At 43.8% G+C, this 57,671-nt stretch carries 43 protein-coding genes and 1 pseudogene (2 of these 44 running past the window's edge); 19 read left to right on the top strand and 25 right to left on the bottom strand.

Annotated elements, in window-relative coordinates:
- The 4 genes from OCV56_RS16870 to OCV56_RS16855 all read left to right on the top strand — a co-directional run.
- Positions 1-1,120: the 3' portion of an ATP-binding protein gene (locus OCV56_RS16870; protein WP_086713876.1), read on the top strand. Its footprint begins 290 nt before the window's first position; the window shows 1,120 of its 1,410 coding nt (coding positions 291-1,410); its start codon lies beyond the left edge, outside the window; its stop codon occupies positions 1,118-1,120.
- A complete protein-coding gene (locus OCV56_RS16865) occupies positions 1,098-1,748 on the top strand; it encodes a response regulator transcription factor (RefSeq protein ID WP_086713875.1) in 651 nt (216 codons plus the stop codon). The genes OCV56_RS16870 and OCV56_RS16865 overlap by 23 nt, the downstream gene beginning before the upstream one ends.
- Entirely contained in the window at positions 1,745-2,557 is an 813-nt protein-coding gene (locus tag OCV56_RS16860; protein WP_086713874.1) for a DUF2861 family protein, read from the top strand. The genes OCV56_RS16865 and OCV56_RS16860 overlap by 4 nt, the downstream gene beginning before the upstream one ends.
- A gap of 120 nt (positions 2,558-2,677) precedes the next feature.
- A complete protein-coding gene (locus OCV56_RS16855) occupies positions 2,678-4,981 on the top strand; it encodes a glycoside hydrolase (protein WP_086713873.1) in 2,304 nt (767 codons plus the stop codon).
- 115 nt (positions 4,982-5,096) lie between these two features.
- Here the strand turns inward: OCV56_RS16855 and OCV56_RS16850 are convergent, their stop codons facing one another.
- A complete protein-coding gene (locus OCV56_RS16850) occupies positions 5,097-5,999 on the bottom strand; it encodes a LysR family transcriptional regulator (protein ID WP_086713872.1) in 903 nt (300 codons plus the stop codon).
- A 128-nt stretch (positions 6,000-6,127) separates the two neighbouring features.
- On the opposite strand from OCV56_RS16850, the gene OCV56_RS16845 reads away from it, so the two are divergent.
- The 4 genes from OCV56_RS16845 to OCV56_RS16830 all read left to right on the top strand — a co-directional run bounded on the left by OCV56_RS16845 (position 6,128) and on the right by OCV56_RS16830 (position 10,918).
- Positions 6,128-7,192 carry an HlyD family secretion protein gene (locus tag OCV56_RS16845; RefSeq protein WP_086713871.1) on the top strand — a complete coding sequence of 355 codons (1,065 nt, stop codon included), beginning with the start codon at positions 6,128-6,130 and terminating at the stop codon, positions 7,190-7,192.
- 3 nt (positions 7,193-7,195) lie between these two features.
- Positions 7,196-8,746, top strand: a complete 1,551-nt coding sequence (locus OCV56_RS16840; RefSeq protein ID WP_086713870.1) for a DHA2 family efflux MFS transporter permease subunit — start codon at positions 7,196-7,198, stop codon at positions 8,744-8,746.
- A 253-nt stretch (positions 8,747-8,999) separates the two neighbouring features.
- Positions 9,000-10,589, top strand: a complete 1,590-nt coding sequence (locus OCV56_RS16835; RefSeq protein ID WP_086713869.1) for a response regulator — start codon at positions 9,000-9,002, stop codon at positions 10,587-10,589.
- Entirely contained in the window at positions 10,583-10,918 is a 336-nt protein-coding gene (locus tag OCV56_RS16830) for an Hpt domain-containing protein (RefSeq protein ID WP_086713868.1), read from the top strand. Before OCV56_RS16835 ends, OCV56_RS16830 begins: the two co-directional genes overlap by 7 nt.
- 115 nt (positions 10,919-11,033) lie before the next feature.
- Here the strand turns inward: OCV56_RS16830 and OCV56_RS16825 are convergent, their stop codons facing one another.
- From OCV56_RS16825 to OCV56_RS16775, 11 genes are all read right to left on the bottom strand, one after another.
- A complete protein-coding gene (locus tag OCV56_RS16825; RefSeq protein WP_086713867.1) occupies positions 11,034-12,323 on the bottom strand; it encodes a glycosyltransferase family protein in 1,290 nt (429 codons plus the stop codon).
- A 76-nt stretch (positions 12,324-12,399) separates the two neighbouring features.
- A complete protein-coding gene (locus tag OCV56_RS16820) occupies positions 12,400-12,996 on the bottom strand; it encodes a family 16 glycosylhydrolase (protein WP_228761182.1) in 597 nt (198 codons plus the stop codon).
- A 265-nt stretch (positions 12,997-13,261) separates the two neighbouring features.
- A complete protein-coding gene (locus OCV56_RS16815) occupies positions 13,262-14,434 on the bottom strand; it encodes a hypothetical protein (protein ID WP_086713865.1) in 1,173 nt (390 codons plus the stop codon).
- Positions 14,431-15,813 (bottom strand): DUF3131 domain-containing protein, encoded by a 1,383-nt coding sequence (locus tag OCV56_RS16810; protein WP_086713864.1) that lies wholly within the window; start codon positions 15,811-15,813, stop codon positions 14,431-14,433. The genes OCV56_RS16815 and OCV56_RS16810 overlap by 4 nt, the downstream gene beginning before the upstream one ends.
- A 9-nt stretch (positions 15,814-15,822) precedes the next feature.
- Positions 15,823-17,223: a DUF3131 domain-containing protein gene (locus OCV56_RS16805; RefSeq protein WP_086713863.1), complete on the bottom strand. Its 1,401-nt coding sequence runs from the start codon at positions 17,221-17,223 to the stop codon at positions 15,823-15,825.
- Positions 17,224-17,238: 15 nt separating this feature from the next.
- Entirely contained in the window at positions 17,239-18,561 is a 1,323-nt protein-coding gene (locus tag OCV56_RS16800; RefSeq protein WP_086713862.1) for a DUF3131 domain-containing protein, read from the bottom strand.
- Entirely contained in the window at positions 18,551-20,407 is a 1,857-nt protein-coding gene (locus OCV56_RS16795; protein ID WP_086713861.1) for a glycosyltransferase family 2 protein, read from the bottom strand. Before OCV56_RS16795 ends, OCV56_RS16800 begins: the two co-directional genes overlap by 11 nt.
- Positions 20,408-20,461: 54 nt before the next feature.
- The gene (locus OCV56_RS16790; protein ID WP_086713860.1) at positions 20,462-20,944 is read right to left on the bottom strand and encodes an ATP-binding protein; all 483 of its coding nucleotides are present in this window, start codon (positions 20,942-20,944) and stop codon (positions 20,462-20,464) included.
- A gap of 15 nt (positions 20,945-20,959) precedes the next feature.
- Positions 20,960-22,084 carry a sugar phosphate nucleotidyltransferase gene (locus OCV56_RS16785; protein WP_086713859.1) on the bottom strand — a complete coding sequence of 375 codons (1,125 nt, stop codon included), beginning with the start codon at positions 22,082-22,084 and terminating at the stop codon, positions 20,960-20,962.
- A gap of 9 nt (positions 22,085-22,093) precedes the next feature.
- The gene (locus OCV56_RS16780) at positions 22,094-22,426 is read right to left on the bottom strand and encodes an STAS domain-containing protein (protein ID WP_086713858.1); all 333 of its coding nucleotides are present in this window, start codon (positions 22,424-22,426) and stop codon (positions 22,094-22,096) included.
- Positions 22,378-23,631 carry a PP2C family protein-serine/threonine phosphatase gene (locus OCV56_RS16775; protein WP_086713978.1) on the bottom strand — a complete coding sequence of 418 codons (1,254 nt, stop codon included), beginning with the start codon at positions 23,629-23,631 and terminating at the stop codon, positions 22,378-22,380. Before OCV56_RS16775 ends, OCV56_RS16780 begins: the two co-directional genes overlap by 49 nt.
- Positions 23,632-23,822: 191 nt before the next feature.
- Between OCV56_RS16775 and OCV56_RS16770 the strand changes: the two genes are divergently transcribed.
- The gene (locus tag OCV56_RS16770) at positions 23,823-24,821 is read left to right on the top strand and encodes a hypothetical protein (RefSeq protein ID WP_150330732.1); all 999 of its coding nucleotides are present in this window, start codon (positions 23,823-23,825) and stop codon (positions 24,819-24,821) included.
- 161 nt (positions 24,822-24,982) lie between these two features.
- Complete coding sequence (locus OCV56_RS16765; protein WP_086713856.1) at positions 24,983-29,737, top strand: calcium-binding protein; 4,755 nt, start codon at positions 24,983-24,985, stop codon at positions 29,735-29,737.
- 330 nt (positions 29,738-30,067) lie between these two features.
- Here OCV56_RS16765 and OCV56_RS16760 read toward each other — a convergent pair whose 3' ends face one another.
- The 5 genes from OCV56_RS16760 to OCV56_RS16740 form a co-directional block, all read right to left on the bottom strand.
- On the bottom strand, positions 30,068-30,802 hold the full coding sequence (locus OCV56_RS16760) for a hypothetical protein (protein WP_086713855.1): 735 nt from the start codon (positions 30,800-30,802) through the stop codon (positions 30,068-30,070).
- Positions 30,803-30,812: 10 nt separating this feature from the next.
- A complete protein-coding gene (locus OCV56_RS16755) occupies positions 30,813-31,067 on the bottom strand; it encodes a hypothetical protein (protein ID WP_086713854.1) in 255 nt (84 codons plus the stop codon).
- Positions 31,067-32,380 carry an HlyD family type I secretion periplasmic adaptor subunit gene (locus OCV56_RS16750; protein WP_086713853.1) on the bottom strand — a complete coding sequence of 438 codons (1,314 nt, stop codon included), beginning with the start codon at positions 32,378-32,380 and terminating at the stop codon, positions 31,067-31,069. Before OCV56_RS16750 ends, OCV56_RS16755 begins: the two co-directional genes overlap by 1 nt.
- A 9-nt stretch (positions 32,381-32,389) precedes the next feature.
- The gene (locus tag OCV56_RS16745; protein ID WP_228761177.1) at positions 32,390-34,078 is read right to left on the bottom strand and encodes a type I secretion system permease/ATPase; all 1,689 of its coding nucleotides are present in this window, start codon (positions 34,076-34,078) and stop codon (positions 32,390-32,392) included.
- A gap of 241 nt (positions 34,079-34,319) precedes the next feature.
- Positions 34,320-34,955: a hypothetical protein gene (locus OCV56_RS16740; protein ID WP_086713852.1), complete on the bottom strand. Its 636-nt coding sequence runs from the start codon at positions 34,953-34,955 to the stop codon at positions 34,320-34,322.
- 208 nt (positions 34,956-35,163) lie between these two features.
- Here OCV56_RS16740 and OCV56_RS16735 point away from each other — a divergent pair, with 208 nt between their 5' ends.
- The 4 genes from OCV56_RS16735 (at position 35,164) to OCV56_RS16720 (ending at position 41,492) form a co-directional block, all read left to right on the top strand.
- Positions 35,164-36,591, top strand: a complete 1,428-nt coding sequence (locus OCV56_RS16735) for a DUF3131 domain-containing protein (RefSeq protein WP_228761178.1) — start codon at positions 35,164-35,166, stop codon at positions 36,589-36,591.
- A gap of 121 nt (positions 36,592-36,712) precedes the next feature.
- Positions 36,713-39,928 carry a response regulator gene (locus tag OCV56_RS16730; protein WP_086713851.1) on the top strand — a complete coding sequence of 1,072 codons (3,216 nt, stop codon included), beginning with the start codon at positions 36,713-36,715 and terminating at the stop codon, positions 39,926-39,928.
- A 9-nt stretch (positions 39,929-39,937) separates the two neighbouring features.
- Entirely contained in the window at positions 39,938-40,414 is a 477-nt protein-coding gene (locus tag OCV56_RS16725) for a hypothetical protein (protein WP_086713850.1), read from the top strand.
- 1 nt (position 40,415) lies between these two features.
- Positions 40,416-41,492: a sulfate ABC transporter permease gene (locus OCV56_RS16720; protein WP_086713849.1), complete on the top strand. Its 1,077-nt coding sequence runs from the start codon at positions 40,416-40,418 to the stop codon at positions 41,490-41,492.
- Positions 41,493-41,581: 89 nt separating this feature from the next.
- Here the strand turns inward: OCV56_RS16720 and OCV56_RS16715 are convergent, their stop codons facing one another.
- The 3 genes from OCV56_RS16715 to OCV56_RS16705 form a co-directional block, all read right to left on the bottom strand.
- Entirely contained in the window at positions 41,582-41,992 is a 411-nt protein-coding gene (locus OCV56_RS16715) for a phosphate ABC transporter substrate-binding protein (RefSeq protein WP_086713848.1), read from the bottom strand.
- Positions 41,993-42,001: 9 nt separating this feature from the next.
- On the bottom strand, positions 42,002-43,144 hold the full coding sequence (locus tag OCV56_RS16710) for a hypothetical protein (protein WP_086713847.1): 1,143 nt from the start codon (positions 43,142-43,144) through the stop codon (positions 42,002-42,004).
- A gap of 118 nt (positions 43,145-43,262) precedes the next feature.
- Positions 43,263-44,729 carry a methyl-accepting chemotaxis protein gene (locus OCV56_RS16705; RefSeq protein WP_086713975.1) on the bottom strand — a complete coding sequence of 489 codons (1,467 nt, stop codon included), beginning with the start codon at positions 44,727-44,729 and terminating at the stop codon, positions 43,263-43,265.
- 621 nt (positions 44,730-45,350) lie between these two features.
- Between OCV56_RS16705 and ggt the strand changes: the two genes are divergently transcribed.
- Entirely contained in the window at positions 45,351-47,081 is a 1,731-nt protein-coding gene (ggt, locus tag OCV56_RS16700) for a gamma-glutamyltransferase (RefSeq protein WP_086713846.1), read from the top strand.
- A gap of 161 nt (positions 47,082-47,242) precedes the next feature.
- On the opposite strand, the gene OCV56_RS16695 is transcribed toward ggt, so the two are convergent.
- Both OCV56_RS16695 and OCV56_RS16690 read right to left on the bottom strand, forming a co-directional pair.
- Entirely contained in the window at positions 47,243-48,301 is a 1,059-nt protein-coding gene (locus tag OCV56_RS16695; protein WP_086713845.1) for a HEAT repeat domain-containing protein, read from the bottom strand.
- Between the two features lie 81 nt (positions 48,302-48,382).
- A complete protein-coding gene (locus tag OCV56_RS16690) occupies positions 48,383-49,714 on the bottom strand; it encodes an anaerobic sulfatase maturase (RefSeq protein ID WP_086713844.1) in 1,332 nt (443 codons plus the stop codon).
- A gap of 137 nt (positions 49,715-49,851) precedes the next feature.
- Between OCV56_RS16690 and OCV56_RS16685 the strand changes: the two genes are divergently transcribed.
- Positions 49,852-50,640, top strand: a complete 789-nt coding sequence (locus OCV56_RS16685) for a formylglycine-generating enzyme family protein (RefSeq protein WP_086713843.1) — start codon at positions 49,852-49,854, stop codon at positions 50,638-50,640.
- A 129-nt stretch (positions 50,641-50,769) separates the two neighbouring features.
- Positions 50,770-52,452 (top strand): alkaline phosphatase family protein, encoded by a 1,683-nt coding sequence (locus tag OCV56_RS16680; protein WP_086713842.1) that lies wholly within the window; start codon positions 50,770-50,772, stop codon positions 52,450-52,452.
- Positions 52,453-52,591: 139 nt separating this feature from the next.
- On the opposite strand, the gene OCV56_RS16675 is transcribed toward OCV56_RS16680, so the two are convergent.
- Positions 52,592-53,686, bottom strand: a complete 1,095-nt coding sequence (locus OCV56_RS16675; RefSeq protein ID WP_086713841.1) for a substrate-binding domain-containing protein — start codon at positions 53,684-53,686, stop codon at positions 52,592-52,594.
- Between the two features lie 81 nt (positions 53,687-53,767).
- Here OCV56_RS16675 and OCV56_RS16670 point away from each other — a divergent pair, with 81 nt between their 5' ends.
- Both OCV56_RS16670 and OCV56_RS16665 read left to right on the top strand, forming a co-directional pair.
- On the top strand, positions 53,768-54,886 hold the full coding sequence (locus tag OCV56_RS16670) for a substrate-binding domain-containing protein (protein WP_086713840.1): 1,119 nt from the start codon (positions 53,768-53,770) through the stop codon (positions 54,884-54,886).
- Positions 54,883-57,357, top strand: a complete 2,475-nt coding sequence (locus OCV56_RS16665) for a putative bifunctional diguanylate cyclase/phosphodiesterase (protein ID WP_086713839.1) — start codon at positions 54,883-54,885, stop codon at positions 57,355-57,357. The genes OCV56_RS16670 and OCV56_RS16665 overlap by 4 nt, the downstream gene beginning before the upstream one ends.
- Positions 57,358-57,456: 99 nt before the next feature.
- Here the strand turns inward: OCV56_RS16665 and OCV56_RS16660 are convergent.
- Both OCV56_RS16660 and OCV56_RS16655 read right to left on the bottom strand, forming a co-directional pair.
- A pseudogene (locus tag OCV56_RS16660) lies at positions 57,457-57,610 on the bottom strand (lipid kinase YegS); the annotation flags it as partial.
- A 14-nt stretch (positions 57,611-57,624) separates the two neighbouring features.
- Positions 57,625-57,671: the final stretch of a LysR family transcriptional regulator gene (locus tag OCV56_RS16655; RefSeq protein WP_086713838.1), read on the bottom strand. The gene runs 859 nt beyond the window's last position; the window shows 47 of its 906 coding nt (coding positions 860-906); its start codon lies off the right edge, out of view; the stop codon is at positions 57,625-57,627.

The raw sequence follows: 57,671 nt of genomic DNA, 5'->3' as shown, positions 1-57,671 counted from the left end.
ATTCGAACTGGCTTTGTGTCAACAACAACAGCTAGATTCAATCTGGTTTGCGGCACACTCAAAACGACACCCTGCTGGTGGCAGTTTTGCTGACCGTTATTTAGCCCATTACCCAGAGAACAGTGAGCAAATTCATCCATTTTTGAGTATCAGCAACCCTCTGCATCCGTTATTTCCTAAGCTAAAAACTTTAACGACAGAAGGAAAAGAGGCGCTACTTAATGGATATCGCGCTTGGCAACAAGGTGATGTGCTTTGGTTAAGTGGCGAACAAGGTTGGAAAGCGATTCCATCGGAAGTGTGGCAACCTATCGCCGAGCAGCAAGAAGTCACCTTGTCGGGCGAAAGCTGTTCTTTTCGTTACAGTAACCTGTGCCTGAGCGAGTCGAGCAACGATAGGCTTGTCATGAAGCTTGTGACTCTCTCATTACTTTTCACGCTACTTTGCGTGTTAACTAGAGCCATATATCTACGTAGGAAAGAACGCAGAGAGAAGCAGTTTGTGTTACAACTCCTTACTCATGAACTCCGCACACCAATCACTAGCCTTGGCTTAACCGTCGAAATGTTCAGAAACCGCTACGATGATTTTCCCGATGACACCCAAGGCGCAGTTTGGCGCTTAATATCCGACTATCAAAGGCTTTCCCAACTTACTCAAAACAGTAAAGTGTACTTGAGTGCAGATCAGTCAGAGCCCTTGTTGAAGCAAAACGCATCATTAGAAGAGTGGCTCGACCATGTCTGCGAAAAGCACAATATTGAATATCAATGTGAAGCAAGCGAAGTCGAGCTTAATCTTCCGTATTATTGGTTAACCATCTGCCTTGATAACTTGATCAAAAATGCCAAGCAACACGGACAAGGTAAGGTTTTAGTTAAGGTCACCCTTGCCGATAAGCTGACCATAGAAGTGCAAGATGAAGGCCAGTTCCCTTCTTTGATACAACGACTATTATCCCGAGTAACGCCAAGCGATGCACACAAACAAGATAACATGGGCATTGGCCTGACGATCGTCGAACACTTGATGAAACAAGCCAATGGCCGTCTCATTATTCTCCGTAACCCAACACGATGCATTTTGGAAATCGCTTATGAACACCCTATTGCTGATTGAAGACGACCAACTGCTAGGGCAAGGCCTTGTCAGCTTCTTTGAGTCCAATGGTTACCGCTGCCTTTGGGTACAAGATGCAAAGAGTGCTAGTAAGCTATGGTTACGTGCCGACCTTGTGGTACTTGATCGACAACTTGACGACGGCGACAGTTTACAGCACCTTCCAAATTGGTTACTGCTCAAAGCTCTGCCTGTGATTGTGTTAACCGCCAAAGTGGAAGTTCAGCAACGTGTTGAAGGCTTGATGGCTGGCGCCAAAGATTACGTGACTAAACCATTTTCAAATGAAGAGTTGCTTGCTCGGGTGATCACTCAGCTTCGCCCATTAGGTGTTAGCCACTTAAATTACGCCAACATCCAAATCAACTTGTCGGAACGCATTGCTTATCTGGATGACAGGCCTATCGCACTCAAACCTAAAGAGTTTCAGTTATTGGTTTTGTTTGTTCAGAACCAAGGGCGTGTGTTCCACCGAGATGAGTTACTCAATAAAATTTGGGGTTATCAAGCCTTCCCAAGTACCAGAACCGTGGACAACCACATACTGCGTTTGCGTCAGAAGCTGCCAACACTCCACCTAGAGACACACCGTGGAGTTGGTTATCGTTTAGCTGGGAAATCACAATGAAAGTAAGCTATCTAACAGCACTATTCTGTACATTGCCCTTTGCGTGTCACGCAGCTTGGTTTGCTAATACGCCATTGCAACACACCTATCAATCGCTGCTTGATGGCCAACCACAAGTCGCTTGGCAAGAACTACAAATCGCGCTTAATCAGGAGACACTTGATAGCCAGCTTTGGTTGCCTGTTAAACAAGAAATACTGAGTCAAACTCAATGTGGAGCCACTCTTGAACAAAGTGTTAGACCCAACAACCGCATCCAAGTTAGCTTTATCAAACGCCAAGGTCTTTCGTCACAAGGCTATCAGATTAAAGTGTCTGCGGAGCAAATCGGTGAAGAGTCAGAAGCACAGCGCATCTCTTTGGTAACACCTTCAGGGAAAGTGGTTATCGATGGGCAACTCAATTTTGATGTCGAATATCAAGAGATTGAAACCAGCGAAATGTTCATCAAACCCGAGTCCGGTGTTTATCAGTTAACCATAGGATCGAACAACTACCCTATTGTTGTGGCTTTAAATGACAGAAATCAATGGCTAACGCTCGAAAGTAAACTCAGCGAACCACATATCGTGCTCTCGCCTCCAAAGGTGATCGACAACTGCCCTGACGCTAATGTGAGTTGGCAATGGTTTGATGAGAACTACGATATGTTAGGTTTCAAGGTTCCAATCAAGTCACATGAAGCACCAGTTCCGACAGAAAGCCGTTCGGGCGCTAAAGCCAAACACCTGAGTGCTTCGGTGGAAATGTTTGAATACCAAGGCGCGATTGCAATCCAATATGTACAACGTGTCGCGGTGCCTTTCTAAAGTTATGCACGCTGTAAAAAGGTATTAAACCCTTAAGAGAGATAATAGAGACATATAGGCGACAAAACACCATCACGACTTGGGTTTAATAGCCGTACTTACTCTTTACGGAACCTAGATATGCTCAGTGTACAGCACCATTTTAACTTTACGTCTTTTGCCATTTTGGCTCTATTTAGCACTTGTGCGTTCTCAGCAAACGCACAAGACAGCCAGATAACACTAACGAGTATTAACAACAGCGACACAGTCTCAATTTCAACAAAAACACTAGAGATTGATTGGAATGGCTTAAGCGTGAATAGCGCAGCGCTAACGGTTGATCATCAACCTCAGAAAGCCACACAGCTTGTCGCTCACTCACAAACCAAGGCTTCTTGGACACTGATACCAAGCGGAATCCATGCTGAAGCCGAATTGAAGCAAGATGATCTTCTTGTCCAATTCACCGTTCCCTCAGATATTGATATAAAACAAAACCAACCCATTGTTCTCACTTGGTTTGACCTTGCAGAGCAACAAACTCAAACCCTATTCCTACCCTTTAACGAAGGTATGCGCGTGCCTACCAACAATAAGCAATGGGCAAACTATCTAGTCGACAATCATTCTGGAAGTAACACCACACAAGACTTAAAAATGCCGTTTTGGAGCACGCAACAGAAGGATCAATTCATTAGTTATCAGTTGACCAACCCAACAAACAATCAGCTGTTTTTTTCTAATTCGTCCTCTAAGACAAGCACCAACATTGATATGAATGCATCACATCAATTTACCATGCTGAACAAGTCTCAGCCTTTTACGGTTCGGATAACACTTGGAGATTCTTGGTTGGATGGTGCGAAACAATACCGTGATTGGCGTACTAAGAATGATCGCTCTGAATCGCTTGTCGAAAAGCAAAAGCGTAATCCTGACGTGAGTAAGCTAATTGGCGCGAGCCACGTTTATCTGTTTGGTAAAGACCCGTTAAGCATCCAAGATGTAAACAACTGGTGGGGATTAAACGCTTGGTATCTAGAGAGATCCAAACTGATTATTCCAAGTGAAGCCAAGCGAGAACTGTCTTCTCTATCTAAAGGCAAAGATTGGTTTAGCCAGTATCACAAACAGCTGTTGTTGGACTCTATAAGCCAGTCACTACAAGGATTGTACCCTGTTGCCACGCCAACACTCACTGACAACACTATTCAAGCTCAACATACCGACGCACAAGACAAAAAAAACTGGTTGATTAACAACGCGTCTTCTTATCTCAATACACCTGAAACGTGGGGACAAGCCTTGTCGTCAGATATGGTCAACAACCTAAATAAAGCGGGCTTGAATCAGCTTTGGCTAGGTTTTGATAATTGGATGCCAGCTTTCTATCAACCGAATGCAGTAGAACTGGCTAAACAGTCTGGTTATTTAGTTGGCACCTATGATTCCTACAACACAGCTATACCCGCCAAGTTAAACGACAATTGGTTAACGGCTCAACTGCCAACGCCTATTCGCGACACTTGTGCGATTGAAATGGCTGATGGCCGCTTGAAAAAAGGATTCCGAGGAAACGGTTTTTACTTAAATCCGAATTGCCATTTGGACTACGTAAAGCAGCGTGCTCTCGACATCATGCGCCTTGGGCACTTTAATAGTCTGTTCTTAGATGTGGATGCGACAGCAATGGCTCGTGAAGATTACCGTGACAATACCAGTGAGTCGCATATGCTTTCTGCCTTCAATAACCGAATGCAGTGGTTAAGCGAACAACCAGATTTAGTGCTTGGTTCTGAAGATGGCAATAGCCTGACGACAAAAGGCATCGCGTTTGCACACGGCTTAGAAACGGTTGGCTTTGGTTGGACAGATCAAGACATGAAAGAAAACCGCCAATCACCTTATTACTTGGGCCGTTGGTACCCAGACCACAAACCGGACTTCTTCTTTAAGCCTGCCGAAGTTAAAGACCCCTACAAGTCGCTACTGTTTTCGCCTCAATACCGAATTCCGCTTTACCAAACCGTATTCCATGATGAAGTGATTAACACACACCACTGGCATTCAGACAGTCTCAAGTTCACCAATGTGAAAGCTAACCGCGATTTAACTGCCATGCTGTACAACACACCTGCGATGGTTCACTTAACAAGAGATGAAGCTTTATCGAGCTCAAGCCCAAGACTTAAGGCATTGAAGCACTATCAGGATGGATTTGAGCCAATACATAAGCAACTATGGGACAAGGCGCTCGTTGATTTCGCGTGGTTAGATAACAGCGGTACAGTTCAACAAACCGTGTTCGATGATGGCAGCAAGATCATCGCGAATTTCTCTGATCAAGCGTTTAACCAAAAGGGGGTCAGTGTTGCGGCAACGTCTATCAAAGCCGTATTAAGTAATGGACAAGTCGTTGAGTGGAAGCCAGAGCTCAATTGATCGCACTCTTACTCTTTCATTAGTGAGTTCGTTAGCTTTTCAGTTCTTTAGTATTCTATTTCGATACTAAAGAACTGAGTATTTGTGTCGCGACTTAAGAGTGATTAGACAAAAGCTATTCATGGTTGCGGCTTTGAAATGCCGTTAGCAGATAGTCGATAAAGACCTTTTTACGTTTAGGCATGAGCTGCCTGTCGGCGTACACCAAACTCACCGAGACTTGTGGCATGTCGTATTCTGGCAGCAAGTGCACCAATCGACCAGTTTTAAAATGGTCTCTACAGATGAACTCAGGCAAAACAGCAAGCCCTAACCCGTCAACACAAGCGGTAAGACATGCCGTAATGGTATTTACCTTGAGCTGGCTTGGAAGCTCTATCAGCTCGGATTCACCATCATCAAGTTGTAACTTCCATTTAGGCAAACGCGCCGCTTTATTCGAGACCTCGATCATTCGAAATGGTGATTTGAGGTCCTTCGGTGTTTTAATTTCACCGAACTGCTCTAAATAGTCAGGGCTTGCCACCAAAGCTCGCTTCGAGTTGGTTAAGTAACGAGAGACCAAGTTTGAATCAACCAACTCACCTATTTGCGCGTATAGATCGACCCCTTCGCCAATGATGTCAACTTCTCGGTTGGTTAATTCTAAATTCATCGTCACATTCGGATGCTCTTGAAGAAAGCTATGAATGTAAGTGGCCAACACTTGATGCCCCAATTCAACAGGCAAAACCACATTTAGCGGCCCTCGAATCAAATCCTGATTGGCAGAAACCTCTAGCTCTGCTTGGTTCATGATCTCTTGCATCTGCATGCTCGATTGATAGAAGCGCTCACCTTCAGGTGTTAACACCAAGCTTCTCGTAGAACGAGTGATCAATCTCACACCTAAATGCTGCTCCAACTCTGCAAGCTTACGGCTAACGGTTGATTTCGTCATATTGAGCGCTTCAGCGGCGTGGGTAAAACTCCCACAATCAACGACTTGCGTGAAAACAGTCACAGCATTTAAGTCCATCGTACTTCTCCAAAGGCTCTATTGGTTAGATTTTTGCAACAGTGTTTCCCTTTTTTCCTATCTTATCAATCAATCGAATTCATTTACAATTCGTTACATCTAAATAAAAGCAAAATGAGAAATAGAAAATGACAGAGAACGACAACGCTTCGCAAACAGTAAGCACAAAAAAACGTAAAAAAGCTCCGCTTATTGCTACTGCGATCATGCTGTCATTGGGTTTAGCTGGCGCCGGGTATTGGTACGGCTATGGCCAGTACTTTGAATCTACCGACAATGCTTATCTACAAGGCGACATCACTAATATTAGCCCTAAGGTATCTGGCTATATTGTTAAGTCTTACGTGAGTGATAACCAATCGGTCAAAGAAGGTGATTTATTGGTTCAAATCGATGACCGTGATTACCAGTCAGCACTCGCTCAAGCAAACGCCCATTTAAGCGTCGTGCAATCAGACGTAAAGAACCTCATCGCCCAACAAACATTACAACGTAGCAAAATAAGCCAAGCAGAAAGTGGCGTTGACTCAGCAAAAGCAGAATACGAACGTGCTATTCAACAAGTGCAGCGCTCTCGTAGCCTGTTAAAACGTAACTACGCGTCTCAAGATGAAGTCGACAGCATGGTTGCACAACAAAAAGTAACTCAAGCTGACTTAGAAGAAGCAAAAGCAAACCTCGTTGCAAGCAACGATCAATTAACAGTTATCGCGAGTGAAATCGAGCAAGCAAACGCATCAGTGACAGAAGCTCAAGCCCAAAGAGATCAAGCACAACTTAACCTTGATTACACCAAGGTTTACGCGCCAGCAGACGGCGTGATCGGTAAGCGCAGTGTACGTGAAGGTTTATTGATTCAAGCCGGTGCTCCGCTTATGAGTTTAGTGCCGAATAACCAAGTGTGGATCGAAGCAAACTTCAAAGAGACACAGCTAAGTGGCATTCACAAAGGCCAAACTGTTGAAGTTGAGTTAGACGCTTTTCCGGGTCAGCCACTTGAAGGCATTGTCGACAGCTTCTCCCCTGCTACTGGTGCAAAATTCGCCCTACTGCCACCGGAAAATGCGACAGGTAACTTCACGAAAATCGTTCAACGTGTACCGGTGAAAATTACCATTCCAGATCAGCAAGAGTTGAAAGGTAGACTGCTTCCTGGTTTGTCTGTGGTTGCGACTATCGATAAACGAGGCTAAGCCATGAGCAGCGCTGGTGTTGTCACCCAAACTCATGATGAGGACAAAGTATCAACTCGCCATTGGATTGCCCTATTCGGCGGTTTGATTGGTGCGTTTATGGCGATCTTGGATATCCAAATCACCAACTCGTCTCTTAAAGATATTCAAGGTGCGCTTTCTGCAACCTTAGATGAAAGTTCGTGGATCTCTACTTCATATTTAGTCGCAGAGATGATCGCTATCCCACTCAGTGGTTGGCTATCAAAAGCGCTTGGTAAACGCCGTTACCTAACGTGGACCACAACCATATTTACCATTTCATCTTTGCTGTGTTCGTTCTCATGGAACATGACCTCAATGATCGTGTTCCGTGCGATGCAAGGCTTTAGTGGTGGTGCTTTAATCCCACTAGCCTTCTCACTGGTGATTCAGTTACTGCCTATAAACAAACGTGCTGTGGGTATGGCGCTGTTTGGTGTCACCGCGACCTTTGCTCCATCGATCGGCCCTACATTTGGTGGCTGGCTGACTGAGAACTTCTCGTGGCATTATATTTTCTACATCAACATCCCACCAGCCTTGCTCGTGATCACCATGATCCGATATGGTTTGGACGATGAAAAACTCGACCTTGGCATCCTAAAAAAAGCAGATTGGTTCGGTATTGCCACCATGGCTCTAGGATTAGGCTGTCTAGAAGTGGTATTAGAGGAAGGTAACCGTGAAGAGTGGTTCAGTTCGAGTTTTATCATCGGCTTAAGTATTGTATCTGCCGTGAGCTTGGTTTACTTCGTGATAAACGAGCTCCAACACAAGAAGCCACTGGTTAACCTGCGGCTACTTCGAGATGGGCAGTTTGCGATGTCTTGTATCGCCTATCTGATTTTAGGGATGGCGTTGCTTGGTTCTATCTACGTATTACCAATGTACCTAACACAGATTCAACAATATAACGCGATGGAGATTGGCGAAGTCCTGATGTGGATGGGGTTCCCACAACTTCTGATATTTCCAATCGTCCCTAAGCTGACGCAAGTCATTAAGCCGAAATACTTAGTGACCTTTGGATTCGCAATGTTTGGTTTTAGTTGTTATGTGAACACCCACATGACCATAGACTTTGGCGGTCAACAGTTGATTTTATCGATGGTGCTACGTGCTATTGGTAGCCCATTCATAATGGTTCCTCTGTCTTTAGTTGCCATGAAGAACATCAGCAAAATGGACACGCCTGACGCTTCGACGTTAACCAACGTAATGCGTAACCTAGGCGGTGCTTTCAGTATTGCGATTATAGCAACCCTGTTGGATAACAAGACCCGCGAACATCTTGCACATATCAAAGAATCGTTACCTTCCGTGAGTCAACTTGGTTGGCAAACGCTTCAGCAACAACAAGCGTTCTTCATCCAATCAGGTAGTGATGCTGCAACAGCGATGCAACAAGCGCAAGCAAGCTTACTTGGCACAATGCAACGCGACGCCGCAATCATGGCTTACAATGATGTGTTCTTGATGATGACAGCATTCTTAGCTCTAGCTGCCGTGTTGATTCTTAACATGCGGGATTAACCGCTCTATCTGAAACATCAAAGCAAGATAATTAGTCACTCAAATACAAAAGGCAAACCTATTGGTTTGCTTTTTCTCGTCTATAGAAGCAATACATAATCTAGTTACCAAACAGTTCCTTGAGCTACCTTTCTCAAAGATATTGAATATTCTTTATTACCAATAGCTTATTGAGTATTCAGCTTTAAACACAGGAGCTTGACAATGTGCAACTTGACACCTAAATTAAAGTTAATATTTGGTATTGAGGAAAATGGATTTGACCTTACCACCAGACCTACGGGTTTTGATTGTCGATGACTCAAAGAGTGCAACAATCCTTATAAAGCAGCAACTCTCAAGCTTAGGCGTTGCTCACGAAAATATTTTTATTGCCACCAACTATCGACAAGCAATTAAAGCGGTCGAGACGCACTCTTTCCATTTGCTCCTTATTGATTACCATTTGGAACAATCCTTTACTGGCTTCGAACTGTTGGGGATCCTCTACCGAAACCGACTCATCGATCATACCGTTGCAACAATCTTAATATCTGGGGATATGCGCCAAGAAACAGTATTAACGGCCCTTTCAGGTGAAGCTCACCATTTTATTTCAAAACCAATTCATACTCAGTCATTAGGAAAAAAAATCCAAAGTGCGGTGTCTGTATCAAGACAACTCAGTCAGCTTAACCATTTATATCCAATCAATAATCACACGGTTTTGACACAAGCTTTAGCCATCTCTCAAAACGGTAATAATGTCCAATTTGAATCGACACTAATTGAACACCTGATAGCCGGTAAAAAGTGGGATTTACTGACCAGTGTCATTAAGAGCTCAAAAACCAATATGCATCCAACGAAGCTCGTCGCTGAGGCGTTAATTCTTGATAGTTTAGGTAAGCCTAATTTAGCAATAGAGAAGCTTCACAACTACTTGATCATTCAACCTTTATCATTAACTGTTATTGATTGCTTAAGCTGTATTTATGAGAAGCATAAAATGCTTTTACCCGCTCTCAAACTTGCCATTCGCGCATTTGAGATGACACCGAGCATCAGCCACCGTGCAATCAGAGCAATAGATTTGGCAGAAAACTCCGACAACACACATATGTTGATTAAGCTTGGGGAGATGTATGCAACCCATATCTCCTCAGCGGATATTGATGTTATTCATTCCATTTGGTCTCACTTTAGTTCACTCAAGGCGACTTATCAGCGTGAAACCCAAGTAAAGAACAAACGTATTCTGCTAGAACACGCGAATCAATTTACGGAACTCGTAAACCTAAAGCTCCCAGAAAAACAGCAGCAACAAGTTTTGGCGAGCCTTGCGCTATTTCAAAGCAATATATTACTTATTGAAAACACCCCTCAAGTAGCCCATAAAAAAGTAATACGAGCCTCAGCACTACTGGCAAATAACTTTTATAGCCAACCAACATCTTTACTGGTTGAACTGGTTCCATTGTTGATACACTTTGGCGAGTACTCCCTTTATCACCTAGTGGCTGAATGCTTAAAATCTCGTGGCGAACCAATGAACCAACAACTTGGTTCAACAAAAGCAGATCCTTCAACTTGTATTAATATTGAAAACTCCAGTTCAATACATGAGTTAAAAGATTACATTGCCAATTACCCCTACTCTGTTGCTGCAAAACTTGACTATTTATATGCTGTCAAAAAGGCTCATATAGATGAGCATCTTAGCAACGAATATATAGAAGAACTTACACAGTTAGAACTTCCGCCAAAATGGAACCAATGGATTAGTGATTCATTAAAGTATGGTTTTTCCACTAAGCCACCTAGCCCATTCTCAACATGCAGCCGACAGGAGTCCATATGCTAGATTTTGATGCCTTAAACGCTTACTTAGATAACGACAGAGATGTAATATTTGCTGTGTTGTCGACCTACCAAGAAGACCATGCGAATGCACTAGAAGAGATTCAAGAGCTCGTAAGTCAACAAGACTGGGGAAAGCTCCACTTTATCGTACACACACTGAAAGGAATCTTAGTTAGTTTTGGGGAAGATACGGCAACGGTCGCGTTAGAAAATGTCGAGCAAAACACCTTAAAAAACCTTGCACCTCAAGATGATGACCTATCCATAATTTATAAAGAAGTAGAGATCATCAACAAACAGATCGAAGACGCATTAGTTCAATATTGCTAATACACTCTGTTCATATGTAAGTATCTAAGATACAAAGAATTCCTTGAACGCAAAAAGAGCTAAGTATTACTTAGCTCTTTTTATTTTAATCCATTAGCTAGTCACCATTTTGGCACTACGCATGTAAACCAGGTTGGGCACTCAAGGATTTTGCACTCGTGATCCAATGACGAACAGATTGGGGAGACATCACTCGCGGGTTGCCTAGATCACTATCACCTGCTGCTGCCAATTCTGGGGGCAATACATTTATGATTAACTCCAAGTCTTCATGGGAATTAATTTCTCGCGTAAAGACATCAGCCATTTCCTCACTATAATCTCCGCCACGCGCCCTAGCTGCTTTAACAAGTCCATCAAGTAATACATACCATGTCGTCATTGGTCCCTGAACTACTGACGCAGACTCAGCCGCAGAATCGATAAATGCAAAAGGCACGGTCACAATCGGTTGATTGAATTCCATTGCTGCAAAAATCCAATCCGTATCAAATGAGAAATCAAAGACTGTTGGGTTTTCTAATATTTTTTCTAATATATCCCGGCCATATAGCTTAAACGCCGCTTGAGTATCTTTAATGCCACTATCAAAAATTTGCGCACCGATCATTCGTTGCATGTGACGCAGCGTCTTAATTCCTACTCCCCAGCGCTCTTCTTGTTTCACTAATATCGAATCAACATGCTTTCTATTACCTAATACTACTTGCTTACCCTCACGATTATAGGGTGCTAGCGCAAGGCCAATCTGCCCAAGGTGCACAGAGTTATCAGCATCTGTATATAAAACAGCGTCGACCCCATCTTTTAAAGATTGATCACAACCTAAAATAATGGCGCCACCTTTGCGAGAGTCATCTGCACACGCTAGGTTTCTTAAAGCCCCATGATCTACAGGTAACGCATCCGCTAAGCGTAATACCTGAATTTTTGCACTCGTTGCGGCGTCGTAGCCGGCTTTGATGTTCTCAGCAATAGAAGCACTCCCATGCGGGCAACCATCGTCAACAGCATATAGCTTCCAATTAACATGAGTACCTTGTGTCACCCATTGTAACTGCTCAACTTTAGTACGCAGAGAGTCCTCTCCATGCGGATTATCAGAACTCTTCGGCTGCAGACGATTTTGCTCACCCCACATCGCAAATACCACTCCAACCTCTACAGGCTTACATATCGCTTGAGTTTCTTTGCGAGATTGAACGAGCTTAACAGCAAGTTTAAATTCTAGTGGGGCACTGAATTGAAGAGATAGGTCATTCAAGTTTTGTATGGTGAGGTTATCTATTGCCAGTAGTCTGTCAGCAAGCCTAAGCAAGCTTCTTTGGTGTTGCGGTTCTGTAAGATCGAAATGTTCATTAGAAGTGTTCAAAAGTTCAAGAGCGGTAGACAATGAAGTATCCATACATATTCCCTAGCGTGATGTTGTTATAATCACCTTTAGAATAGTATGCAAACTAGCTCATATCAAACTTGTGTCGTTAATTTTTTGAACAGGGTTTTCCTTGCTTAAAACTAAAGTTTCTATATTTGGCTCGGTACGTTTTTTTCCTATCTTCTCGGAACTTACCGGCCCAGTTACTAATTTCAGGGGCTGTCGCCCATATATTGGCCATAATACGCAGATACGAGCTTTCAATACTTGGAATAGGGTCATGTTGACTGTCGTTTATGCGTAATACCAAGTTGCCATCTATATACCACTCAAGCTTGTCTTCTCCCCAATAGATTCCGTAGCGATGGAAATCTTTGGATGCATCAAACCCTAAAAAAATAAGTGTCTCATGTGAGTTTGTATAGCTGTCATCGTCAGTCCAAAAATTCAATTGAACCATATTGGTATTAGAGCCAAGAAACTCGATATCTATTTCGTTGTGTATTCCATTACCGCCTTCTGGCTTGTCATAAGGTCCCGAAAACAAGAAGAAAGAACTAACAACTCCTGGGGCTTTTGCTGGTTTCATGTCTATCTCATAGCAACCGTATGGATAAAACTCCGTACTTCGAATCTCTCCCCCATAAAAGCTCAATTTACCTTCGTCAGTTAACACCGGATCTGGTGACAATGAGAGAGTCATCCCTCTCTTGTTGAAACTAACCGCGTCAGCGTCCCATCGACTTACGAATGGAAAACCATTCTCCCACCCATCAGACAACCACCAGAGGCTGCTATCTAAGTCCCTAAATGGGTCTTCGAAGCTCTCCCCTCGAACCGAGGCACTAGATAGAACCAACGCAACGGCGATAGCAGAATAGGTTTTGGATAATGGCATGGGCAAATACACTTATTCATTGAGTTTCACTATCAAGCGTAATACATATGCCATAAATTTCACCCTAGATTTAGTCTTCGGTTACTGGAATAAAACTTCTTCTTTGTACAGCTTCCACTGCCGGAGCAGAATTCAAGCCTAAATTACCTTTGGGAATCGTTTTAGTTTCAACAGGATGAGGCTCTGGCGGAGTCGATTGCACATTAGATTCTGAAATTGGTTCGACATCGCCAAGCGGAGAAATAACAACCACTGGTTGGATCTCATCATTTCCATTCGGAGATTCTGCACTCTTACTTTTGACTTGTTGATTCGCTGGATGGGAGGCCTTGTTGTCTACTGGTTCGTTAGCTGATAACTCTTTCGTGCTTGAGGACTCTTGGATTGTAGGAAGCTCGTTCGTTGTAGAAAAATCACTCGTTGCAACTTCAGCTTGAGGGTGAACTCGGCTTTTAGGCGAATTAATGTCTGAGCCACTGTAATTAATCGTTCCTCCGGTACTCGCTCTTTGTACCACATTGGAACCTTCACCACTCGCCCCTGACAAATTACTCGTTTGTGGATTGGCCGCTTTAACCTCTGAATTAGTACTTTTCGACGTAGGAGATGGTTGGACCACAAAGGTCGGTTTATTTGAAAACTCATTGTTAAGCATCAGCTTTCCATTCGGTGTGTATTGTTTTAGCTGATCACCCTTGGCTAATGGTTTATTTGGCCGTTTTACCGGTGGAGGTAGTGAAGCAATTAACCCAGTTGCGGGGGCGTCGTAATTAAACACTCCAAGCTTTTGCTCCCATATATCAATAAGAGAAGAGAGTTGGACCCATGAGTCATTCACAAAACCACTCGCATCCCCTGAATTTGTGGCAACAGAGAAACGAGCATTGAATTGATTATATTCACTCTGTAATTGCTGCTTGTACTCAAGCCAATTACTTCCCCCCATTAAGAAATATCGAACACTATTGGACCAATATTCGTAAGCAATCGGATCTTGGCTTTTCTCTGCCGCAATCGCAGCCAACGCATCCGCTAAACCCGCAGTTAACCACATTTGCTTGGTTCCTAACTTAGGTTCCATACTTAGGGCTCTATTCGCTTGTTGATGCATTAAATTGGCCGCTTGGATATAGCGGCCTTGTGAAACCATCAATGTCGGCGTACTTAGAAGGTCAATTGATGCTTGGTTTAATGCGTAAGAGGGAAACGACATGACAAGCAATAGTATCCATACTCTGTTCATCGGAATGTCTCTATTAAGCAACGACCAGGATGGTCGAAACGAGAGTTAAATTTTACATCTCTATATTCTTTATCAGTAGTCGATTGGTATAACTTACCCTTTTGCTTATACAGCAAAGCTTGAAGCACCCCAGCATTAGTTTTCAAACTGATGCTTTTTTCATACGCACTGGTTAACTCGTAACGCCCTTCATACCAACCTCGCTGAGGGTCATACAGCTCTTTGACGAGGGTCATTAATCGATCGGTATAGTCCGTTTTCCACAGGGCCCACATTTGAAAAGCAACTCTTGTTGAAACCAATGCTAAATCATCATGAGAGCTGCCATCCTCAGCCAACGTTATCCAAGGCGTACCCAAACCATATATAGCGTCATAGACAAAGTACGGTTCTCCGGTAACAACGTGCTCTCCTCGCGCAGTGTAGATTCTTTCATTATCCCAGCGAGCTTCTTGAACTTGATAAATAGCATCTGCCATCGCAGACAAAGTTTGATTAGTATGGGTAGCGTCACTTGAAGTCGTATCCCCGACCTTGTCCCAATTAAATTCTAACCCCATCCACAGATAAGGTGTCGAATAGACAGGTCTCAATACATTAAACACTCGCGGATCTCGACCATCGAAAATCAAGTCGATATCGTAAATAGTTGCCACATCATAAGGTTCAATATTCATGGCTTTTTCAGGGACAATTTGCCAATCAAGATAACCATAAGAGGTATACTCTTCGATACCTAGCCGACCTTCTTTATAGCGAATAAGTTGGCCATCTTGAATCAGGCCACCGTACAACTCACCATCGAGACTAATTAACTCACAAAAGTTCCACCTCAATACAGCTTTATCTACATACTCTGAAAACTCTGGCGAATGTCGCTTCACAATTGCTAACACAATCAGTAAACGTCCAACATCTAAAGACGACCAACCTATATCTTGCGGTTGATTTCCATAGTTCACCATTCCCCCACTCTGAGTGCTGTAGACCTTGTTAGGAGCATAACCGTAACTCAGGTCCATTTTGTTGAGAAATGCCAATACCAGCGTCAAACGCTCGTCATATTGCTTATTGGTTATAAACTCGAATTCCTTAGCTGCAATTAGAGAAATCAAATAATCAGCTAAGCCTGCCATGTTTGTTGTCGGAAAATTATCCAAACTGTTCACCAAACCTGTTGTGAGCTGGGTGTTGTTATCGATATATTTCCATGCGGTTTGAGCCCATAGAAGCTCTTCTTCGGTTAATGGGCCATGACGTCCCTGTCTTACGATTTGAGACTGATTGAGCGCATCAACACCATTGCTTACACCTTGGTAAACTACTCCACACCCGGAAATAGATACCGACAACAAAAGTACACTCCACTTCTTCAGCATTCAGTAACCTTATTCTACGGGTACAATCTTTTTACGAGGTAGACATTGGCCTTCATAGCCAAACGGCGACTCCAACGCTTTCTCCCATAAGCTCGGCGCTAAGTCATCTTTATAGGTCAATAACTTACCCTGCTTTTTGTACAATAAGATTTCTAAGGTAATACCATTATTATTCGACGTGAACGTGTTAATAAGTCCGGTACCATTTTCAAAGATACCTTCATAAAACCCTTTTTCACGGTCATATGCAGTCGAAACATGATCAAATAACAGATCTGTATATGGTGTGTCCCATAGAGCCCACATACCCATCGCGCCTTTAATCGCAACAGCTGAATACTGAGGTAGATACTCACCGACTTCTGAAATGGTATTCCAAGCAAAACCATCAGTATAAATAGTGTCATAAACGAAATAAGGGGCTCCTGCTAATTGGTGCTCGGTTCTAGCAGTAATGATACCCGTTTGCTTATAACGCTCTTCTTGGACTCGGTAAATCTGAAGAGCAAACTCAGCGATCCACTCATGTGAATAATTGTTGTCATGTGGCGAACGGTCTTCGACTAAATCCCAACCCATCTCGATACCGTCCAACACATAACTCTCAGTTACAACGTAACTATGAGCTTTGAGTTTTCTTGGGTCACGAGTATCGTAAGGCACGTCATAACCGAACAGGTTTATAGTGGCATAAGGCTCAGCCATTGCAGCTTGTGTGGTATCGAACCCCCATAGTTCGAACCCCTTAGCTGCATACTCTTCATACCCTAAACGACCTTCTTGAAGATACTGAACCTCTTTACCTGGTTCTAGTAATGCACCAAACATAGTCCCGTTCTCATCAACTACGTTACAGTAGTTCCAACGCAATAGAACTGAATCGATGCTTGTAGCGAACTCTGGGTATTTGTGTTTGATTATGTAGAGCCAAATCATCAAGCGGCCTAAGTCCAGCGCCGAGTAACCAATTTCACCCGGTTGGTTACCATAGTCCACCTTTGCCGCTGTTTGCGTATTATAGGCTTTGTTTGGTAGCTCGCCCTTAAACAAGTCAAGCGTATTCAATGTAGTTAGAAAACGTACCAATCGTTTATCGAACTCTTCTTTCTCAATGATTCCTAACTCATAGGCGCTCGTCATGCCCGCTAAATAAGAAGCCGCATCCCACCATGTAACTGACGGGTAATTATTTACCGCATTCACTAGCCCTGTTGATTCTTGGTAGTTATTTTCAAAGTACTTCCAAGCAATCCTCGCCATATCCATCTCTTGCTCTGTTAGCTCTCCAGAACGTGGTTGTGGCGTTGTCCAGTGTGTATTTCTTTCAACAATATCATCTGAGAATTGATTATATTTACTACCGCAACCAACGATTGCAAGAGTTATCAAGCCAACACTAATCGTTCGCATATAAATTCCTTCTTATTATTTCAACTCACCGATGGTCAATAGTGGTCCATTTTCTATATACGCTAAAGATTCCAACACAATACCGTTGGTGTTTGCTGTTACCGCCTTGTTCGTTCTACCATCAATCTCATAGCGACCTGAATACCAGCCTTTTTCATCTGAATACAACGTTGATGCTTCATTGATTAGCACATCGGTATAATCAGAATCATAGAGTGCATACCAGCCAAAGGCTGCTTTCGTGGATAGTGTTTTAAGGTGAGATTGATCTTTACCATCGTCTGAAATAGCGTTCCATTTTTCGCCATCAGAGAACACGGTGTTGTACACAAAGTATGGTGCTTCATCTACGTTATCTTCACTGACCGCTGTCACGATACCCGTATCTTCGTAACGTCGTTCTTGAGCTTGGAAGACTCGATGTGCGAACACTTTCGATACGCTATCTGCGCCAAATTCAATACCGTCCAATATGTAAGACTCACTCACCACGTAGTTATGCGCGTGGAACTTAGAAGGGTCACGCTTATCGGTAGGAATCTCAACCCCATAGATATCAACCATATCTAAGAAATCTATATATTTCATTGAGTTAAATACATCGCGCCCCATAAGTGCTAGCGATTTTGATGCATACTCTTCGTAACCGATTCGACCTTCTTGAACAAGCTCCATTTTGCCGTCAACACTAGATGGACGAGAACCAAACATGTAGCCTTCGTTCAACATTGCACTCACTTTCCAGTGATTCAAAACATCGTTAACTTGCTTGTTAAACTTAGGGTACTGCCAAATCATGATATTCATCGGCACTAAAATTCGACCAATATCAATGGCAGACCAACCAATGCCATTTTCTTCAGGGTTGTTCGCGTAATCCACCATTTGCAACGTTTGTGTGTTGTAAGCTTTATTTGGCAATAAGCCATCAACAAGCGGAAGCCTCGCCAACGTAGTCAGAGCTTTCTCCATACGTCGGTCAAACTCTTCTGAAGATATAATATTGATCTTCTCTGCAGCAATTAGCCCCATTAAGTAAGAAGCGGTATCCCACATAGTTGTTGAAGGGTAGCCATCTACTGAATTCACTAATCCGGTGTTTTCTTGATAATTGTTTTCAAAGTACTGCCAAGCAACATTTGCCCATTCAAACTCTTGTTCAGACAATACTCGCGAAGACTTAAACGGGATATCTTCAGGTATTTCAAAGGTGATATTCCCCAGAACACGTCCTGACTCACGGCTTTCAATACTGAAGGCAATGATTAGTGCCGTAGCAAGCCCTAGAATAAATACTATGTGATGGCGAGCATTCACCAGAGATTTATTAAACTCCATACTTCAACTCCTCTGAATTGGTAGTTTCTTCACCTTCACTTTCTTCAGGTGGTGCCCAGAATGCAGCTGCGATCATTCCCCACATCGCAAGCATGTTATTGATAATCCAAAATGTGTTTAGTACAAGTCCGCCAAATGAGTAGTTTCCCCATGAGCCTGTTGAATGGCCAATCCATGCGAAAGCTAAGCTAAATAGGCTCAAGCCAAATACGGCAGCTTGTGGAATAACAAGTTTAAAAAAGTTACCAGTTTGACGTTCCTTAGGCGTGGTAGGAAAACTCACTTTACGCCCTCGAAGTACCGTCCATAGAGCTCTTAAGTTCACAGGGAAGAAGGACAAGAAGTTAGTTTTGCCTTTGTAGCCAGCAACCCCCCACGTCCCTATCATCATCGCCAACTCCGCCGTCAATACAAACGGAAGAAAGTGAAGATAAAAAGTCACGTCATATGCACTTACCGGAGCGATAGAAGTTAGGAAATAGATGATCGGACATGCTAAGAAAACGATATTCCAAATTGCCGACAGGTTGGACCAAAAACTCGCACCATACATAAACTTCTGCTTTAGCGTCAGGCCTTTACGAAATATCGGGTTATCGTTCATGAAAATATCAATCGCACCACCTGAATACTTAAAGCGCTGAACAGTCCAAGTTTGTAAATCTTGCGGAGATAACATCTTACTTTCCACATTAGGATGCATCACCGAACGCCAGTTTCGCTCTCTATCTGAATGTAAAACGATAGAAGTATATAAATCCTCAGACACATGAAATTTATATGGTGTGAACTCAGTGTCGAACAAGATCTCATCACGTAGGTTATCAGACACCGATTGTTCAACTTTTTTCTCATTGGTCAAACGGCGGATTTGTGCTTCAATTTCATCTTGTTCTTTGGTAATTTGCTCCGCGTATGCTCTAAGCGCAGCTTCCATGACGGCTTCACGGCGGTGTATCGAACCAGCGCCACAACAGAAAGAGGAGTTAACCCAATTGCGTCGACGTTGAATCACGTCATAAAACATTTGAGGGTCGTTGACGAATGGATCTTCACCTAGGGTAACCGGGCCATAAAAACGCTCAATACCTCGACCGATTGGACTTGCCCACTTACCTACTTTTCTGGTTAGAAAGTCAGGAAGGCGCTCACCTTCTGGTAAGTCAAAGAACCATTGCGGTGTTTGAACCCATGCAACACTTGGGTCTCTAAAGTAGCCAAGTGTATTCTCTAGAATGGTTGGGAATGGACGAGTGTCCGCATCACAGATAACAACGAAGTCACCACTGGTGCGCTCCATCGCATTTCGTAAGTTACCAGCCTTAAATCCAATATTTCCGTCACGAGTGATGTAGCCAATACCCATCTCTTTAGCCATCGCTTCCATTTCAGGTCGCTTACCATCATCAAGAATGAATATCTTAATATCAATATCGTGAGGATAACGGATTTTTTGAGCATCCAGAATACTCAGTTTTACCAACTCTGGTTCTTCATCGTAACTAGGGAAAAAGACATCAACACTGATTGGTCTGTCTTCCTCACTGTTTGAAATACATTCCGAGATCTTGTGCGGTGGCGCCTTTTTAGGCTCATCTTCAAGCTTCCAAAGGTTGTATGTAAACAAAATTGAACCAATAAAAGCACATGACTCAGCAAAAGCTAAAGGTAGAGAGAACCACAGCGCATCATAATTTAGCGCGTACATCCAACGCCAACCCAAATACCATAAACCTAATGTTAAGTTACAGGTTGCCAAATATTGGTATAGAAGCTCTCTAGGCACACTGTGAGGTACAGGTTCGGGCGGAACCCGATGCTCGAATTTATGAAAATAATTGTCCATTTGCTCATTTCCCTATTATTTTATTCTCTAGCCAAATGTTTCTTTTCCCTGAATTTATGGGGAATGAACATTGTCGATCAAATCACTTTCAACCAACTCCTTAGTCATCATGAAACAGTTATATCCACCCTCAACTTGTAATCTGATGTCATCCATCAAAGCCGATACAATCAAAAAGCCGCGTCCAGACGTCGTCCATGTTGAGTCATCACTAGGGTCCATATCCACGAATTCATTGGACAACGCTTTTTCCAATTCACTTTCTGTCATTGCTTCTCCTTGATCGATGATGTCGATGCACAACTTCTTCGAACTAGAATCGCTTTCAAGTAAGCATTTGACCCTGACAGGCATACCTTCCTGCTCGCTATAAGCATGGATGTAAGTGTTGTTAACCATCTCTACAACACATAGCTCCAACTGTGAGGCTAGATCAGGGGATATCCCGACTTCTGCCCAGTATGCGTGAAGTTCCAAAGCGACCTGACGAGAAGTTTCGAGAGAACTTTTATATGCCTGTTCAAATGTCTCCAACATGGAGTCCCTCCTTATCTACATGCTATTCAACATATCCGAGACACGGTTGTGTGCTGCATGCGTTCTTAGGTTATGCCATTTCAAATCATGATTTTGTACGCCGTCATGGCCAATGCAGTAATTGCCAAAAATGGTTTGATGCTTAATATGGGCACCTGACTCAACATTTATGTTGTCGAATATAAGAGACTCTTCAACAACGCTGCCCGCATCAAGTTGGCAATTTGCACCAATTAACGCTGGGCCAATTACCTTCGCATTCGTGTCGACTTTACAACCGCTACCAATAACCACTGGTGGCGTTAAGCTACAATTGTTGAGATCCACAACAGAGTTAATTCCTACCCAGATTCCAGCCTTTACTTGAGTTCCGGGAATTCGATAACCAGGGACTTTTCCATCAAGAATATCCTTAGTAACACTCCAGATGTCCGTAATATTCCCTACATCTAACCATTGGAAATTCATCTCTACGGCATAAAATGGGACGTGTTTTTCTACTAACATGGGGAAGAGTTCACTACCAATATCGTATTCACCCTCTTTAGGGATATAGTCAAAAATAGCAGGCTCAAAAATGTAGATCCCGGTATTGATTTGAGTAGACATGGCTTCAGCTTTCGGCGGTTTCTCTTGGAAGCTAGTAACTAGTCCTTTGTCGTTAGTCACAACAACGCCGTATTTTTCGACATCATCTAACATCACATTTTTGGTAATGATGGTGGCAATACCGCCATTCTTTTTATGCTTACGAACCGCTTCTGTTAGATCAAGATCTATCCAAGCATCACCACACACCACAACGAATGTCTCGTCGAAAAAGCCGGAAAACTGTTGTATTTTTTGCATACCACCGGCTGAACCTAATGCTTTACTTCGATATTCGCCATCAACATGCTCGCCTTCATAGGAATACGAAAGTTGAACATCAAAATGATGGCCATCACCAAAGTAACCTTCGATTACCTCAGCAAGGTGACTCGTGTTAATAACAAGCTTATTAATATTGTGTTGAGCAAACAGCTCAATCATCGATTCCATCACGGGTTTCCCAAGAATTGGAATCATGGGTTTAGGCAACGACTGAGTGATAGGTTTGACACGAGTTCCTTTCCCTGCAGCTAGAATCATTCCTTTCATTTTATCCCCCTAAACTGCCGTAGCTAACGCTTCATCTACAGTGGTGTACGTTTTGATCAACCGATCCATACGCGTTAACTTGAACAGATCCAAAACTGGCTTTTGATCATTTGCGACAGCGATCTTTTTGTCTCTCAACATTTTGTAAACACCCATCACTGCACCAAGACCACTGCTATCCATAAATTTGACGTTAGTAATATCTAGCACCACATTCTGTGACAGTTCTGGAGTTAAGCTTTCTACTGTTTCTCTAAACTCAGGGGCAAGCTTCGCATCAAATCGCTCTTCATTTACTTGAAGAACTGTGCTGTTGCCTTGTTGACTAATTTCATATCGCATTCGGCGTCTCCTTCTTGAGGCCCTTTCCATTCTGCGACCAAAACACTTACATCATCTTGGAAGCTTTCATTGTGTTGCCAATTTCTGACATTATTTACTAATAACTCGGTTTGCTGCTGGGTTGGATAGTGCTGCAACTTTTCAATCGCATCTTTCAAACCCTCTTCTGAAAATTGTTCTTCACCATTTTCAGCTTCAGTGATTCCATCGGAGTAGAACCATATTTTATCCCCGGCTTCTAATTGAATATTTGCAGCTTGATATTCCACCTCATCAAAAGCACCAACCACAAAATTATCGTGACCAATTAGCTCGGCATTACCTTTAGATCCGTGGTACCAAACCAACGGAGGGTGACCAGCACAGCAATACGACATCAATCCCGTTTTGATGTTAAGCACGGCATAAATCATTGTGAAATAGAGAATATTTGAGTCGTTGCTCATGTACATTTGATTGAGCTTTGATACCACTTCATGTGGTGGGCAAATTTGAGTGCTGTCTCCATCATGCTTAAGAACGACAGAAGCATTGCCGTTCAAAACAGACAAACTGGTTTGTACCGAAAAGGACATCAGTGCAGAAGAAACACCATGACCCGCAACATCAAATAGATAGAACGCCACGTGATCTTTATCTAGTTGCATGTAGCCGAGCATGTCTCCGCCAACTTGAGCGCTAGGTATCGAAATGTAACTCAACTCAACACAGGCGAAATGTTTGGTTTTAGGAAGGATGTGACGAATAAGATCACTCGCGGAATCTAAATCACGCTTAATCGTATCGTACGCTTTATCAAGTTCAGTATTCTTGTCAACGACCTCGTTATGTAAAGCAAGGGTTCGGAAACCCGCTCTCACACGTGCATCAAGTTCATCGATGGAGGTTTTTTTATCGATGAAATCATCCGCACCCGCGTCAATACCATTGATAATTGAGGCCTCGTCACCCTTCGAAGACAAAAGGACAAAAAAGATGTAGCGGTTGTAATCTTGGGACTTAAGTTCACGGCAAAGTTCTAAGCCATTCATTCCAGGCATCATCCAATCGCTAAGTACGAGTTGGATATCATTGTTACTAGCCAGCAGTTCAAGCGCTTTTTCACCACCGGATGCAGTGTGCACTCGATAACCGCGTTTTTTAAGAACCGAACTCATATATATAAGAATGGTTCGATTATCGTCCACCAATAGAATGTCTTTCATTCTTAACCCTAAGCCTTTAACTGACGTTTCAAATGCGTACATTAACTATTATTTTTAGCTTTGGTTCGCACGCCTTATTACTTTAGGTTAGACTCAACTCATTGCTTTGCAAATTGTTTCTTATGTTTTTGTTTCTTTTAAGTTAATGATGTGCGGTAACTAGCACTATTAATAGGGGTGAATTGTTAAAAATGACATTAACAAAAGGATGGAATTTAACAATCTTGCTTGGTGTGGTTGCAAACCATGCAACAGCAGACAGTTTTTTGGCCAATACAGCGCCTCACGCCCCGAAAACAGATAACGGCAATACAATCACAGCAAGTACACCTTCAAACACTTCAACATCCATACCCACAGATTCAGAAATTGATGAAATTTGGAAAGGTGTGAGCAGTTCGTTTGAATTCCCATATGCCGATTGGGAAGAGAGAGAGCTCTTTGATGGATTAAGTGGCAACATCGGTTATCATCAACCCTTGGCCGAAACAGAGTCTGCAAACCTACCCGCGGGAAGCACTCAAGGCCCCACCAACCTAAATAAAACCGCAACACTCTCACTGAAATATACCATCGCAGGGGCTTGGTTTATTTCCGGCACTTTCTATCACTATTTGGACAGCGATCAGCAGCAAGCATGGAACCCAGATTTCACCTATGTTTTTGGTTACAGTGATTGGCGTCCATATACGTTAAGCCTTGTTTACTCAAACTATGGTGGCAACCGGTTCAATCCAGAACCTGGACAAAACAGAACTGAATTCAACCAAGGCACTTGGTCTCTTGGCTGGAAGTTCCCGATAACCTCTCCTGTCGTGGATTGGTTTAGATTTACCGACGACGGCGCTATTGGTTGCCAAGTCGACTACAACCTCACTCCCGAATATTTCGATTTAGCCTCTATCGAATATAAGTCCAACCACCAAACGGTTAGCCTTGGCTGTAAATATTCCATTTGGGGAAACTGGTACGTCAATGGCACTGCTTTTTATTACCTAGATAAAAACCAGCAACAACCATGGAATCCTGACTTCACTTACGGCTTTGGCTATTTTGACTGGCGACCAGGTTCCATTACTTTGCAGTACAACAACTATTCAGGAAACCGTTGGAACAGTGCTGAACGCGGTGAGAACACAGGCAGATTTAAAGATGGTGCCATCACCTTAGCCTATAGTTTTGCTTTCTAATCCATTAGTTATTGATTTGATTTAATTAACGAAATTAATGGAAAACATCCGCAATCCGACTAATCTTTGAATACAACCAACATATGCAATCAAAACCACACAAACAGATCCCACACAAATATCGATAAGTGGTACGTACAATAATGGCTAGGAGGCGGGTTATGGAAGGAACTAAACACGATGATCTCATTGTAGGTACAGATCAAGACGACGCAGTAAATAGTCGAGCTGGCAACGACCAAATTAGCACACTGGCGGGTGATGACTTCGTTGCTGCGGGTGAAGGCAGCGACACAATTTTAGCGGGTGAAGGCGCAGACACCGTATTAGGTGATGTTGAATACGATACAGGAGAGACGGCTGAAGCCCCAATCAATACTGACGACTCATGGGGTGAATCTCAAACCGTTTATACCTACGACAACAATACAAACGGCCAGCAATCATCACACACAATTCGACTTGATAGTTTTGCTGTTAACCAAGCTGTCAACACATCAACAACAGTCGCTGGACTTGAAAGCAACAGCTCAATTACCGTTCAACTCACAGACGAAAATGGTACTGTGATCGCCTCACAAATCGCTCAAGTCGATGCTAACGGTCTTGTCAGCATCGATACCGATATTCCAGAGTCCTCACTCGGTGACTCTGGTGAAGTCACATTTACCTTCCTTGATGACAACAATCAACCCATCACCCAAATTGATGATATGAACATTGACGTTCGTAACATCTATAACGACACAATTGATGGCGGGGCCGGTGATGACATTCTTAAAGGCCAACAAGGTGACGACACGATCTACGGTGGTACCGGAAACGATTTTCTAGACGGCGACATCAATGACGATACGCTTTATGGCGAAGATGGAAACGATGTTTTAGTCGGGGGGAACGGTGATGACTACCTCGATGGCGGTTCTGGCGATGATACTCTACTCGGATCTGATGGCGACGACATTCTTCATGGTGGCGATGGTAACGATCTACTCATGGGTGAGATGGGCGACGATACGATCCATGGGGGGAAAGGCAACGATGACCTGATTGGCGACGATGGCGCTGACACCCTGTATGGCGGTGAAGGTCACGATAAATTGTTTGGTGGTAAAGGTAACGATTACCTATCCGGTGATGACGGTAATGATGAGATTCATGGTGAAGACGGTGTTGATAACATTATCGCAGGCGCTGGCGATGACTTCGTATTAGGGGGAGCTGGTGATGACTTAATCTCAGGCGGCCAAGGCAGTGACCTTTTACTTGGCGGTGATGGCGATGATGTTGTTACTGGTGATGAAGGTGACGACACATTAGTTGGCGAACTCGGTAACGATAACTTATCAGGCGGCGACGGCCAAGATACCCTATATGGTGATGCCGGCGATGACACGTTGTCTGGGGGCGCTGGGAACGACCAACTGTATGGTGGCTTAGGTGATGACACAATAGACGGCGGCGATGGCGATGATGTCATTCACGCAAATGAAGGTGCCGACACCATCACAACCGGTAGCGGCGATGATCTCGTTTTCGCAGGTTCCGGTGACGATATTATCGATACAGGTGAAGGTTCGGATACTGTATTTGGTGAAACCGGCGATAACCAAATTACGTCTGGTTCTGGAGACGACACGATTTACACCGACTCAGGTAAAGACAACATTGATTCCGGTGACGGTGCCGACACGATTTTCGCAGGTGCTGGTGATAATGTAATAAATTCTGGATCTGGTGACGACTTGATGTACACAGATTCTGGGGACGATCTCATCACCTCTGGAACAGGAAGTGACACCATCTATGCCGGAGGCGGCGACAACATTATAGAGTCTGGTACTGACAACGATACAGTCTTTACTGGAAGCGGCGTGGACACCATCAATCTTGGTGAAGGCGACGACAAAGCATTCGCTGGCGGGGGCAACGATTCCATTGTTGCTGGTAGCGGTGATGACCAAATCTTTGCAGGTGAAGGTGACGATACCCTTCAAGGAACACAAGGTAATAACCAACTCTTTGGTGAAGGCGGTGACGACACGTTAATTGCAGGTCTTAATGCAAGTGAGCTATACGGTGGTAGCGGTGCGGATACCCTCCTGGGTTCGGAAGAGTCTGACAATCTGCATGGTGGTCAAGGAAACGATGATATCACTGCGAATGCCGGTAACGACATAGTTGAAGGTAATGGCGGAGATGACACATTAACTCTTGGAACCGGTAATGATGTCGGCCTAGGCGGTGAAGGTAACGATACGATATCTGGCGGCGAAGGTAACGACACTCTGGTTGGAGATGCCGGGCACGATACTCTCACTGGCGGGAGTGGAGATGATGTCCTTGTCGGAGGCGAAGGTAACGATCTACTCGACGGTGGCACAGGACGTAGTGAGATATATGGCGGCAGTGGGAATGATACGATAATTAGTTCTACTGAAGATGACCTACTCTCCGGAGGCTCGGGAGACGACACTATTTCATCAGGAATTGGGGACGATACCGTATTTGCAGGCTCAGGGACCGACAACATAACAACGGGCGAAGGTGCTGATACCGTTTATGGAGAGTCTGGCAGCAATACAATTGATACCGGTACTGGTGACGATATCGTTTATGGTGGTGTAAATAGTGACAATGTCACCCTTGGTGAAGGTAACGACCAAGTTTACTCTGGTGATGGTAACGACACCATTGATGCAGGCTCAGGTGATGATCATATAGACGCAGGCGCTGGCGCTGACTACATCCAAGGTGGCAGTGGGAATGATGCTATTTTTGGTGGTTCTGGAAATGATGAACTCGTCGGTGGTGAAGGATACGATTTCCTAGCTGGCGGAGACGGTGATGACATTATCACCGATGACGGTCAAGATACGATCCTAGGTGAAAAAGGGAATGACACCCTCACAGCAGCAGCTACGGGAAGCCACAACATCTACGGTGGTGACGGTAATGATACTCTGATAGGAAGTAACGCTAGTGACACCCTCTATGGTGGTGCCGATGATGACACCATCACTGGAGCCGGTGGTGATGACACATTATTTGCTGGCGATGGCGTAGATACCGTCGACGCAGGTTCTGGTAATGACACCGTTTATGGCGAATCCGGCAGCAACCAAGTCAATTTAGGTACTGGTGATGACACCCTATTTGGCGGAACCGGCGCTGACACCGCTTTTGGTGGTGAAGGTAACGATAACTTGTACGGTGGTTCAGGTAACGATGATTTATCTGGCGGCGTAGGAGAAGATTTCGTTGATGCAGGAGAAGGTAATGATACCGTTTCCGGTGGCGACGATAACGATCTTATTTTTGGCGGTGACGGTAACGACACATTGATGGGTGATGCCGGAAACGACCTACTCTACTCCGGTGCAGGTAACGATCAACTGCACGGTGGCGATGGCGAAGATAAGTTGACCGCAGAAAGTGGCACCAATACCCTTTCCGGTGATTCGGGAGATGATATTCTGCTTGGTGGTTCCGGTGCAGATACCTTACTCGGCGGTACTGGTGACGATTATATTGAAGACTCATCAGACAACAATACTGTCGAAGGTGGCGAAGGCTCGGACACCATAAAACTAACCGGTGCGAATAACACCGTAGCCGGCGGTGAAGGTGCTGACACTATCAGCTCTACAGGTGGTGGTATTGTTAGTATCGCAGGTGGAGACGGTAACGACTCAATTACAGCTACTGGTGATGTAAATACTATAGATGGTGGTGAAGGCAGTGACACTATCAGCATTACTGCGGGTAGCAGTACGGTTACCGGCGGTGAAGGTAACGACTCGATCACGTCAGCCAGTGGAAGTGATACCCTTCACGGTGATGCCGGAGCAGATACTCTATCCTCTGGGTCTGGAAACGATAACCTTTATGGCGGTTCCGATAACGACAAACTGTATGCAGGGGACGGCGACGATCTCCTCGAAGGTGGTGACGGCAATGACACCATGTACGGACAAAACGACCAAGATTCTCTCGTTGGCGGATTAGGTAACGATTACCTTTCAGGAGGTTCCGGTAACGACTCCCTTAAAGGTGGAGAAGGAAACGATACGTTACGTGGTGATTCTGGCGAAGACACCCTTTGGGGCGGCACAGGCAACGATAATCTCTCCGGTGGCGGCTCTGCCGATCTCCTATTCGGAGAAGAAGGGAACGATACATTGTCTGGAAACGGAGGCAACGATATTATGTATGGCGAAAGTGGCGATGATAAACTGTCCGGAGGCTCTGGCGATGATTACCTTTCTGGAGGTGACGGCAACGACACCCTAAGCGGTAACAACAATTCAGACACCCTTGACGGTGGCGTTGGCGACGACAACCTATCTGGTGATTCCGGAAACGACACCCTATTTGGTCAAGTTGGTAATGACATTCTCGACGGCGGTGATGGTATTGACCAACTCTATGGTGGTGCGGGTAACGACCAACTCATATTTGATTCAAACGAACTCGAATCCGGTGAGGTTGGTGTCGTTCACTTTAGTGGTGGTTCAGACTTCGATGTTTTAGTCGTCGGCAACGACAACCAAAGCCAAATGATTGATATGTCGAACAATACATTCCAAGAGATTGAAGGGGTAAAAATCAGCTCCAGTGATACAGAGCTCGCCCTCGCCTTGGATAAAATTGCTGCTAATAATACGGCTGGTGATACTGCGGGACAATTCGTATGTACCGGAGCGAGTAGCATTGATGTATCTGGTTGGGGTTGGCAACTCACTGAGAGCCACTTAGAAATGAGCGAATCACTTCAAGACATCTATCGCGAAAGCAATATCGATACAGGCTCTCTGTATGGCTACCGATTTGAAAGTGAAGCTGGGCAAGAAGTCGTCATTTGGAGCGATCTAAATAGTGGTGACATTAATTTCCCTGACACCAATGAAGTATAAGGATACATCAGCTCGTAACCATTAAAGAACTCCAATCAATAACCTGCTACTAATAGCAGGTTATTTTTTGGCTGGTGTTTGCTGTCCAGTTAATGGTGTTTAGGGCTGCATTTCCATTAACCAGCATTGGCAGAACATCAGACCGAAACATACTCGTCAGATAGCCGGTCAGAAACAAAAAAACGCAAGAACAGTGAAGCTCTTACGTTTTCATATCTTATCGTTCGAATAATTCTATTTAGCTTTGGTCGATTTAGTTTTAATCAATTTAGCTTTGGCCTATTTAATTTGGCTCTTAGCCTACTAACAAAGCGCTAGAAACCTAATTGTCTAGCCTTCGATACAGATTTCGCGCGTTTTACGTGTTAGTTGCGCATCATTAGAAATCACAAAGAAATAGTACTCTTGGCTTAATTCATATTGCTGAATATACGTTCGCATGTGATTTAGCATACTTTTTGCTTCACCATAACGCTCCAGATACTTACGGTCGCACTTATTCACGATATCAAGATCGACTCTTAAATCAGCAAAGTCCGTCATTAATTCATCAACGCGTTTTTCTGTCTCAGCCTTTTGTGCTTGTTTTGAATACTCTCCTTCAAGCTCTGACATTTGGGATGCAAGCGCCTGTTGGTTTTGTTTTTCTAATGCAACTTTCTCTTTTTCAAGCTTTTGATTCATCGCAAGCTTGGCATTTTTTGCCGAATTTTTTTCTGAAAAATATCGAGAACGATAAGTCTTTGCTGATTTCTCCGCCTTCGCCAATTTAGCATTAGTTACCGCTAATAATGCGGAGAGCTCTTCGATTTCAAGCGCTTTTTCTACAAGCTTTTTATCAGCAGCATCAACCTGACTTTCATAGGTTTCATCATCCATTGTTTTGACGTAGTTCATGTTTGCCATCTCATCCGTCAAATCATCAATCACTTTATTTAGCGTCGTTATAGTTTCACTCGCCTCACTGAGCTGTATTGAGGCACTGTAATTGTGGTACCCAAGATAACCAGTAATAAGTAAAGTCGAAGCCAATAGCGTTGAAAGAACTGTCGTTTGTTTATCCATTGTCTCCTCCTTAAATTACCTGTTTGTAGCACTTCTCTTCGCAACTCGGGCAGATGTATGATTGGCGGTCGATCTTAGCGGCGCAATGCGGACACCGCCCCTGCTTACGGTCAAAGCTCAGTAATAGCAACATAAATCCAATAGGACCTAATACATACCCAAGTAAAACCCCAGCAACTAGGTTGTTCTTTTTAAATCCAACATAAGTGCTCATAGCTAAGAAACTGAAATAAAAACTCAGCCAAAACATCATAGATTCGTCCATTATGCCTCCCTCATTGCTTTCGCCATTCCACTCGTTAGCGGGCCAATTAAGTAATCCCATAGCGTCCTTTCTTCCACTAAGATCAACACTTCTGTCAGCATGCCTGGGTACAGCTCAATGTTACTTTTAGTACGAAGCGCCTCAAGATCATCACGGTCAAATCGTATTTTAACGAGATAACCCTGATCGCTTTGTGAAGCCTCCCCTCCCTTAATGACCCTATCCGCTGAAACATGGATAACTTCACCCAAGATCGGCGGGACTTGCCTTGCACTGTAAGCCGTCAGGCGTATTCTGGCGTCCTGCCCGGAGCGAACAATATCGATATCTCTTGGCGGGACAATCGCTTCCACAATCAGCTCATCACTCTCAGGGACAATTTCCATCAAAACCTGCCCCGGACGCACAACACCACCCACGCTAGAAATATTTAACCCAACGACACGGCCATCAAACTCACTTCGAATCTGAATTCTTGAACGAACGTCTTCCAAGGTATTCATGACTTGTTTAATGTCTCGAACCTCATCGTTTACGGCTCTTAATTGCTGTGAGTAATCTCGTTTCAAATCCAACAACTGACTTTTATAGGTTTCTTCCAAAGTTTCGAGTTCGCGTTTAGCGACATCAATCGTAACCTTGATTTCCGCCAGCTCACCATCAATACGTGCATAGTGTCGTTGCAATTCGAGCATACGAGTTTTAGATACATACCCTTTAGCCACTAGGCCTTTGGTCATATCAATCTCTTGCTTGATTAGATCTCGCTGAGACGATACGGCCTTTCTCTGGAACTGGTTACCTTGAATTTTCTCTCGGTATAACGTGGACTTTTGTGTGTATAGCGAATCAATTAATTGCTTCCGTAACAAGCCTTGCTCGAACTGAACAGATTCACTATTGATGATTGGCATAACAATTAAAGATTCCTCCTCATTGCTCACCAACACTTCTGGCCACTGTGGCTCTTCAGATTCATTGAGTAGTGCCTCAAGCCGAGCTTGCTGCGCTATCAAAGAAAAGTTTCGATATAAATAACGTTTGTAGTCAGATTCCGACTTACTATCAGAAAGCTCGATAAGCACTTGGCCAACTTTCACTTTCTCGCCGTCTTTCACGAAAACTCGTTTAACCCAACCACCCTGCAAGTGTTGAATCTGCTTCCTTTTACTTTCAACAACTAAGTTGCCGTGAGCAACAGAAGCAGAGCTTAATGACATCGTCATAGACCAAAATAAGAAGCCTCCGACAGTCAAAATTAGGATAGTCGAACCTAATATAATGAGCTTTCGCGTACTGAAATTCCCTTCCATATTCTGCACCTATCCTTGTACTGAATTTTGAGACTTCGGCGAAACCTTCGAAGTTTGAGAGTGAGTCTTAGGCTGGGAGTTGGCATTGTTCAATGAGGCCGCCTTATCTTGTGAGTTCACATTTAGCCCTAAGAACTGTTCACATGTTCCAGCTTTCTCAACTCGCCCTTCTTTCAAACTAATAACCCAATCCATCTGACGAAGGAAACCCGGTCGATGAGAGATCATTACCACGGTAATTTTATGTTCTTTGCAATGCTGTAAAACAATGGCCAGAGCGGTTTCGCCTTCGGGGTCAAGGTTTGAATTCGGCTCATCCAATACTAATACCCTTGGGTTTGAGTAAATTGCTCTCGCAAGGCCAATACGTTGTTTTTGACCTCCGGAAAGTAGAATCCCGCCTTCACCAATATAGGTATCGTATCCTTCAGGAAGTGCCATGATAAGCTCATGAATACACGCTAGTTTTGCAGATGAAACCACATCTTCATCATTACACACTGCAAATCGCGAAATATTTTGTTTAACCGTTCCGGCAAGTAATCCAACATGCTGAGGTAGATAACCAATATATTGGCCGAATTGGTTTTGATCCCATTTCTCAACCGTTGCGCCATCAATTTTGATATCGCCAACGCTCGCTTTATGAATGCCCATCAGTAAACTTGCAAGAGTTGACTTACCCGACCCAGAGTTCCCCATGACTGCAAGAGCCTGACCTGCACCCAGCTTGAAACTGATACCCTGCAAAGTCGGCGCTTTTGCTCCAGGAAATTTCAAGCTCACGTTGTTAAATTGCACTTCGCCTTTAGGCTGTGGTAACAACGTTTTGGCTTTCGTTTTGCTAAGAGATACACACTGTTTGAGTCTTCGCCACGATTGAAATGCGCTGTACCAAGACTTCCATCCACTAACCGCACTTTCAAAAGGGCTGACCACTCGGCCAATCAGAATTGAGCTCGCGATAACGGCACCAAGACCCACTTGCTGTTGCAGTGCTAAATAAACACCGAGTGTGAGTATGACCACCTGCAATAAGGTTCTAAAATAGCGACTAACCGCGAGTAACAAGCCAACTCTGGCGTTTACTAACCATTGCAAACTGAGGACGTGGTTGTTTTTTTCTTCCCAAACTTTTCCTATGTTTTGGCTCATGCCCATGGCCTTCAGTGTCGGCGCATTACGAAGAAAGTCGTTGAGCTCCATGGCGACTTTGCCCGTCTCTTCTTGAGCCATACCGCTGACCTTTCTACCTCCGAGCATCATTGCAAAGGTAAGCAATGAAAAAATGATCACGCCAGTGAGTGCAACGAACCCGATATATGGGTGTAGAAAAAACAACAGAATTAGGAAGAACGGTGTGAATGGTAAATCGAGAATTGAAGATGTTGAGGGAGAAGCGAGAAAGTTACGCAGTGTTGTAAGATCGTGAAGCGGCTGCTTATCAATGCTATTTGATTGCGATGATGTCGATATACTTAAATCCAGTAACTGACCACTAAGCTGTGTGTCCAATTTAAGCGCAGAACGTTGCATCAAAAGAGTTCGAATGTACTCAAGAGCCGACTGGGAAGTGACCAAAAATAGAGTAATACCCAATAATGCCAGCAGGGTTTCCAAGCTTGCACTACTCATCACTCGATCAAAAAGCTGTAAACTGTATATAGGCACAGCGAGTACCAATAAATTGATCCCCATGCTAAAACCAACTGCGGCCAACGCTTCCCTCTTCACAGTTCGAAAAGGACTCCGTGTCATCTCTTCCATATAGCCAGACTCACCTAGTTGCATATTATTATAGAGTGAGTATAGACAAGTTTTTAACAGCCTAAATACAATTTTTTAAAAGCTTAGATATTGATCCTTAAAACGTTATCGGACAAAACCATATCAACCTCATTTGTAGTTGGAATCTCATCTGATTTTATAAACACCTGAGTTAAATGAGATTAAATTGCTCGCTCACCTCATAGCCTGTCGCAACTTCTCTATGACTTTCTTTTATTATCCAATTAATTGGGTTTCGGACCCAAGGCTGAGGATCTTGTGAAGGAAAACCATCAGACACTTTCAGAGCAACGACCGTAAAGCCCAAAGATTCGCAAGTTTCAATACAGCGCTGTGCATGCCAGGACTGTGCAACAACGGCAACTTTAACTTTCCCTAAATCTTCGCGTGCCTTTTTTGCCACATCCGCAGTCGTTTGATAAAGGTCATTCTTTATCGGTACATAAGGAATTTGATGCAAATGCTTCGCTATCTCCTGTTGCACGTAACAAAAGGCCAAAGGATTCAAATGGTAAAATAGCGCCACATGGTTCGCTAACTGCTGATTAACACAATCACTATCACCAAACGAAAAAGCAATAACGGCTTGAGCGTCTCCGACATCACCGAAGTTTTGACGCTTTAATACATTTGATGTTAAGTAATGGAAAATGCGTTCTTTTGACGATTCTTCTATCTGATAACGCTCTTTAAGATAGCGATGCTGAATCAAACAAGAATTTTCAGGGGAAATATGCTCAGGAACCGGAAGGCCCATGTCGCGGATGAAATCATAAAATTTAAACATAACAATCTTTTCCTAACTAAATCAAAATCCATCTAGCCAGTTCTGTCCGTTGTTATGCTTACAGTTTAACAGCGTATTGTTAGATCAAACAAGTTAATTGTTTAAATTATCACCAACACCTATATTCACATTTTTCGTAATTCCTCTGATACGATGCAATAAGTTGTATTATCATTAGCTTAACCATAACAATAAGCACGGAGTTGCATTGAAGCTAATCACGAAAGGAAACGTCCGTTTTACTTGTCTATTGTTTGCGACTTCAATCTTCACTCAACAATGGGAAGTATTTGCGGACGAAGAGGTTAGTTTTTATGGGAAAAGAGGCGTTATCACCCCTGCCAGCACTCCAGGTATGGATGAAGACCAAGAGATTGACGAACCTAAGTACTACCGTCGAGTTATCGCTCCGCCAATATCCGAAAATACAGTAGATGTTCAAGAGTACACTGACATCGATGTTCATCCTGCTGCATTAATTAGTCAAGATACGGCAAGCACGCTATCAAAAAGCTCCTCCCCAATTCCATTAAGCCGAAATGAATTACTGCTAGCGAAAAAAGCGGAATATTATATTCAAAGGAACTTCAATAACAAAACCGGGCTTTGGAATTCAGTACAAGGCTATCCACACACAACAATGTGGGATGTTGCAAGTGGGATCGCGGCCACCTTAGCGCTCGAAGCTCTAGGTTTAAAAACAAGAGCACAAGCTCACCATGAGTTGAATAAAACATTAACGACGCTGCATACCATTCCTTTGTATAAAGGTTTACTGCCTAACCGAGAATACAGCACCAAGTCAGCTAAGCCCTCTGGTCGGTTAAGCGATACGCGAAGTAACGGAAATGGGTGGTCTGCACTCGATATTGGACGGTTATTAGTTTGGCTCAAAATCTTGGAACAACAGCATCCAGAGCTCATTGCCGATATTCAAAGAATAGTAAATCGCTGGAGCCTTGATAAGGCGATAAGCGATGGTACGCTCTATGGTACTAAGCTATATAAAGGCAAAGAATATTACCGACAAGAAGGAAGAAACGGCTACCTACAATACGCAGCTCAGGGCTTCAAAATGTTCCAGTTTGATGTGCCACTACCTGATTTAAAGACATATCTTCAAAACATTGAGATTGACGATATCACCATCGCTATCGATAGCAGAAACGTGCCCTTCCTTACTAGCGATCCCTATGTCTTGTCGACCATAGAATACGGTGATAGTCAGTGGAGCCAATTACTTCCCTTTTATGACCTCCACAAACAGCGCTGGGAGAAACAAAATATCCTCTCGGCTTATGCTGAAGATGCAATGAATAAAAACCCTTGGTTCGCCTACAACAACGTGTATTACTACGGAAAATCTTGGACAAGTGTTAGTCCATCCGGCCAGCCTATCGAAAACCCACAAATACTCAGCAATAAAGTGGCATTTGGGTTCAGCGTTCTCTTTGAAGATGAATTCAGCAAACGGCTTTATGAAGATGTACTGGAAAGTAGCTTAAAGTTTAGGGGGATTCCGACAGGAAAATATGCGAATGGAGGAATCAATTCATCAATGAATATTAACACCAACTCTCTTGTTCTGGTTGCCTTATGGTACAAAACAAAAGGACGCTCACCAATCTTAGAATAAGCGTTGTAATCACAATAACTTATACCTCTCCCACACTTCTACCAAAATTGTTGTTTCTGGGTTTCCATATCGCCAACTTTATTCTACGTTTATATGAAAACAGTTGGACGGATACTTTTATATGTCGACACGTACGGTCTGGAATAATCTTTCAGTCAAACATAAACTCTTTGGCTTAGTTCTACTTCCCATTTCACTACTGCTCTTCCTTGCTGGCAGACAAGCTTATATCTTAACGACCCAGTTAAACGATTTTGAACGAACCAATCAGTTATCTGTGTATCTGCAAGATATTTCGGTTTTATATCGGAGTACTCTGGCTTCTAGCCCTGAAGAGTTTGCGACGCAAAGCGGTCAGGTAAAGGCAGAATTAAAAACACTGTCACCCATCATTTTTTTAGACGCTTCGGATGATATGAATCAACTGGTGGCGGACTTCAGTGAAGCGACCCTATCCACGATGGAAGCAACGGACACTTACGACAAGTTGGACGCTCTTGAATGGCAGAGTGATTTATACAAGCAGCTGTTGCTTGAGATAGAAAAAGTCCCATTCGAAAATACCAAGCGTGAAATTCAACAACACCTCACCGCCTTACAACAACTCGAATGGTTGATGTTCTGGTCGAACGAAGAGTTCAAACTGGGTACCTCACTGATTGAGATATTCCAAACTAGCCAAGAGTACGACCCAGAACTTGCTGAGCAAATTGAGACACTGAGTGAAAGACAACAACTATTCCTCGAACGCTTTGTGTCGCTGAATGCCAACGAACATCAAGTGTCACTGATGGTTGAGGTGTTTAGAAATGATGTGTTTGCTCAGAGCCAAGAGATCAGAAACGCACTACTTGATCTAAACGCCATCAACCAACTGACGCCTCAAGAGGTTTCTATTGGGTTAGAAGCGATGAGTGCTCGACTCAGCTTATTACAAAACCTTGGCACTGTTATCAAGCAAGAGTTCCAACAAGAAGTTGAGCAAGCGATCTCAGACGCGCAAGTACAACGAACACTGTTTATCTTCATCGTTGCCCTACTCGCTACTATTGTCATGGGGTTAACCCTAAGCTTAGCGAGACAAGTAACCAACAACCTAGGCTTGATACTTAAGTTCTTGAAGAGTGAAAACGATGAAACACGCCCTTCTTTAGACAAACTCATTCAGGGTAAAGACGAACTCAGCCTATTTGCTCAACAAGTTGAACGGCTAACCATTGAAAGAGAACATGCTAAGGAAAGGTTAACGCTTGCTAAAGAAGACGCAGAGCGCGCCAAAGAAGACGCGGAAGAAGCGAAGGACCACGCGATACAAGCCAGCAAGGCCAAAAGTAGCTTCTTGGCTAACATGTCACACGAAATTCGTACCCCATTGAACGGGGTTATCGGCATCTCAGAAATCCTGTCAGATACACCGCTGACACCAACCCAACGAGATTACGTCGATACCATTGAGACCTCATCCCAGCTTCTTCTAAGCCTTATCAACGACATTTTAGACTTCTCTAAGATCGAATCTGGCATGTTGTTGATCAGCCCACATTCAGCGTCAATTCGAGAATCCATTTATGACATCGCATCGATTGTTGCGCCTAAAGCCAAAGAGCAGAAAATATCAGTCAACGTCGAAATCAGCCCCAACACCCCTGCACGTGTCATGATCGATGATCACCGCTTAAGACAGATCTTGATGAACTTTATGTCGAACGCGGTGAAATTCACAGCCGAAGGTGGTGTAACGCTATCAATCAAGACACTCGAACAGTCTGACGACAATGTCACCATTCGATTCGCAGTGCGCGATACCGGTATTGGTATCGACAAACAGCAACAGAAACAAATATTCGAACCGTTCGCTCAAGAAGATGATTCAACGACCAGACAGTTCGGTGGTACAGGTCTTGGTCTTGCTATCAGTACTCAACTTGTAGAGCTCATGGGCGGCCAGATTCAACTCGATTCAGTAAAAGGGGAAGGCAGTTGTTTCTACTTCGATCTAGCACTCCCTGTTGATTTGCCACTTCCAAAACCAAGCACCGCATCGGCAAACATCTACATTCTAGGTAACGAGAACATGCTTTCGGAGCGCATAGAAAGCGACCTTAACCTGTATGGTTTGAAAGTAACTCAACAAACGAACAGTGCAGATACCATCATTGAGCAAATCTCAGCGAAAAAACACGACAAGCCAATTACCGTCATTTTTGCTGAAGACGATTCATTCCAAGCGAGTGCCTATTCGGACAACCTAGATAAGCTCCACAAAAGCGGCGCGACAATTTGTTTAATTCGTTCATTCCTAAGTGACCCTTCCGACATTGGCAACTGCGTTACAGCTCAAGTATCCCAACCTCTACTCGGTTTACGCTTGATAAAAGCGATAGAGCTTTGTGATACACAGGGCTTAGCGGAGCTATCAGAAACCAACCAACAAGCGATGACGATTCAACATAAAATCCTCATCGTTGAAGACAACAAGATCAACCAGAAGATTGCTGGACTTCATGTTGGAAAAAGTGGATTTGAATTTGAGTTTGCGAATAACGGTCAAGAAGCTGTGGACATGTTTACCGCAAACCCACATTACGCTGCGATCTTGATGGACTGTATGATGCCAGTAATGGACGGCTTTGAAGCCACTGCGAATATTCGCCGTATAGAAAAAGAAACCAAAGCATCACGACGCATCCCTATCATTGCGTTAACAGCCAGTGTAATTGATGATGATATCCAAAAATGTTTTGACGTGGGTATGGACGACTACGTGCCAAAACCATTCAAGTTCGAGATGTTGAAGGAGAAAGTGCTCGCAGCTGTAGAAGCAATGCCACTGCCGGCAACACACAATACAACGCCAGCGACAAACTCAATCGTTACCCCTATTCATAATGCTGCCCCTACAATTCAAGCGGCTAAAGCTACGCTGCCGGAGGAGCATCAAGAAAAGCCAGTACCAAGCAAGTCTGAAAAGATTCTGTTGGTAGAAGACAATCGTGTAAACCAAAAAGTGGCGTCAGTCATGCTTAAGAAAGGGGGATATACCTTTGAAATTGCGGACAACGGACAGATCGCCGTTGATATGTATCAGAACGACAGTAGCTTCGACATTATTTTAATGGACTGCATGATGCCAGTGATGGATGGTTTCACCGCAGCCAGGGAGATTAGAGAACACGAGAAAAACCTAGGCTTAACAAAGACTCCTATCATCGCGTTAACCGCTAGTGTAATTGATGATGATATTCAAAAGTGCTTTGATTCGGGAATGAATGGTTACGTTGCGAAGCCCGTAAGAAAAGAAAAACTATTCCATCAAATTGAAAGCGCGACTTGCTAGGAGAAACCAATGGGTTGGAAGAAAACAATACAAACACTCCAGTGCAGAGCTGCGTTCATCGCAGTACTAGGGCTACTAGGAAGTCTACTTCTTGTTAGCCCAGCTCATGCAGCGGAAGACTACGCCATATTCTCTTTAGACACAGAGTTTGAAGCGATCTCTATAAACAAAGCAAGAAAGCTATATCGAGGAAAAACTAAACGTCTTAACGGCAAACGTGTAGAACTATCAGATTGGCCTGAAAACAGCGCCGAAAGAGAGGCGTTTTATCAACTTTTATTAGGAAAGAACGCCGCTCAAATGAACGCTCACTGGGCCGGCTTATCCTTTTCCGGTAAAGCGCGTTACCCGAGAGAAATTAAGTCAGCCTCTACCGATAGCTTAGTTGACTGGCTTAACGCTAAACCTAATCGTATCGGATACTCTCCCCTCTCTTCAGTTCCTGAAAATGCCAACGTTCTCTACGTTGTAAGCTCGGAGAAATAACATGAAAAAGATAATTACGTCAGTGCTATGTGCTTCAATTGCCTCTCCGGCTTTTGCAATTATTGAACTTACCGATAGCTTGTCATTAAGTGGATTTGGCTCAACATCTTGGGCTAAATCAGATAACGACAATCCACTAATCATTAACCGCGGTTTTACTGATGAAAACTGTTATGACTGTGATACCACGTTTGGTGTCCAGCTCGATTATTTCTACGACTCATTTAAAGCATCTGTGCAAGTAGTGAAAGCACCACAATTTGAGTGGAGTGACCCACAGCTAGAATGGGCTTACCTCGGCTATGAGTTTGATGATTTTGATGTCAACATCGGACGCTTAAGGATCCCTCTATTTCTTGCCTCTGAATACTATTACGTTGGCCAAGCCTACATGACCGCTAGGCCTCCAACAGAGGTTTATAACGCAGTCCTAGGCATCACCGCATTCAATGGTATCAAGGTCAGTTGGACACACGACGTCAGTGATGAAGCGACTCTATTGATCTCTCCGTTCTACGGCGTAAAAGACAAAAATGAAGTCGAGTTCAATTCGAGTACAGATCTAGAATTTGAAACCAACCGCATGTTCGGTGCCAACCTACAACTTAGCGGCGAAAGCTATCGTTGGAACCTATCTTTCTTAGATTCAACCTTCGATCAAACGGTTAGCACTACAATACCTGGGGTCCCTACACCATACACAACAGAGCTAGATAACCAACATATCCAACTTTGGTCGCTCGGGGCCGAGTACGAATTTGGTCAAGCTGTGCTGACTAGTGAAGGACAAATAAGTGATTTCTCATCATCGATGTATGCAAGTTTGGGCTATAGACTCAACTCTTTCACTCCTTACGTTGTTTACGGTGCAGAGTTTGATTCTAACGAGCACTTAGCCGGGAACAGTTATTTGATTGGTGTCGATTACGATGTGCTGCCTAACGTATCCATCAATGGTGAAGTGCAGTATTTTGAAGCACGTAAGACAAACGGCGCCTTTATTGAAGACTTCACACCAACAGGCTTTGATGATAAAGATGCAGTGCTCTATACCATCATGCTGAGTTTCGTGTTCTAACCTCTACCACGAAAACGTATGCTCAGTGAAACGAAAAGCCCAAGGCAACATCTTTGCCTTGGGCTTTTTATCATCAATCAGAAGCTGATTTAGTACTTAAACAGCACTTTTACATCCCCCGTCAGTGCAGACTCATCAACGTAACCAATAGCGTTGGTTTTCGACGCTACCGTTGTGATGGCTTCGCTATAATCTACGACCTGAATTGGCGCTTCTGCTTTACCTGTGAAGACTAGCCTTGACCAAGCAGATTGAAGCTGCGATTCACTGCGTCCTGTTGCTACCTCGTGAAAGGCTAGTCGCCCCTCAGAACCATCAGTCAGTTCGACGATTTGTGCTTTCGTACCATTTGATAACTTGCTCTTTTTACCCATAAAGAGCTTTTTAACATCAGATTTTGATAATGAATCAACACCTGCATTGTTACCAATAACGACCATGCCTGCAGAAGCATTAAATGAAAGAACCGCTATGGTTATTGCTGTCAGTAAACTTTTCATGTGGCCTCCTTAAAATACGAAATCAAGACGTGCTGAATAGACAACTGAGCTGTCTTCAAGGTAATTGCCTGTCGCCATAAATGGGTTGACGGCAGACATCTCAACATTGGTTTGGAAACCACCACTCGTATCGCGGTAATCCACGTAAGTAACGTCAGCCTTTAACGACATATTCTTAGCAAAGTCCCAGCGGTTACCGATAGAGTAAGAGATACGCTCGTAATTCATCGACTCTTTAACTGCCGTTATCGTCATATTTTCACGTTCATCGTTATCGGTGGTTTCAACCCAGCTAACCGAAAGGTAAGGCGTAAACTCATTGATTCGGTAACCAACCAAGCCAGAAACCGATTGATAGTCGTAGAATTGACCTTCAATTTGAACGTCAGCGGCTTCTACGTTAACAAGTAGATCACCGTTGTCATATTGCGCACCCAGAGAGATAAACTGACCGTCTTGGCTGTCAAGTAAAGCACCTAACTGGCAGTAAGGGCTAGATTGTGGGTTCTGGAAATCACAAGACGGATTCGATTCCGCAACCAAATAAGAACCACGGAAAGTAAAATCATCGACGTTCCAGTTCGCACTCAAACCAAACAATTGATCCAGTTTAACTTCACCAACAATTGAATCCTCTTCGTCAATCGTGCCAACACCAACCAATGGCTGCAGAAGAATACTTGAATCTTCAAGTTCAATCGGAATCAATAAATCAGCTCCCGTATAGCCCTTCAAAACAATGTTTTCGTACAACTCTTGAGAAGGTCGAATCATAGGGTACGCATAGCCAAGATCGGTGTAGTCAGAATAGAAGAACAGAGGTAGACGCAGCTTACCTGCACGAGCAGTAAATGAATCAAAATCATAAGAGGCGTAAGCCATTTCAATTTTTGGGTCATAGTCATAACGGCTATTTGCGACTATTTGCGTCACGAACTTCGCTCGCTCGTTAACCTGAAAATCAAACTGCAAGCCCGCTAGTGTTTCTTGCTCCCAATCTAATTTTTCATCCGTGTAGCCTGCATAACCGATTGCGTTATCTGACTTACCGATACCTACAGAACCAAACCCGCTAATACGAAGGTTATCCATATTTGCAGCATTTGCTCCAAACGCCATACTTACTAGGGCAGCAACCACTGTCTTCTTCATAACTAACTCCAATTTGTTATGTTGTTTCTTGTTTTTATGTAATTAACCCAAATTTTGGGCATACTCCCGCCCTCCTTGAGGCATAGCCATAAAGAGAGAAGGAATGATTCTCGGGGGCTTAACTCACCTTAAAGTGGCCAGTTAATGTGGATATATTACGAGTAACTTCTTGGATATCATGAGCCACAGTATCAACCTGTTTTACACTGTTGCTGGTACCTTCCGCCATTTTTCGAATCTCTTCTACAAAGGTTTCTATACGAGTCGAGGTTTGTTCTTGCTGCTCCGTCGCGGCAGCAATACTTTCGTTTCGTTGGCTGATTTCGGTGACATCTGATGTAATTCTTTGCAGCGATCCTTCAGCGACTAGGAACTTCTCTACACAATCTTCAGCTTTAACAACGCTTTCAGAAATGATGGTAGAGGCTGTTTGCGCTTGCTCTTGTAGCTGTAAAAGTACTGACTGAATTTCTTGGGTAGAGGTTTGTGTTCTTGACGCTAACGTTCGGACTTCGTCAGCTACAACCGCGAAACCTCGACCTTGCTCTCCTGCTCGTGCAGCTTCAATTGCCGCATTAAGTGCTAAGAGGTTAGTTTGTTCTGCAATCGCACTGATCGATTCTAAAATTGAGCCTGCACTCTGAGTGTTGTCGTTCAACTGCTTCACAACTTCCGATGCATTGCCGACATCGTTCGTCAGTTCTTTCACCGCAAGAATCGTGCTTTCAACTTGCTGCTCCCCTAAGCTTGCTTGTTCGCTTGCACTAGAGGCAGAAGACGACGCATCATTTGCATTCGTTGCAATCTCTCGAGCCGCAAGAAACAGTTGGTTTAATGAACTTGAGACTTCTTCAATTGAAAGGTGTTGCTTAGTGGAAAGCTCACTTGTGGCTTGGCTCGACTTAACGAGAGAACCAGAGATAGAGTCCAATTGAGTAACATTGTCTATAGTGTGAGTTACGTTCTGTTGTAGGTGAGACACGAAGCTATTAAATGACTCCACCAGAGGCTTAAGTTCGTCATTTTTCTCGTGCTGAAGACGCACAGTAAGATCTCCATCACCCTCAGCGATATCGTGCATCTTATCGCTAATGTTTGCCAGATCCGCTCGAATTCCTCTTACGACTAACCATCCGAAGACACACATTGCAAGCATCGCCACAGCGCCAGAAATGCTCATGATCTGGTTAGCCTGTTTGTTATTGGCTTCTAAATCTTCCACTGCATTCTCGAACTCAGACTGTCGGTCTGCACCAAACTCAAGCATGCCTAAGGTTAGCTCATCCAAAATAGCTGTACTTTCTTTTGCCAAACGACCAGCCTCACTAAGGCTGATCTCCTCATCGATCATTCCTTGGGCAATTTGGTAAGCAAGTTCAAAATATTGATTAGTCTTATTTTGCAGAAGTGTCGATTCACTCTGCAGAGAAGGATCCAGCGTGATTTGAATATTAAAGTTACTTTGAATCGCAGCAAGAGTTTGCTTGTTCATTTCCAAAATTTCTTCATCGCCAAGCGTTACAGCTAAGTTAAAACGCTCCGCCAACTGGGAGATCAACACACTGTTTAAAGACGCCGCATTCATGACGGGATAAGTGACTTGGTCAATCCGATTAACCTGCTTAGTGTTGCTAGTCAGTGTATCCCCACCGACAAATAGAATACTAATAAACCCTACTAACGAAACTAAACATAACGCCAAAATTCGATTCTTAATCGATAGTGTAAACATAAGCTTCCTTGCTAAACAGTATGACAAACCGCACTAGTATTTTTTCGCACAATAACAGATCTGACCAGTTATTCAATCGGTCAATACAAAAATAGTGATAAATATGTAAATATTGTTTATAGATTGTATCAGCCTGAAAAATAACCATATAAATCATAAGCTTTAATTTTTAACTTTATTAAATAGGGCTTAATTCCAAACTTACCAACCTGTTTAAAACCAAATGTTAATTAGGATTTATACTCGCTCACTATATTTCAATGCACGTGTTCCATGGGCTTAATGTCGAGTTGAAAAATATCAAAACACGCTTATTCAAACGCCCCCAATAACTAAATTCTCCACATGCCCTACAATTTAATAACCCTGTCAACACCGTCAGGTTTGTGTAAGAAGGTAGCAGGCTCACGAACTTACTCTTTTTTATTCAGTCAACCTTGGAGCGACTAAATTGAACCTTTAAATGGAGAACGCATGCGTATAGCAACTTTATCTTTAAGCTTGGTTTCAGCGGTGGGTTTTGCTGCTGAGCCCAGCCCTTTCCCAGTCATGCCGAATACTGAAGGTGATAAATTCATGGTCAGCGCGACGAACCCATACGTAAGCAGCACTGGCTATTCGATACTGAAACAAGGCGGTAATGCCATCGACGCCATGGTGGCGATGCAAATGACCATGTCGGTCGTCGAGCCCGACATGACCGGGATCGGTGGCGGAACGTTTGCTTTGTTTTATCAGCATGATAAAGACCAGTTTCTCGCTCTTGATGGACGAGATGAGGCACCTTCAAGCGCTACACCCGGCATGTTCATGGAAAACGGCAAGCCACTGAGTCGAAATGAAATTTTAGGCCCGCGTTCGGTCGCAGTACCTGGCACACTTCGCCTGCTCTACAGCACCCACCAAGAGTATGGGAAGCTGCCTTGGTCTGAGTTAGTTCAGCCTGCTATCGACCTGGCAAGTAAAGGTTATGCGATGAATAGCTATACGTATGACATTATAGTCCGTGAGCAAACTCGTTTGATTGAAGACCCAGAAATCAAAGCGCTCTACTGGGATAACGATGAAATCAAACCGACAGGCACGTTGATGACCAATCCAAAGCTTACCAATACGTTGACCAATATTGCTCAACAAGGTGACAAATACCTTTATGGCGGTGAGTTTGGTAAGAACATTGTCGAGACGGTCAACAGTCGCATCGGTTCAGGCCACGCTAAATTAACCATTGAAGACTTTGAGCAATACCAAATCAAAAAGCGTGACGTCATTGAGAGCGACTATCGTGGTAACAAGATTGTATCCTTTGGTTACCCTGCCTCTGGTGGCGTGATGGTAGCGCAAAGCCTAGAAATGCTAGAAGCGTATGATTTGGCAAACATGTCGAAAACTGATGCAGAACCATGGCGCTTGATGACAGAAGCGATGAGAATCGCTAAAGCCGATCGTATTACTTATGCTGGCGATCCTGATTATGTGGAAACGCCCATAAGTGCCCTTCTAGATAAATCTTACATTGATAAGCGACGCCAACTGATTCCAGAAAATGGCATCGCTCAGTCAAACCCAAAAGCTGGGAAGATTTCGGATACTGACTACGCGCAACACCAAGGCTTTGAGAGCAAGGACACCGGACACATCTCCATCATCGACAAAGAGGGCAATGCGATAGCAATGACCAGCACAGTCGGTACAGGAATGGGCTCTGGCGTGATGGTAGACGGTGTGATTTTGAATGCGCAAATGGCTAACTTTTCTACCAAACCAACCATCAAAGGCAAACCAAGCCAAAATGCAATTGAAGCAGGCAAGCGCCCTCGCTCGGCAATAACACCATTAATGGTGATGGATAAGCAAGATGACCTACGTTTGGTTGTGGGCTCTCCGGGGAGCTCACAAATTCCTGGGTACGTGTTAAAAACCGTGGTGGGTGTTCTAGATTGGGATCTATCAGCGCAAGAAGCGATTGACCTGCCAAACATTCAATACGGCACCAAGATAGATCGTACCAAGCCTTATGACCCAACAGGTCTTTTGGTCGAAAAGAAAACATACGCAGAAATGTTAGTTCCAGATTTCATGCAGCTTGGTTACCCAGTGCATGTCATTCCTGTCGTCAGTGGCTTAAACGCCATTGAAATCAAAGATGGAAAACTTTATGGCGCAACAGACAGGCGTCGCGCATCCAGTTCTATGGGTGAATAGATGTTTTACGGGTGAGTAGCTTAACCCACCCATTATTACACCTCTGATTTGTATCTTGTTCTAACCACACATTTTAAAATCATTTCCAAATGCAAAAAGCCAGTCGAACGTTTCGACTGGCTTTTCAATAACTCATTTTTGCTTATCGATTAATGCAACCACTACGAACTTGGCGCTACTCGTTTCTCTTTCAGCTGTTCAATCACATAGTCAGGCGCGACTTTACTTAGCTCAATCAAACATTCATCCGTTTTTTCATTGCCGTAACGGACGTAAATATCGCATACAGCGTAAAGTTGCTCTGGAGAACCAGAGATCAAATACGCTTTCTCAAACGATTTCGTCGATTTGTCGATATCTAGCTCTTCTTGTAATACCCCGTTTAGGTACCAGTAATAGCTGTTGTCTTTCGCTAATTCAGCAGCCACTTCAATCTCTTTTGCAGCAGCACCTTTGTCTTCCAGGCGAACCAGAGTCAACGACTTAGAATAATGCAAAGCCGCATTGTCCGGCACATTCGCTAAACCGCGATCTAACACTTCAACCGCTTGTTGGTCTTTCTTCTGAGCTCGGAAGTTGTCTGCGTAACTCAACCAAACTTGAGGATCATTTTGATGCGTTTTAATCAGCTCTAAATAAACCGTTTCCGCCTTTTCCCACTCATTGTGCCAACGTAGCACATCTGCAAACAGTAACTGAAACTTCTCAGATTCTTGCGTTTCCAAGAAAGTGATCAGCTCTTTTACCGCTGGTTCAATTTCCGCTTTTTGCGCATCATCTAGGGTGTTGAAATCACGAACTAAATTCGATGTCGCTGTGTGGCGAACCATGGTATCGCTGTCTTTAAGCAAAGGAGAAACCAACGCCCAACGGTGTTCCAGTTGATATGGTTCAGAGCCAATAACCGCAGCTTCGCGTACTTCAGGATCTTGGTCTTTCAAGCCTCTTGCAACGGCCACCAGCGCATTTTGGCTTGGGTATGAAGTCAATTCTTGCAAAGCTGCTGTGCGGTTTTCAATAGACTGATTCTTATCTTGTGCCATGTAAGACAACTGCTGAATGCGTGTTTGAGTGTCCGTCATTTCAAGCACTTGATTAATGTTCTGTGCAGGTGCATCAACAGTGGCTTGGACGCTGTTAGCTGCCATTGCAGATGTTGATAACAATGCGGACGTTGAAATAACTAAAGCAACCGCTGTCGCTAAACTCTTCTTGATCATAGTGGTACCTTAAACTTGAGAATTTAGCCTGTCCCTAGACTCATATCTGATTGAATGTCGTTAAGATTGATAGACCTTGAATTAGAACTTGGTCTCGAACGTCGTTTGTTTTGCCAGTTCTGCTCGACGCGCCATCATCACAGAATCACTGTACTTACCATGTGCTACGGGGTTTCTCATCGCACGAGCGATATACGCCATCGACTTGTCGACATGAGAGAAGAACTTGTGCCAACCCGCGCATAAATAGTTTAAGCCCGGCTCACCCGCACGAGTTTTGATAAAGCGGTTTTTAGGACACTCGCCATGACAAGCAAACTTGTAATCGCATTGCTGACATTGGCTAGTCAGTGTACGTGATTTAGCGAAACCAAACTTCTGTTGTGGCGCGCTGTACGCCAGATCATCAAGCTTCTCGTGATGAATATTGCCAATTTTGTATTCAGGGTAAACGTAGTGGTCACAAGAGAACACGTCACCATTAGGCTCCATAGCAAGGCCTTTACCGCAAATCTCATTCAAGGTACAAAGTGGATTGGGACGCCCAATCCACGTTTCTAAGCTCGCTTCAAAATACTGAACAAACACTTTACCGATGTCGTGTTTCGCCCACTCATCAAACACAGAAATCAGGAAGTTACCCCACGCTAGATCTGATACGCACCATGATTCCATGATCGAATCTTTGTGGCCTGGGATAAGACGTTTGTCACCTTGTTTTAATTGCTCACTCACTTGAGAGGTTTGCGGTGCGACGGTTCTAAAGGTTTTTTGCTCAACGATAGGGATAAATTGCATTTGTGGAGACTTCACCACATCACGTAGGAAGCGATACACTTCTAGTGCATTTTGACTGGTGAGGTTATTCACGCAGGTTAGCGTTGCGAATTTCACTTGATGTTTGTGCAGCAGTTCAACCGCAGCCATAACTTGCTTGAATGTGCCACGGCCTGCTCGGTTGGTACGGTAGGCATTGTGCAGCATCTCAGGCCCATCAATACTCAAGCCGATCAGGAAATTGTTTTTCGCAAGGAATTGCGCCCATTCGTCATTGAGTAACGTACCATTGGTTTGTAGATCATTTGAAATCAGCACACCTTCAGGCTGATACTTTTTCTGTAGCTCAACCACGCGTTCAAAATAAGCCAGACCTAACATGGTAGGTTCACCGCCCTGCCATGAGAAGATAATTTCAGGCGTATTTTGACCTTCGATGTATTGTCGGATGTAGATCTCTAGCGTTTCATCATCCATTCTTGGAGAGCTGCCTTTCTTGTACTCCAACAAATCTTGCTTACTAAGGTAATAACAATATTTACAGTCAATGTTACATGCGGCGCCAATCGGCTTAGCCATAACATGCAGGCGCTTAGAAGCTTTACCGTTATATTGTGGACCTTGAGTAATGTGCATGATTTACCTACCTATCTTAGTGTCTTGTTCCCATCATAATTCCGAATGAAGTCAGTGGCATGTTATACCCTTTATAACCAATAGGAATGACCAAAAACGTTAGAATTACAGCCTATTTCGAACATTTGAGGCACGTGATGAAATTTTTCAATTACAAACATTTAGCAGCAGTTAGCGGCGTCACCATGACTATTTTCCTAAGTGGCTGTGCAAGCGTGCCTACACATCCTATCGCCCAAAAAATTGACCAAGAGATGGTGTTGGTTGAAGGCGGAACATTCACCATGGGTTCAAACAGCCCAGAAGCAAGCAAGGCAGAGCGACCAGCCCGTGATGTAACTGTAAATAGTTTCTACATCGCGAAATTTGAGGTGACTCAAGAACTGTTCGAATCGGTGATGGGTTCATCTCTCAGTTATTTCCAAAACCCACAAGTTCCGGTCAACAACCTAAGTTGGCAACAAGCGAACTATTTCGTTGAGCAATTGAATGAATTAACAGGCGAAGACTACCGTCTACCAACCGAAGCTGAATGGGAATTTGCAGCCAAAGGTGGCAACAAGAGCAAAGGCTATACTTACAGTGGTTCCAACGACTTAGATGATGTTGCGTGGTACTCAGCAAATTCGAAAAATAGCGCACACCCAGTCGGGCTAAAGAAGCCAAATGAACTAGGCTTATATGACATGACAGGTAATGTTGGCGAATTCGTTATTGATGCCTTCGATGACACCTTCTACCGATTTGGTCCAACAGACAATCCAAACAACGCTAAACACAGTGACGTAGGCTTATCACACAAGTCTGTTCGCGGTGGCAGTTTTGCTTATGACGAAAATGAATCGGAAAGTTACCGTCGTGATTTCGCAAGCCAATCAATCACTATGTCGGACATGGGCCTGCGTCTAGTTAAAGATACGAACTAACTAAAGATACCGAAGGTATCAGTTCATTAACCTTCACCAGCAATACTAAAAATACGATTAGTACCATTCAAACGTTAGAAATCTGACCAAGCGTTAGAACGCTACGGCAACACTGAATAAGGAAACTCTATGCAATACACCAAGCTTTCAGGACTAACACTCGCGTTACTCTGTGCACTCCCTGCTTCAGCTGCGGAAAAGCCAGATCTAGTCCTTCAAATCACGGTAGATGGCCTGCGCGCAGACCTAATCGAACGATATAAGCACAACTTCGGTGATGGTGGTTTCCGATACTTAATGGATGATGGTACTTACTACACCAACGCGAACTACCAACATGGCAACACAGAGACAATTGTGGGCCATGCCTCTCTTGCAACAGGCGCTCCACCGAGCGTACACGGCATGGTAGGTAATGTTTGGTATGACCGTAGTGAAGAACGTTTGGTGTATAACGTAGAAGACGGTAACTACAAAATGCTGACCTCTGGTGCAGGTGTAGATAAAGCAACAGAGATCGACCCAACACAGAAGACAGCACAGGGCGACGGTCGCTCTCCTGAGCCAATACTCTCTACTACGTTTGGTGATGAGCTGACGATTTCCAATAGTGGCAAATCAAAAGTGTTCGGCGTGTCTGTGAAAGACCGCGGTGCAATCTCATTAGCGGGACACAGTGGTAAAGCATTCTGGTTCTCCAAAGCACAATCTGAATTTGTAACGAGTAACTATTACTACGACGAATATCCAGATTGGGTATCACGCTGGAACGAGAAAGCGATTGCTGCTCAGTACTCCAAACAGAAGTGGGAGCTTTCATTACCGCGTGATCAGTACACGTTGCAAGAACACAATACCGAACACAAAGTGAAACTCGGTGATTTCCAACGCACCTTCCCTCACCCATACGGCCCGGCAAGCTATAAGTACTTCAGCACTACCCTTACTGTGAGCCCTGCTGGTGATGAAATCACGGAAAACTTCGCAAGCACCTTGTTGATGCAAGAAAAGCTAGGACAAGGTGACGTAACCGATTATCTATCTGTGAGTTTCTCGTCAAACGACTACGTGGTGCACCTATACGGCCCAGAAAGCCTAGAAACAGAAGACAACCTAATCCGACTTGATAAGACTCTCGCTAAGCTTTTCAAAACCGTTGATAACCAGGTCGGGCTAGAGAACACATTAATTGTGCTGTCTGCCGACCACGGTGTTCCTGAATCTTCACCTGCGGCAAATGCGCTTGGCTTCAATCAAGCTCAATACTTTAATAAGGATAAACTGCTCTCGAGTGGTGTTGAGAAACGATTGAAGGATGAATTCGGCTTAACTAAAGATGCGATTCGTTTGTATGCACAGCCTTATATTTATCTGAATCACGATTTAATCGCCGAGAAGAAGCTTGACCTCGCGAAGGTACAAGAAGTAATTGCGGATGAAATAGCGAAAGTGAAAGGCGTTGCATTTGCAGTATCAAGTAGTGATATCGCAGCGAACCGAGTGCCGGATACGCACGTAATGCAGCTCATCAAAAACAACTACCATCCAGCTCGTTCTGGCGACGTGTATGTGGTATTTGCACCGCGTAGCTACATTAACGACATGGAAGGCCTTCAAATTGCCTCGACTCATGGTTCTCCGTGGAAATACGACACCCATGTACCGGTTATTTTTGCAGGCTACGATGTTGAAGCTCAGAAGATCTCGCGAGCAATCACGCCATACGACATTGCACCAACACTTTCGAATAAGCTAGGGATCACCCAACCAAGTGGCTCAATTGGAGAGGTGTTACAAGAGATCACTGAGTAAACTAAACCTGCAAGGTTTCGTCATCTAAATTTCAGATTCAGCACCCACCCAATAAAAGAGCCGTTTATCCATTGCTGACTGACTCAGTCGAAACAGGCAAGCGGCTCTTTTGATTAATGGTGGTCCGATTGAGTCGAGCTTAATTTTTTCCCGAGTAACGAAAGGCTTCTTTGGTTAGCTGATTTAGTTGGTCGTCATTCATCTTGTTATGTACAACAGTGATACGGCCTAGGTAAACCAAAGGGACTTCTGCCTCTCGCTCTTCCAAATGAAACTTAATAGCTTCAGCCGTAGCGACACCAAGGTCATCACTCATTCGCATAGGTGTGGCATCCAATTCATCGGAACGAATCTTTTCTATCTCTTTCGCCGTTCCGCCCCAACCCGTCACATAGATTTCAGATAACATGTCAGCCTTGTTTAATGCATCTACCGCTCCCATGGTCATTGCAGTATTGGCATTGTGAACCATGGTCACTTCAGGGAAGTTACCGAGCACTAAACGAACGCCATCAGCCCCACCTAACTTCTGGTATTGCCCAAAGTGCTCATACACCGTTAACCAATCGCCTTTTTCTTCTACGCAATCAATGAAACCTTGTGACCGTTGAGTATCTGTTATTCCTGGGATACCTCGATTTGCTGAAAATTCGACCTCCCTTCCCAGTTCTTTCACTACATGATCACATAGAGCCTCTGCCCCCATCGCACTCGAGAAATCGAACCAACTATCTGGTTGATGTTTCCATTGCTCATTAGGTGTGTGGAATGCCCAAATAAAGGTTTTGAAATCTTTTGAAGCGGACAGTTTTTGAATATTACCGGCTTGGATACCCAGTTCAGAAGGGCCAAAAATGACGAAGTCATAAGGCATCTCAGAACTCAGGACTTTCTCAGTGTATTGGGTTTGTAATGAGTGCTCAATTTGTCGGGAGGTAAACTCATTAATCTCAAAAGGTAGATCCAAAGCAATGAGCCTTTCCTTTAATGCGGTGTAATTTCTTGTCCAAAAGTCAGAAATATCTGCACTTGGATAAATCAGCGCAATTCTTACCGGTTTTTCTAACGACATCGGAGCTAATGACATTGGCTCGCCACTTACAGTCTCTTGAAATTTTTCAAGTTTCTTTACATCAGCTTCCGATCTTACCCCATCAGCATTGACGTACAAAGGGAGGCAAAAACACGCTGTCAGTAGGGTTGGCAAAACATTTTTATAAATTTGACCCGGCATAACTGTTACCAAATGTTTGAATGTTTATTAACAATATTATAAATATAGGGTGATTATAAGTTGAAGCGTTTTATAAGCCATATGAATAAGAGATTAAATTTTGCGAGTTTGTTGCTCGCTGCTACTTGCTACTCTCCGAGTTTTGCGAGTAATCATGACGATGATTTCTTCAAATATGCTGAAGAAAAAGTGATGCGTGCGGTTTCCAACCAAAGCACTTGGGATGGTCCAACACAAGGCCCTGCTGTACGTCATGAAAAAAACGTTATTTTTGTCGCCTCTGATTTACGTAATGGTGGTGTTTACGGGGTGGGTAAAGGCATCTCCGAGGCCATTTCAAACATCAATTGGCATCTAAGGTTCATTGATGGATTGGGCTCTGAAGTACGCCAAGGTGCAGCTATCAGAAAAGCGATCAGCTTTGAACCCGATGCCATTGTTCTTGGCGGTATTGATGCTGTTCGACACAAAACCATTTTGAAGCAAGCGGAAGATCTCGGAATTGTTGTCATTGGTTGGCACGCAACCGAGCTTGTCGGCGGCAATCCTGAAATAGGCTTATACACCAACATTACCACTGATCCTCTCGATGTGGCGGAAGTGGCAGCGCTACTCGCGATTGTAAACTCAAACGGGCGAGCAAAAACCATAGTGTTTACCGACCCGAACTATGAAATAGCGATGATAAAAGCCAACGCGATGGTCAACACCATCAAACGTTGCGGTACATGTGATGTACTTGAGCTGAACTACTTGCCACTCGATAAAATTGCCGAGCAGATGCCAGCAACATTGAAGAAACTTGATAAGAAGTATGACGACAAAATAACTCATATCTTAACCATCAACGACTTGTACATTGATTACGCTATCCCTTCTTTTGAATCTAATCTCGAAGAGCATCGGCGAATACCACAAAATATTTCGGCAGGTGACGGCAGCAAAGCCGCATACAAAAGGATTAATAGCGGTCAATTCCAACTGGCTACTGTACCTGAGCCCTTATATCTACAAGGTTGGCAAATTGTCGACGAGCTCAACCGAGCATTCAACCAGATGCCTCCAAGTGGCTACTCTGCCCCTGTACATCTCGTCACGCCCGATAATGTTGAAGAACTCATCAGCCAGTCAGACAAAGGAATCTACGACCCTAAAAATGGCTACCGTGAAGCATATCTGAAAATTTGGAAGCCACAATGAAACTACCTCAGATAAACATAACTCAACGGCTCATTATTTCGAACCTGGTTTCGCTATTGATTGTTAGCCTTGCCGTCATCATGGTGATCCGCTCACTCTATTACGTCGAGTCGACGCTCAAAACGGAAACCTCAACACACGTATCAGATTTGATTGTTAACTCTGAGATCAGCCGACGCGTATTCACTTTAACCTCTCGCGTTAAGCTGCTGGAGCAGACCTTTTTGTTCAGTGAAACCACACTGTCTGAAGAAGCGTTCAATGTTGACTTCCAACTGCAACGGCTGAGAGATCTCTCGACCAACGAAGGATTCTCGCAGAAGATCGACGCCTTTATCGATAACTTCCATCGTTTCTTAGGCAGTTCGCTAGCATTAAATCGAATCCTCAAGCAGACCAATCAAATCGACGCTGCGTTAGCCGAGCAACTTGATCAACTCGAATTTGCGATAGCTGACAGCAAGCTAAAGCACTTAGACCAACCTAATTTCATCCGTTATAACAATGAATTAGACCTCATCAACATGCTACGAGAGTCATTCCTCACCTCGGGTAAAATGGTCGGTGACATTCACAGCCGTATCACACCAGAAACGGAGAAAGTTCTGCTTATCGAAGTCGAGAAAGAGCTCGACATATTTTTACTCCACTTAGAAAACGTTGATATTGGAACGGCGGCGGTTATCGCAGAGAAGAAACGAATCCACCGCACGGTGAAACGATACAACGCGGCTTTAAAACGCATTCGAGCAAACCTGGAACAGCGTTGGTTGGTGATGGCATCGCTGTTAGTTGCTCAAAGTGACTTGTTGGAGATGGTAGAACAAACGGAATCACGTGTACAAAGCCAAGCCTTAGAATTAACAGACCAACTTGAAAAAGAGATTGGCTTATCAAGACTTAACGCAATTGTTATCAGCTTTTCAGCCTTTGTATTATCGATGTTGCTGGTTAGCCACGTTGTTAGACACCACATTAGAAAACCACTCAATGCGCTTAGACATGGCTTCGACCGTTTAGAATCCGGTAGCCTAAAAAACCCAATCAATTTGGGCAGACGTGACGAATGGTCTCACTTAGAAAAAGCCTATAACGACATGGCCTTAAGGCTATCTGAGGCCTATCTCGATCTCACTGAAGAGAAAAAGAACTTCGACTTCCTCGCGCACCATGACCCATTGACTAATTTAGCCAACCGACTGTTGGCAACCAAGCTGTTGGATGAAGAAATTAGAAAATCCAGTGAAAGCAACGCCTCTTTCTTATTGTTCTATCTCGATATTGATGAATTTAAGACCATTAACGACTCCTTAGGCCATGCGCCCGGAGACAACTTATTAGTCAACGTCTCTGACATCCTGAGTAACTTAGTCGGCGATAAAGGCTTTGTTGCACGAATGGGTGGCGACGAGTTCTTACTTGTGTTTTCCAACGTTGGCCTAGAGGAAGGTGAACCCATCGCCGATCGCTTAAATCAAGCGCTAAGAAAGCCGTATTACATCGATAATAATTCTATCTTCGTCTCAGCGAGTATTGGTGTGTGTGAGTACCCTACTCATGGTTTGGACCGTGAAACCTTAATTCGCAACGCGGATACTGCCATGTATCACGCCAAACGGAATGGTAGAGACCAATACAGAGTTTACGCAGATAAAATGACCCATGAAGTGAACGACTTAATCGAAACCAACATCGGGCTTCATCAAGCGATCGCCAACGACGAGCTTGAAGTCTTCTTCCAACCAAAAGTCGACTTAGACTCACAGGAGATCATCGGTGCCGAAGCTCTTATTCGTTGGAGACATCCCAAGTTAGGATTACTTCCTCCAGTTGATTTTCTTGAAGTTGCTGAGAAAAGTGACCTGATCATCGACATCGATAAATGGGTATTTAAGAAAGTGGCGAGCTTGATCACGGAATGGCAACATTCGGGAATAGACCTACAAGACGTGATTTTCTCAATTAATTTCTCAGCGAGAATGTTCTATATGACAGACCTCGCTGACCAGTTACAAGTGATACTGGATGAAACGGATTGCCAACCTCACCAATTATTGCTTGAGATTACCGAAAGAGACATGATGCGCGATTTTGAAACCTGCTCGAGAACCATTGAGGTGCTCCATTCTAAGGGGTACAAGATTGCTATCGATGATTTTGGTACGGGGTACTCTTCACTGTCGGTATTGAAGAACCTTTCGGCAGATTGCGTAAAGTTAGATCGAAGCTTTATTGAAGACATCAACTCATCAAAGGTCGATTACGAAATTACTTGCGCGGTTCTTAAGCTCGCGCAAATACTCGACTTTTCAGTAATTGCTGAAGGTCTTGAAACCCCGAGCCATGTTAAGACATTGCGTCAGATTGGTTGTAAATATGCTCAAGGCTATTTCTTCGCGCGCCCTCTGCCGATTGATGACTGGTTGTCTTACTTCTTGCTTAACTCCGAGCAGAGTCAAAAAAAGGCATAACGTCAGTTTTTAATACTAATGAGCTTCAATGAAACAACTTCTCAAGTAAGCCAGTGATTGGTTACTCAAGTGCCTTCACTGGTTTTTTACCAACCAAGGGCAGTTTGCCTCGCTCACTAAACGGAACATGTCCGACGATTCCCAGAACACTCTAACTTGTAGAACAATATCATTGTCTCTAGCGGCAAAGATGACTTGCCTTAACTCTGGAGTCTTGGCTTTTTCCATTTAAAATCGCGCGAATACTACCCATTCTCTCTCTTTAGACTAACTTGATATTTCTTTTGCTGCCGCTTTAATCTTGGCTCGTAACC

This window comes from Vibrio gigantis (genome assembly GCF_024347515.1).
GTDB classification, from domain to species: Bacteria; Pseudomonadota; Gammaproteobacteria; order Enterobacterales; family Vibrionaceae; genus Vibrio; species Vibrio gigantis.
Note: the sequence above shows the minus strand (reverse complement) of the source record. Positions and strands in the feature narration are given on the sequence as shown.

Bases quoted from the DNA above. Each gene is read 5' to 3' on its own strand.
- OCV56_RS16865 (WP_086713875.1), top strand. From the start codon at position 1,098: ATGAACACCCTATTGCTGATTGAAGACGACCAACTGCTAGGGCAAGGC.
- OCV56_RS16860 (WP_086713874.1), top strand. From the start codon at position 1,745: ATGAAAGTAAGCTATCTAACAGCACTATTCTGTACATTGCCCTTTGCG.
- OCV56_RS16855 (WP_086713873.1), top strand. From the start codon at position 2,678: ATGCTCAGTGTACAGCACCATTTTAACTTTACGTCTTTTGCCATTTTG.
- OCV56_RS16850 (WP_086713872.1), bottom strand. From the start codon at position 5,999: ATGGACTTAAATGCTGTGACTGTTTTCACGCAAGTCGTTGATTGTGGG.
- OCV56_RS16845 (WP_086713871.1), top strand. From the start codon at position 6,128: ATGACAGAGAACGACAACGCTTCGCAAACAGTAAGCACAAAAAAACGT.
- OCV56_RS16840 (WP_086713870.1), top strand. From the start codon at position 7,196: ATGAGCAGCGCTGGTGTTGTCACCCAAACTCATGATGAGGACAAAGTA.
- OCV56_RS16835 (WP_086713869.1), top strand. From the start codon at position 9,000: ATGGATTTGACCTTACCACCAGACCTACGGGTTTTGATTGTCGATGAC.
- OCV56_RS16830 (WP_086713868.1), top strand. From the start codon at position 10,583: ATGCTAGATTTTGATGCCTTAAACGCTTACTTAGATAACGACAGAGAT.
- OCV56_RS16825 (WP_086713867.1), bottom strand. From the start codon at position 12,323: ATGGATACTTCATTGTCTACCGCTCTTGAACTTTTGAACACTTCTAAT.
- OCV56_RS16820 (WP_228761182.1), bottom strand. From the start codon at position 12,996: ATGACTCTCTCATTGTCACCAGATCCGGTGTTAACTGACGAAGGTAAA.
- OCV56_RS16815 (WP_086713865.1), bottom strand. From the start codon at position 14,434: ATGAACAGAGTATGGATACTATTGCTTGTCATGTCGTTTCCCTCTTAC.
- OCV56_RS16810 (WP_086713864.1), bottom strand. From the start codon at position 15,813: ATGCTGAAGAAGTGGAGTGTACTTTTGTTGTCGGTATCTATTTCCGGG.
- OCV56_RS16805 (WP_086713863.1), bottom strand. From the start codon at position 17,223: ATGCGAACGATTAGTGTTGGCTTGATAACTCTTGCAATCGTTGGTTGC.
- OCV56_RS16800 (WP_086713862.1), bottom strand. From the start codon at position 18,561: ATGGAGTTTAATAAATCTCTGGTGAATGCTCGCCATCACATAGTATTT.
- OCV56_RS16795 (WP_086713861.1), bottom strand. From the start codon at position 20,407: ATGGACAATTATTTTCATAAATTCGAGCATCGGGTTCCGCCCGAACCT.
- OCV56_RS16790 (WP_086713860.1), bottom strand. From the start codon at position 20,944: ATGTTGGAGACATTTGAACAGGCATATAAAAGTTCTCTCGAAACTTCT.
- OCV56_RS16785 (WP_086713859.1), bottom strand. From the start codon at position 22,084: ATGAAAGGAATGATTCTAGCTGCAGGGAAAGGAACTCGTGTCAAACCT.
- OCV56_RS16780 (WP_086713858.1), bottom strand. From the start codon at position 22,426: ATGCGATATGAAATTAGTCAACAAGGCAACAGCACAGTTCTTCAAGTA.
- OCV56_RS16775 (WP_086713978.1), bottom strand. From the start codon at position 23,631: ATGAAAGACATTCTATTGGTGGACGATAATCGAACCATTCTTATATAT.
- OCV56_RS16770 (WP_150330732.1), top strand. From the start codon at position 23,823: ATGACATTAACAAAAGGATGGAATTTAACAATCTTGCTTGGTGTGGTT.
- OCV56_RS16765 (WP_086713856.1), top strand. From the start codon at position 24,983: ATGGAAGGAACTAAACACGATGATCTCATTGTAGGTACAGATCAAGAC.
- OCV56_RS16760 (WP_086713855.1), bottom strand. From the start codon at position 30,802: ATGGATAAACAAACGACAGTTCTTTCAACGCTATTGGCTTCGACTTTA.
- OCV56_RS16755 (WP_086713854.1), bottom strand. From the start codon at position 31,067: ATGGACGAATCTATGATGTTTTGGCTGAGTTTTTATTTCAGTTTCTTA.
- OCV56_RS16750 (WP_086713853.1), bottom strand. From the start codon at position 32,380: ATGGAAGGGAATTTCAGTACGCGAAAGCTCATTATATTAGGTTCGACT.
- OCV56_RS16745 (WP_228761177.1), bottom strand. From the start codon at position 34,078: ATGGGGATCAATTTATTGGTACTCGCTGTGCCTATATACAGTTTACAG.
- OCV56_RS16740 (WP_086713852.1), bottom strand. From the start codon at position 34,955: ATGTTTAAATTTTATGATTTCATCCGCGACATGGGCCTTCCGGTTCCT.
- OCV56_RS16730 (WP_086713851.1), top strand. From the start codon at position 36,713: ATGTCGACACGTACGGTCTGGAATAATCTTTCAGTCAAACATAAACTC.
- OCV56_RS16725 (WP_086713850.1), top strand. From the start codon at position 39,938: ATGGGTTGGAAGAAAACAATACAAACACTCCAGTGCAGAGCTGCGTTC.
- OCV56_RS16720 (WP_086713849.1), top strand. From the start codon at position 40,416: ATGAAAAAGATAATTACGTCAGTGCTATGTGCTTCAATTGCCTCTCCG.
- OCV56_RS16715 (WP_086713848.1), bottom strand. From the start codon at position 41,992: ATGAAAAGTTTACTGACAGCAATAACCATAGCGGTTCTTTCATTTAAT.
- OCV56_RS16710 (WP_086713847.1), bottom strand. From the start codon at position 43,144: ATGAAGAAGACAGTGGTTGCTGCCCTAGTAAGTATGGCGTTTGGAGCA.
- OCV56_RS16705 (WP_086713975.1), bottom strand. From the start codon at position 44,729: ATGAATGCGGCGTCTTTAAACAGTGTGTTGATCTCCCAGTTGGCGGAG.
- ggt (WP_086713846.1), top strand. From the start codon at position 45,351: ATGCGTATAGCAACTTTATCTTTAAGCTTGGTTTCAGCGGTGGGTTTT.
- OCV56_RS16695 (WP_086713845.1), bottom strand. From the start codon at position 48,301: ATGATCAAGAAGAGTTTAGCGACAGCGGTTGCTTTAGTTATTTCAACG.
- OCV56_RS16690 (WP_086713844.1), bottom strand. From the start codon at position 49,714: ATGCACATTACTCAAGGTCCACAATATAACGGTAAAGCTTCTAAGCGC.
- OCV56_RS16685 (WP_086713843.1), top strand. From the start codon at position 49,852: ATGAAATTTTTCAATTACAAACATTTAGCAGCAGTTAGCGGCGTCACC.
- OCV56_RS16680 (WP_086713842.1), top strand. From the start codon at position 50,770: ATGCAATACACCAAGCTTTCAGGACTAACACTCGCGTTACTCTGTGCA.
- OCV56_RS16675 (WP_086713841.1), bottom strand. From the start codon at position 53,686: ATGCCGGGTCAAATTTATAAAAATGTTTTGCCAACCCTACTGACAGCG.
- OCV56_RS16670 (WP_086713840.1), top strand. From the start codon at position 53,768: ATGAATAAGAGATTAAATTTTGCGAGTTTGTTGCTCGCTGCTACTTGC.
- OCV56_RS16665 (WP_086713839.1), top strand. From the start codon at position 54,883: ATGAAACTACCTCAGATAAACATAACTCAACGGCTCATTATTTCGAAC.